Below are 56,803 nucleotides of genomic sequence, written 5' to 3' on the forward strand. Positions count from 1 at the left end.
CGTCCTGGGCGATCTCGATCTGACGCTGCTGGACGGCCGTCTTTTCATCGAGCACATCGATTTCGTTCTTGAGCAGCGTGCCGAGCTCGGCAAGGGAATCGAGCTGGCGGCGCATGGCTTCGATCCGGGCATCGAAGAGCGTGCTCTCGTCTCGTACGATCTGCTGGATGGCGGCGCCATCGGCGGCCTTGAGAGCCTGGGGAAACTCGATCTTGGCGCTGTCGGTGAACTCGGCCCTCAGCCGCGCCCGACGGGCGGCGAGTTGCATCATCTCGAGTTCCATCCGGTTCAACTCGCCGGTGTAGCGGATCTGCTCCATGTCGGAGTAGCCGCCGGCAGGGTTCGTACGGCGTTCGCGCCCGCCCGCCATGGCCACCGCCTGCATCACAGTCATGCCCGGGCGGAATTCCAGCTCGCTCGGCCGGTCGACCAGACCCGTGACATAGATCATCGGGTAGCGGACAACTTCGACGGATGTCTCCGGCGCCTTGCTAAGGCCGGTGCGCTCCTTCAGGAGGTCGGCGATCGTGGCCGCCAGTTCTGCAGGTGTCCGATCCTTGGCCTTCACTTCGCCGACCAGCGGAACCGAGATCGTGCCGGCGGGGGAAACGACGTATTCTCCGTTGAGCGCGGTCCATTCCTTGTATTCCCCGGTCGCCGCGACCCATTCGACGATCGCGACCTTGACCCTTGTCTGGGGCTGCAAACGGAACACCGGCTCGGCATGGGCCTGATGGATGGGAGCAAGAGTGCTCAGGCCGATCGTCAGGTATAGGGTCGAGACACGGCCAAGCGACGACAGGCGATGTAGAATACGGTGATCGGCATGGGGCATGGGGCCTCGCTGATGTTCCAGCGCGCCACGGTACCGGACAGCTCGGCTTGGTGTGGCGCGTCGGATTGATTGTCGGCCCAAAACGTTCGAGGTAAATTCCCTGCGGTCTAATCGCGGGTAATCCCTTTAGGGGAATATCCCTAAACCGGCGGCACCATCGGATAGGATTGCCTCGGCCTATGGCTAAGCCCGGGTCGGCCGCCACCGGCAGCTAAACCTTTCGGGTAGGACGATCGTTCCTTCGGATGCACCCCCGGACCGATCTTGGCTCTGTGCACGCGCACCTTGTGTGTCCCATGCTGCGGCAGGATCGTTTCAGAGGGGAGCACTATGCGCGTCGCAATCGTTCATTATTGGCTGGTATCGATGCGCGGCGGGGAGAAGGTGATTGAATCGCTTTGCGACCTCTATCCCGAGGCCGACATCTTCACCCTGGTTTATGATCCGGGCCGCGTGTCCGACACGATCAAGAAGCACAAGGTCACCTCGTCATTCCTACAGCGCATTCCGGGAGCGATCGGGCACTATCAGTCGCTGCTGCCACTGATGCCTTTTGCGCTCGAGAGCCTCGATCTCAGCGGCTACGACCTGATCATTTCGAGTGAGTCAGGGCCAGCGAAGGGGATCATCCCGCCGCCACATGCAGCACACATCTGCTACTGCCATTCTCCCATGCGCTATCTCTGGGATCACTACCATGCCTATCGGTCGAGCGCGGGCCTGTTGTCACGGATGATGATGCCGGTGTTGGCGCCGATGTTGCGCAGCTGGGACGTCAATACCAGCATGCGGGTGGATCGGTTTGTTGCCAATTCCCATCATGTCGCGGCACGCATCGCCAAATACTACCGACGTCCGGCCACGGTCGTCTATCCGCCTGTGAGCACAGAGGACTTCGCACCCTCGACGCAGATCGAGGATTTCTATCTTTGTGCAGGGCAGATCGTTCCCTACAAGCGAATTGACCTCGCGGTCGAGGCGTTCACGAAGATGGGCAAGAACTTGGTCGTGATCGGCGACGGCAAGGAGCAGGATATCGCCAGGCTGAAGCGCATGGCCGGTCCTACCGTCACCTTCCTCGGGCGCGCGCCCTTTGCAGTGCTGAAGGAAAAGCTCTCGCGCTGCCGCGCTCTTGTCTTTCCCGGAGAGGAAGACTTCGGCATCGTGCCTGTCGAGGCCATGGCGAGCGGCCGTCCGGTCATCGCCTTTGGCGCCGGGGGGGCGCTTGAAACCGTCGTGCCCAATCTGACGGGCATGCTTTTCGAGCAGCAGAGTGTCGACGCGCTGATCAAGGCGATCTACGCTTTCGAGGCGCGCGAAGATACCTTCCGGCCCGACGTCATCAGGACACACACTGCCCAGTTCAGCGTCAGGAAATTCAAGTCCGGCATGCAGGCGGTGATCGATGACGAGCTTCGTCAGCGCCGCGCGCTGCCGTTCGGCGACGGAAAACTGGCGATCGGCGGTTTTCAATTGCGCGATGCGGAAAGCGCGACGCCGCTGCATTGAGGGCGGGCGAGGCTGCGTATCGACCGCCAGTCGCAGCAACGACTGGCCAGCGATGTTCAAACGGGAATTGCCGGCGCGCCACCTTGGCTTGCCGTCGGCCGGAAGAGGTGGACATGCGTTTTCTTGTTCGTCGGCTGGAGGCTTTCAATCGGGATGAGCTGCCCGCTTGGCGTGGTGCTCAATCGCTGCCGAGACAGGCGCTGCTATTCGTGCCGCGCCTCCTCGAATTCCTCGTAATGTATGCCGTCGGTCTGCTTGCCCTTGCGGCAATCCTCGTTCTGATGACGGTTGGGTGGCTGGCGGGGCTCGACCGCAAGGCAAGTTGACCGATGGGCGGTTGAAGCGACGCTCCCGGTGGCGGCACCTTCTGCGGTCTGTCTCACGATGCGGCTTTTGAGCCACACTGGTCCGACGCTCTCGCCATCCTATGTCCATATTGGCGCAACTGCCCTTCGGCAGGTGTCCGCAGGCGATTGGTGTTCTCCATCAGCAACAGTCCGCCGCAAACTTGCATCCGGGTGCTCGCGCCCGGAGCGGTGCCTTCGAAATGTCCGATCGGCGTTCAACGGTGACGTCTCTGTTGCTCGATTCGTTTTCCAAAAGACCGAGTGCTGTTGATCAATAACGACCCGAAAAGGAGCGAACATATGAAAAAGAGTCTTGCGATGGCGATTGCTGCTGCAACCCTGGCGTCTGCCGGTGCGTGGGCTGTCAATGCCGCCGACCTGCCGACCTACAAGGAGACCTACCGGGAGCCGGACGCGCGCGGTGGCGTCAAGATCGGTTACCTCGACTGCAACATTGCCGGCGGTGCCGGCTATGTCCTGGGTTCGGCCAAGGAAGTCCAATGCGTCTTCCGTTCGACCGTCGGCGCGGAGGCTTCCGACCACTATGCCGGTGCGATCCGCAAGCTCGGCGTCGATGTCGGCTTCACCACCCGCAGCCGGCTGATCTGGGCGGTGTTCGCGCCGACCGCCGGCTATCACAAGGGCGCGTTGAGCGGCATCTACCAGGGTGCGACCGCCGAAGCGACGCTCGGTGCAGGCGTCGGCGCCAACATCCTCATCGGCGGTACGGCCGGTGCCATCCACCTGCAGACGGTCAGTGTGACGGGTCAACTCGGCCTCAACGTTGCCGCGACCGGCACGTCGATGACGCTCACTTCGGTGAACTGATCTGCGAGCGGCGCGCGGCTCTGCTGCGCGCCGGTGCTTCCCCATCCTTTTTCGCCGCCTCCACATCTCAGGATCGCCGCGCTGCCTCAGCCGAAGCTGGCGTCGAGCAATCGTGTCGCCGGACCACGCATCGGCGTTGTTTCCGCAAGGCTGACTGCAGCCCATCTCCTGCACTTCCGGTCGAACGGCTGGCTTCCAGCGCCGACCACATGTGGCGCACCCTGTCTTCAGCGAGATTCCAGGCTGCAAACTTTGGGCGGGTTTTTCTCTCATCCCGCCCCGAAATAGAAATGCATTTCTTATAATGCATATTGTCTATGTGTTTTATGGAGTAATGGCGACCAGTACGGACGCTATGACAATCTGGAACACTCGGCATGTCCTATCTTCTCAGTCTTCTCGACAAGAGCCCGATCGATCCGGGAACCACCGCAACTGACGCGTTGCAGGCAACCGCCAGGCTGGCGGCGAAAGCGGAAGAGTGGGGCTATCACCGCTTCTGGCTGGCCGAGCATCACAACATGACAGGGCTGGCAAGCTCGGCGCCCGAAACGCTGATTGCCTATCTCCTGGCGCGCACATCCAAGATCCGCATCGGCTCCGGCGGCGTCATGCTGCAGCATTACAGCGCCTACAAGGTCGCCGAAACGTTCAACCTCCTGGCATCACTTGCGCCCGGACGGGTTGATCTCGGTGTCGGCAAGGCGCCGGGTGGCTTTCCTCTCTCGACAAGGGCACTACAGATCGGCATCGATCCCGAGCGCAAGCCGGGTTTTGCCGAACAGCTGAGCGATCTCAACCACTATCTTGCGCCCGGAAAATCCGACGACGGAGCGTTGCTGGCAACGCCCTTGCCCGTCCATGCGCCTGAAAGGTTCCTGCTTGGGGCCAGTGTCGAGAGTGCGGAACTTGCCGCTGCAAAAGGCTGGCAACTGGTGTTTGCCGCGCATCTCAATGGTGATCCGGACAACATCGAGCGAACTGTTGCGGCTTACGAGCGCGCAACGGGCGGTGGTCGGCCGATTTTGGCCGTCGCGGCGCTGGCAGCGGAAAGCGAGGAGCGCGCCCGCGAGCGCGTCGCCGGCCTTCGTATCTTCAAGGTTTTCCTCGGCAACGGCCAAAGCGTCAATGTCGGCAGTGAGGAACAGGCGGCCGAATTCGCGCGCCAGGCGGGCGTCAGCGACTACCGGGTCGAGGAAAAGAGCCCGAGCGTGCTGCACGGAACGCCGCGGCAGGTCCGCCAGGAGCTTGATGCGCTTCACCGCCGCTACGGCGTCAAGGAATTCGTGATCGACACGCCAGCCCTTCCTGCGGCCGAACGCTTCGCATCGATCGAACTCATCGCCAGAGAGCGGCTTTCGCTCGTCGCCTGAACATCCGCACAAGGATCTCGTCCATGCCCCAGAAAAATGTCACCTTCGGTATCATGCTGCAGGGCCCCGGCGGCCACATGAATGCCTGGAAGCATCCGAGCGGTCCCGCCGACGCTAGCGTCAACTTCGGATTCTTCGTCGACACGGCGCGCAAGGCGGAAGCCGCCGGTATCGCTTTCGCCTTCGTCGCCGACGGCCTCTATATCAACGAACAGTCGATCCCGCATTTTCTCAACCGCTTCGAGCCGCTGACCATTCTGTCTGCGCTTGCCGCATCGACCTCGAAGATCGGGCTCGTCGGTACCGTTTCGACCTCCTACAGCGACCCCTTCACCATCGCCCGCCAGTTCGCTTCGCTCGACCTGATCAGCGGCGGGCGGGCCGGATGGAACGCGGTGACCTCGCCGTTGGAGGGCTCCGGCCGCAACTATGGGCGCGAGCATCCGGAACATGAGCTGCGCTACGAGATCGCCGACGAGTATCTGGATGCGACCAAGGGCCTCTGGGACTCCTGGGACGACGATGCCTTTGTCCGTGACCGTCAGGCTGGCGTCTATGTCGACAAGGCCAAGATGCGCCGTCTGAACCACAAAGGCCGTTTCTTCCGCATCGAAGGGCCGCTCAACATCAGCCGGTCGCGCCAGGGACAGCCGGTGATCTTCCAGGCAGGGGCTTCCGATTCAGGTATCCGTCTTGCCGGCAAACATGCCGATGCCGTCTTCACCAATGGCGGCCCGATCGACGATGCTCAAGCCTTCTACAAGCAGATCAAGCAGAGTGCGATTGCTCAAGGCCGAAGGGCGGCCGATATCGGCCTCTTCCCCGGCATCGCGCCGATCGTCGGCTCGACGGCCGCGGAGGCGGAGACCAAGTATCAGGCAATCCGCGCGCTGGTCACGGTCGAGGAGGCGCTGCTCTATCTCGGCCGGTTCTTCGATCACCATGATTTCAGTGCCTATCCCCTGGACGAACCGTTCCCCGACATCGGCGATATCGGCAAGAACAGCTTTCGCGCGACGACCGACCGCATCAAGAAGACGGCGCGCGAGACCGGCCAGACTCTTCGCGAGATCGCGCTTGATGTTGCGACGCCGCGGACCGCCTTCATCGGCACCGCAGACCACATCGCCGACGAGATCATCCGTTGGGTCGATGGTGAGGCGGCAGATGGCTTCATCCTCGGCTTCCCGGTCATTGCCGAAGGCCTGCAGGATTTCGCCGCCCACGTGCTGCCGATTCTTGAAGAGCGCGGCTATTTCGACCCGCATCTGAAGGGCGAGACGCTGCGTGATCATCTGGGGCTGCCCTACAGGGAGAGCCGCTATGCGGCGGCGGCGGAAGAGATCGAGCAGGGAAGGGCCGTCGGCGCTTGAGGCGTCGACGGAGCCGCCGATGAACATGATCGTCAAGGACACACAGGCGGGGGACGCGGTCGAGCGAGGCATCGGCGCCTATCTCGATGAGATCGTCGCGCTACGCCACGATCTCCACCGCCATCCGGAACTTGCGTTTCACGAACACCGCACCAGCGAAATCGTCGTCAGTCGGCTCTCTTCCTGGGGCTACGAGGTGGCAACGGGAATTGGCGGAACCGGTGTCGTCGCCACCTTGAGCCGGGGTGAAGGCCAACGCAGCATCGGCATCCGTGCCGACATGGACGCCTTGCCGATCGAGGAGGCAACGGGTCTTGCCCATGCCAGCGTCCATCGCGGCGTCATGCATGCCTGCGGGCACGATGGCCACACGGCAATCCTGCTTGCCGCCGGACGCTATCTGGCGGAAGCAGGCCGCTTCGACGGCACCGTGCGGCTGATCTTCCAGCCGGCCGAAGAGATCGGCGCCGGCGCGCGCAAGATGCTGTCCGAAGGGCTGTTCGAACGGTTTCCCGTCGACGCCGTCTTCGGCCTGCACAACTGGCCGGGCGTTCCAACAGGGCAATTCGGCTTCGTTGCCGGTGCCGCCATGGCTTCGGTCGACCAGTGCAACATCACGATCGTCGGCAAGGGTGGCCATGGGGCGGAACCGCAGCTGACCGTCGATCCGGTGCTAGCGACCGCGTCGCTGATCACCGCCCTGCAGAGCGTGGTTTCGCGCAATGTCGACCCGCAGGAGATGGCGGTGGTTACCGTCGGCTCGATCCATGGCGGTTCGGCATCCAACGTCATTCCTGAAAGCGTGGCGCTGAAGCTGACCATGCGGGCCTTCAACGAGGCGACCCGCGCACTGCTCGGCGAGCGGGTACCTGCACTGGCGTGCGCTCAGGCCGAAAGCTTCGGCGCCACCGCGGAGGTGGATTATCGCCGCGGCTTCCCGGCTCTGATCAATCACCGCGCCGAGACGGAGCTTGCCCGCAGTGTCGCACTAGAAGCCTTCGGCCCCGGCCAGATCGTGAGCAACTTCAAGCCGCGCACGGCAAGCGAAGACTTCGCCTTCATGCTGGAGGAGAAGGCCGGCAGCTATCTCTTCGTCGGCAATGGCGACAGCGCGTCGCTCCATAGCGCCAACTACGACTTCAACGACGCAATCATCGCGCCTGCCGCCCGCTATTGGGTGCGGCTGGTCGAAACCTTCCTCGCATGATGACGACAACGGGATTGGCGAAACCATGAGCGATACGTTTCTCTACACCACCCCCCTCGACCCGCGTGCCAAGCCGCTGATCGACGAACTGATCATCGAATATGACAGCCGTTACGGCAACTACTTCAGCGACGAGGGTGCTGCGGCAGAACTCAACCGCTATCCACCTGATGCCTTCGCGCCGCCGCATGGCAATTTCGTGCTGCTGATCCGCAACGGCGAGACGATCGGCGGCGGTGCGTTCAAGCACTACGACGACCGCACCGCGGAGTTCAAACGCATCTGGACGCGCTCCGACCTGCGCCGCCAGGGATTGGCGCGCAGGGTTCTGCTCGAACTCGAAGCGCAAGCAGCAAGGCAAGGCTATTCCCGCATTTATCTGACCACCGGCTTCCGGCAGCCGGAGGCAGTGGGTCTCTATCTCGTCAATGGCTACACGGCGCTGTTCGACGTCGCTGCCGATCCGGAGGTCTACAAGACGCTGCCGTTCGAGAAGGACATCACCCATCTCGTCGCGTCGCTCGCGCTTCTCGGAGAGCCGCGCCCATCGCATCCGCAGGCAGTGAGCCACCCGTAACGCCGGCGTCCAACGGGCGCCAACCATCCAGAGAGGATGCATCATGGCCATTTTGACCGATTATGCCGGCGTTGCCGGAACCGGGCGAGCAAGCGAACCCAATCCGGGCTACGCGCATTATCGCATCGTGCCGGCCCGCCATCCTGGCAGGGCGCTCGGCACCCTGTTTGCTGCGCTCGTCATAACCGGCGTGCTTTATTCGGTGCTGACCAATCCTCGCTGGGGCTGGCCGGTCTTTGCCGAATGGTTCTTTGCAGAACCGGTGCTTGCGGGCCTTGGGCGGACGCTGCTCCTGACGGCACTTGCGACCGTTTCAGGCTCGCTACTTGGAACGGCTCTGGCGCTCGCCCGGGTGTCGAAGTCGCCGCTGCTCGGTGGCCTGTCCTTCGGTTACATCTGGCTGCTGCGCTCCATTCCGCTGATCGTGCTGCTGCTCGTGCTCAACAATCTCGGCTATCTCTACGAGACGATCTCGGTTGGGATTCCTTTCACCGACACGACGCTCTTCAACTACCCGACGACCCTGCTGCTGACGCCGTTTGCAGCAGCCTTTCTCGGTCTGACGCTCAATCAGTCGGCCTTCTTTGCCGAGATCGTGCGTGGCGGCATTCTCTCCGTCGATCACGGGCAACACGAGGCCGCGGCTGCACTCGGTCTTCCCCGTCATCGCCAGGCATTCCGTATCGTGCTGCCACAGGCGATGCGCTCGATCCTGCCGACCGGCTTCAACGAGATCATCGGGCTCGCAAAGAGCACATCAATGGTCTACGTGCTGGCGCTGCCGGAGCTCTTCTACACCGTTCAGGTCATCTATCGCCGCAATCTCGAAGTCATTCCGCTCCTGATGGTGGCCACCGTCTGGTACCTGGTGATCATGACCGGGCTGTCGATCGCCCAGCACTATATCGAACGCCATTTCTCCAAGGGGGCCGTTCGCAATCCGGTGCCGCTGCCGTTCCAGGCCTTCTTCTCGCGGTTTCGGCGTCCGCTGGCCGAGGTTGCGAGCAGTGGTGCCATCGCCCGCAAGACCGGTTTTCATGACGCGACTGCATTCCGCGCCGGCGGTGCCGTCCGCATCCATGGCATCTCGAAGAGTTTCGGTCCGCTGAAAGTGCTAGATGACGTCGAGCTGAGCTTGCCTGCCGGCAGCGTCACGGCGATCCTCGGGCCATCGGGTTCGGGTAAGTCGACTTTGCTGCGCGCCATCAATCATCTGGAGCGGGTCGATGACGGCTTCATCTCGATCGACGGCGATCTCGTCGGCTACAGCCAGAAGGGCAACACGCTCTATGAACTGAAGGAGAAGGATATTTTGAAGCGCCGCGCCGACATCGGCATGGTGTTCCAGAATTTCAATCTCTTCCCGCATCTGACGGTGCTGGAAAACCTCATCGAGGCACCGTTGCAGGTGCGCGGCCTCAAGCGCGACGACGCTGTTCGGTTGGCGCAGGAACTGCTGGCGCGGGTCGGCCTCAGCGACAAGATCAACGCCTATCCCCGGCAGCTCTCGGGCGGCCAGCAGCAGCGCGTGGCGATCGCACGGGCTCTGGCCCTTAAGCCGAAGGTCCTGCTCTTCGACGAACCGACCTCGGCACTCGATCCGGAACTGGTCGGCGAAGTGCTTGATGTCATCAAGGAACTGGCCCGCACCGGCACGACGCTTGTGATCGTCACGCACGAGATCGGGTTTGCCCGCGAGGTTGCCGACACCGTCGTCTTCATCGAGGCGGGCCGCATCCTGGAGGCCGGGCCGCCGTCCCGCATCTTCACCACCGCGGAACATCCGCGCACCCGCGAATTCCTCGCCAAGGTTCTCTGAAAATTCCAGGCGTGCATGGGCACGCTGGATCGTGCCGACACAATCTGCAACCCAAAGATGAAATGGAGTTTAAGTACATGGCATTTTTCGATAGAGCAAAACTGCTTTTGGCAGGAGCGGTCGCCGCAGCGACGCTCGGTACGGCCTCGGTTCAGGCGCAGGAGAAGTTCGATCTCAGCCCGGATACGTCCAACCGCGTGCGGGCCGAGCGGAACGAAGCGGCCATCAAGGCGATCGCGCCCGACTTCAAGTTCGTAAACCCAGGAAAATTCACCGTTGCCGTCAACCCCTGGGATCCGCCGATTGCCACCTACGCATCGGACTCCAAAACGGTCGTCGGCGCCGATCCCGATCTCGCCTCGCTGGTGGCCGATTCCCTCGGCCTCGAACTGGATCTCGTCGCGGTCGCCTGGGCCGATTGGCCGCTCGGCGTCGCCTCCGGCAAATATGATGCGGTGATCAGCAACGTGACCGTGACCGAGGAGCGCAAGGAGAAATTCGACTTCTCCACCTATAGGCGCGACGTGCTCGGCTTCTTCGTCAAGTCCAACAGCCCGATCACATCGATCAAGGAACCGAAGGACGTGGCGGGCCTGAAGGTGATCACCGGGGCCGGCACCAATCAGGAAAAGATCATTCTGGAATGGGACAGGCAGAACGTCGCCGCCGGGCTGAAGCCGATCGAGGTGCAATATTATGACGACCGCGCGGCTGGTGACCTGGCGCTGCAGTCCGGCCGGGCCGACGTCGAATTCAACCCCAATGCGACGCGCGCCTATGCCGCCTCGATCCGCAACGACACCAAGGTCGTCGGCATCGCCAGCGGCGGCTGGCCGCTGACCGCCGAGATCGCGGTGACGACCCGCAAGGGTGGTGGCCTTGCCGACGCGATCACCCTTGCCATCAACGACCTGATCAAGAACGGCAAATACGGCGAGGTGCTGAAGCGCTGGAGCCTGACCGACGAGGCGGTCGACGCGTCGCAGACCAACCCACCGGGCCTGCCGAAGAGCGGCTCCTGATCATTGCCTGTTGCGGGTCGGCGCCTGCTTTTGCCGCCGGCCCGTTCGTTCAACATCCCTTCCGGAGACGACAGAAATGCTTGGTCTAGCTGCATTACGCCCCTCGTTCATCGCCGCATTTGCGACGGCACTTTTCCACCTTGCCCCGGCGCTGGCCGCCGACGGCTTCGATTTCAGCCCTGAACAACCGGGGCGCATCCGTGCCGAACGAAACGAGGCGGCGATTGCGGCGATACCGCCAAGCTTCAAATTCGTCACCCCCGGCAAATTCACCGTTGCCGTCAGCCCCGGCGGCCCGCCGCTTGCGACCTATGCGAACGATGCAAAGACCGTCATCGGCGCGGATCCGGAATATGCTTTGGCCGTCGCCGATAGTCTGGGGTTGACGCTGGAGCTCGTGCCAATCGCCTGGATCGATTGGCCGCTCGGCCTGACCTCGGCCAAATACGATGCGGTGATCTCCAATGTCGGCGTGACGGAACAGCGCAAGGAGAAGTTCGACTTTTCGAGCTACCGTCAGGGATTGCATGGCTTCTTCGTCAAGGCCGACAGCGCAGTTACATCGATCAAGGAGCCGAAGGATGCCGCCGGCCTGAGGATCATCGTTGGCGCTGGGACAAACCAGGAGCGCATTCTTCTCAAATGGAACGACGAGAATGTCGCTGCCGGGCTAAAGGCGCTCGAGCTGCAATACTATGACGACGAGGCCACGAGCCTTGTCGCATTGGCTGCAGGCCGCGCCGACGTGATCGTCCAGCCGCATGCGCAACTCGTCTTCATTGCCGCCCGCGACCGGAACATCAAACGCGTCGGCACCTTGAGCGCCGGTTGGCCGGAGCGATCCGACGTGGCGATCACCACGCGCAAGAACAGTGGCCTAGCCGACGCCCTGACCGCCGCCACCAACGGCCTCATTGACAATGGCACTTACGCCAAAATTCTCGAGCGCTGGCACCTGGCGGAAGAGGCGCTGCCGAAGTCGGAAACCAATCCACCCGGCCTGCCGAAATCCTGAGGTGAGCAACGATGACAGAGCATAAGATCTCGATCGATCATATCGGCTTTCTCACTCCCGGAAACTACGCGAGCGACGATCCCTTGGCGGGGCTGGAGCAGACTCTGCGCCTGCTCGAATATGGCGAGAGGCTCGGCTTCGCCAGCGCCTGGGTGCGGCAGCGCCACCTGGAGCCCGGCATCTCGTCGGCGGCCGCCTTTCTGGCGGCGGCGACCCAGAGAACCGATCGCATTCAGCTCGGCACGGCGGTGATCCCGATTGGCTATGAGAACCCCTACCGGTTGGCCGAGGACCTTTCGACCGTTGACGTGTTGTCGCGCGGCCGCCTGAATATCGGCCTGAGCGCGGGCCGCCCGCCACATGTGGACCTCATCGGTCCGCTCGCCTTTGACGGAGACTGGTCTGCCAGCGATTTCTCCCATCAGCGGGTTCTGCGTTTTGCAGATAATCTGCGCGGGGCATTTCTCGGCGACGAGCATACCGTCATCAAGACACCGTTCGGCCCGCAGCGCCCACGGTTGCAACCCCATGCCAAGGGGCTTGTCGACAGGCTGTGGTACGGTGGCGGCTCCTTGCGCTCCGCCCGCTGGGCCGGCGAGAACGGCTTCAATCTCCTGATCGGCAACGTCACGACAGGCGAGCAGACCAACGACTTTTTCGAGGCGCAGGCACGCCAGCTCGAAACCTATCGGCAGGCTGGCGGCGCAGAGAAACGCGTCGCGCTCGGGCGCGTCATCGTTCCGCTCGATGGCGCCAACGCCAGCACCCGGCGCCGCTATCTCGACTACGCCGCCAGCCGGCATGAGCGCACGCTGACACCACAGGGCGAGCGGCGCACGCTGTTTGCCAGCGATCTCGTCGGTACGTCCGAGCAGATCCTCGAACGGCTGTTGGCCGATCCGATCCTGCCGCATGTGCGCGAACTCAGGCTCGAACTGCCCTACGAATTCGAACACGACGAGTATCGCCAGATCCTCGATGATGTCTTTACGCGCATCGCACCGGAGCTTGGCTGGTCGCCGACGAAGGGCGAGGCCGCTCGAACGCTGTCAGCGAACCCGGCGGCGGCTTAGGCCGCTGCCTACAATCCCAGATCCAAAACCCATGAGGCAGATCTGACAGTGACAAAAAGCATCGACTACTTCTTCTCGATCGGCTCGCCCTGGTCGTTCATCGGGCTTGAAGCCTTTGCGGCTCTCGCACGCCGGCACGAAGCGGCAATCACGCCCTACATGGCCACGGTGGTCGAGGAAAACGGCGGCATCTTCTCGCGCAATCGGCCGCAGGCGCGACGAGCGTACGGCACGCGCGACCTGAAGCGCTGGAGCCGTGTGCGGGGCAGGGAACTTCTGCTCGACGGCCGTCCGCCGCTCGCCGATCCCACGCCTGCGTCACGGATGGTGATTGCCACCTATCTCGACGGCAAGGACTGGTTCGCCTTGACGGAGATTTTGCAGGAAGCCTTCTGGGTCCGAGCCGAGGACATCGGCCGGTCAGAGGTGCGCGAGGCAGTAGCAACGCGCGCAGGCTTCGATGGCAGTGCCTTGCTTGCGCGGGAAAGTGCCGCAGACGTTGTCGAGAAATGGGCGTCCGATCGGGAGCATACTCTCAAGAGCGGCGTCTTCGGGTTCCCGACGTTCGGCTATGACGGCGAGATTTATTGGGGCCAGGACAATCTGCCGTTTCTGGAGCAACACCTGCAAGGCGAGCGGCCTTAGGCATCGGCGGGCGCGGAGATCGAGCGCTCGCGGCACGCCGTCGGATCACTTTTCCAAGCCTGGTACGATCTTTGGGTCGAGGTTCCTTTAATCCACTGTTTAACTCGATAATTTTCAGGATGCTTGAAGCCGAGCAGTCGAATGAAACCTTTTCCGTTGTTTGCGCATTTCCTAGACAACGATGGCTTTTGATGAGGTGTGCCATGAGTGTCCTGCGGCAATATGAACGCCTGAGCGCGATCCGAGATGTCCTGCAAGGCAAGCTTGAGCTTTACGAAGCGCGGGATTGTTTCGGGATCGATGATTTCGAAGACGGAACAACGAACGAACTTCGAGACCGCATCGCAGAGCTTTCGGACGAGATTTCCAATCTCAACCGTCGGCGCGAACGGTACGAAACCTGGTGATTTCGATTGCGGCTGAAGGCTGAAACCAACGCCACGACACAGGAAAGCCATGACCATCGAAATCAATTCGCGTATCGCCGGCCACCCGATCAACCCGCTCTTTCTCGAGCGTTGGTCGCCGCGCGCCTATGCCGGAGCGGAGATCTCCGAAGCCGAGCTGTTCGGCATCCTGGAGGCGGCGCGCTGGGCGCCGTCGGCCTATAACGCCCAGCCCTGGCATTTCATCTATGCCCGCAGAGGCACCGAGCATTGGGACAAACTGTTCGGCATTCTCAACGCATTCAATCAAAGCTGGGCCAAGGAGGCTTCCGCACTGATCTTCGTGCTGTCGAAAACGTCGCTGCTGCCTCCTGGCGCCAGCGAGGAAGTGCCTTCCTATACGCACTCGTTTGACACAGGGGCCGCATGGGGTGCGCTCGCGCTGCAGGCCGCCTATTCCGGTTGGCAGGCGCACGGTATGGCCGGCCTCGACTACGACAGGGCGCGGACCGAGCTTGGCGTGCCGTCCGATTACCGCGTTGAAGCCGCCGTGGCGATCGGCAGGATCGGCGACAAGGCGCAATTGCCCGAGGGGTTGCGGGAGCGCGAAGTGCCGAGCCCGCGGAAACCCCTGACGGAGATCGTGTCCGAGGGTCGTTTCGAGCGGTCTTGAACGCATTGCTCCGATGACTTTGCCGAGGGCGGGTCTCGCCCTCGGCCGCAATTCGGCTGACAGGTCACAATTGCCGTCTTACCTCAAAGTGGCTCTTCAATGGGTGTGTCATGGCCGGACGCGCCGTGCAGGGTCGCACCTGAAAACAGCTCGGAACCATAGGCCTGCTGCGCAACGATCGACGGAAAGCTCACGTCCCGGACGTCGAAGGACGGCATCAGGCTCATCATCGGAAGGATGCGCTCGAACACAGCACCGCCGAGCGGGGCGGCATTCCAGCCGGAGGTGCGGAAGCCATAGGTTTCCGGCAACCCTTTGGGCTCGTCCAGAATGGTCAGGAGCAGATAGCGCGGATCGTCGGCCGGAACGACACCCATGAAGGACGTGAGATTGAGATCCTTGGCATAGCGTCCAGCGACGACCTTTTCGGCCGTGCCGGTCTTGCCGCCGATGAAATAACCTTTGACTTCGGCCTTTCGCGCCGATCCGGTTCTGGCATTGAGGCGGAGCAGAAAACGCATGGCCTCGCCGGTTTCCGGCTTGATGAGGTCGGCGGCCAGCACCCGCTCTTCGACATCAGAGCCTTTGATCAATGTCGGCCTGATCAGGCGCCCGCCGTTGACGAGGGCCGCAACCGCAATGCTCGCCTGCAGCGGCGTCACGGCAATGCCGTGGCCGTAGGATGCGGTTGCCGTATCGATCTCGCGCCAGGAGCGCGGCAGTTGCGGATGCGCGCTCTCCGGCAACTCGGTCGTCAGTCGCGACATCTGTCCGAAACGAGAGAGAAAGGCGCGGAAGTTCTCAGGGCCGAGCGCGATCGCCATCTTGGCCATCGCGATGTTGGAGGAATAGATGAAGGCTTCCGGCAGGCTGAGCGGCCGGTATTTCCCGCGATAATCGCGGATGCGGAACCGGCCGAAGGCCAGCGGCCTGCTGGCATCGATGACGGAGCGGATGTTGAACTGCCCTGAATCGAGCGCCATGGCCGTCGTCAGGGCCTTGAAGGTGGAGCCCATCTCGAAGGTGGCGGCGGCAATGCGGTTGATACGATCAGGCTTCAGCGCATCGGCGGGGGTGTTGGGGTCGAAATCCGGCGCGGAGGCAAGCGCCAGCACTTCACCATTGGTGATATCGAGCACCAATCCGGCACCGGCCTTTGCCCCGAATTTCTCGATCGCCTTGGCAAGCTCGATCTGCAGCGCGTGCTGGATTCGGATGTCGAGCGTCAGCGTGACGGGCTGCAGGTTCTGATGGGAGAGGTCCATGCCGGTCTGGCGCAACACGTCCAGGCCCTGGCTCTCGATCCATTTTTCGATGCCGGCAATGCCGATATTGTCGATATCGACAGTGCCGAGCACGTGGGCGGCAAGCGAACCATTGGGGTAGACACGCCGCTTTTCCCGCTGGAAGCCGACGGCCGGAATGCCCGCGTCCCAGAGCGCCTGCTCCTCAGCCGGTGTCACCTGACGCTTGATCCACGCGAAGGGCGCCTTGCTTTTCAGCCGCTGGTGCAGTTCGCGAGCATCGAGATCGGGGAAGATGGCCGTCAGCTTTTCCACCGCCTCGTCGACGTCGACGATGAAGCGGGGCTCGGCATAGACACCGGAGCTTGGCACATCGATCGCCAGCAGATTGCCGTTGCGATCCAGGATCGAAGGGCGACCGACCGAGGGGCGCTTCGGCACATAGCCGGTGGTCTCGATTTCGGCCGTGCCGAGCTGGATCAGTCGCCCGAACATCGTTAGGAACACGACGATAAACACGGCTATCAGAAAGAGGATGCGCTTGCGGCGATCCGCGCGCGATTGAAGCCGTTGCACCATATCAGTAGAGCCCGCCGGTATTGCTGAGCAGCTTCTGCCGCAATTCAGGTGTTAGGCCCTGGTCGGCGCCGTTGGCCGGCAACTCGGCCATCTCCTTGTCGTCCATGACGGCGCAACCGCCGTCGCAGGGGCCGGTTCCCGGCTTGAAGGCTTCGAGGATGGCGCCTTGCGCGCCGTCCTGCGCGGGCCGCCCCGTCTTTCTGTCGACTGTCTGGAAGGACATGCCGGGCGGCGGATGAAAATCGGCCGCCGGTTTTCCCTGAAGTGCCACCTTCATGAAGTCGATGAAGATCGGTGCGGCGAGACCGCCACCGGTTTCGCCGTAACCCATCGGCTTCGGCGTGTCGTAGCCGAGGAAGACGCCGGTGACGATATTGGGGGTGAAACCCACGAACCAGACGTCCTTCTCGTCGTTGGTCGTTCCGGTCTTGCCGGCGATCGGGACACCCAGCGTGGCGACATTTCTGGCGGTGCCTCTTTCCACCACGCCACGCATCATCGAAGTGATCTGATAGGCCGTCATCGGGTCGAGCACATAGTCCCTGATGTCGACGAGATCAGGCTCTTCCTGGTTTTCCCAGGCAAGCGCATTGCAGTCCGCGCACTGGCGGCTGTCTTGCCGGTAGATCGTCCGGCCATATCGATCCTGAATACGGTCGATCATCGACGGGGTTATGGCCTTGCCGCCATTGGCGATGACGGCATAGGCGGAAACGAGCCGCAGCAACGTCGTTTCGCCGGCGCCCAGCGCCATCGGAAGGTAGGTGCGAAGCTCGTCGTAAATGCCGAAGCGCTTGCCGTAGTCGGCGACAAGGTCCATGCCAAGATGGCGAGCAAGGCGCACGGTCATCAGGTTGCGGCTGTTTTCCAGCCCCGTTCGCAGGGTCGAAGGACCGCTGAAGCGCCCATCATAGTTTTTCGGCCGCCATGTCTTGCCGGTGCCATCAGGGATGGCGATCGGCGCGTCCATGACGAGCGTGGTCGGCGCATAGCCGGTATCGAGTGCCGCGGCGTAGACGAACGGCTTGAACGACGAGCCGGGCTGGCGGTAAGCCTGGGTCGCGCGATTGAATTCGGATTGCGCGTAGGAAAAGCCGCCGGCGACCGCGAGCACCCGACCAGTGTTCTGGTCCATCGAGACCAGCGCTCCCTGCACCTGCGGCGGCTGGCGCAGGACATAGCCAGTCTCCTGCTTTTCGACATAGACGACGTCGCCCGGCTGCAACACGCCGTTGAGGGATGAGGCACAACGACGCTTGCCTTCGGCGAGCCGGCACAGAGCCCAGGCTGTGTCATCGCGGTCGATCATGGCCGTGTCTGCGGCCCCCGTCGCCGTTTCTGGTCCTGACGGTCTGAGGCCGAGTTCGGCCTTGTCGTTGCTTGCGGAGAGGACGACTGCGAGCTGCCATTCCGGAACGTCCGAGAGCGGCTGACGTTTGGCGAGCGCCTGCTGCCACCCTTCAAGCGAAGGCAGGCGGGTGATCGGCCCCCGGTACCCCTTTGCCTGGTCGTAGCCAACCAGTCCCTTTCGCAACGCCCGCATGGCCGCTTGCTGCAGCCGCGGATCGAGTGTCGTGCGAACCGAGAGCCCGGCAGTGTAAAGCGCTGCCTCGCCATAGCGGGTGCCTAACTGGCGGCGCACCTCCTCGGTGAAGTAGTCCGCCTTGTCGGCGGATGTCTCCTGTCGTTTCGGCCTGATGCTGAGGGGCGAGGCGGTGGCTGCGGCTGCAACCTCTCTGTCGATGACGCCGTTGCGGCGCATCTGCTCGATGACCCAGTCGCGCCGGGTGACGGCTCGGTCCGGATGGCGATACGGGTCATAATTGTTCGGCGCTTTTGGTAGGGCGGCGAGATAGGCCGCTTCGGCCACCGTCAGTTGATCGACCGGCTTGTCGAAATAGGTAAGCGCTGCCTGCGCGATGCCATAGGCGCCGAGACCGAGATAGATGTCGTTGAGATAAAGTTCCAGGATCCGGTCCTTGGAATAGGTCTGGTCGATGCGGATCGAAAGGATCGCTTCGCGCAGCTTGCGCTCGACCGTTCGATCGGAGGACAGGAGAAAATTCTTGGCGATCTGCTGCGTGATCGTCGATCCGCCAATCATGCGCCGGCCCGAGCCGTAGTTGGCGACATTCGACCAGAGCGCGGTGGCAAGACTCGTCAGGTCAATGCCCAGATGAAGGTAGAAGTTCTTGTCTTCGGCCGAAAGGAAAGCCTGCTTGACCCGGGCGGGAATGGCGCCGATCGGCAGGAACAGACGGCGTTCCCGGGCATATTGCGCAATCATGGCGCCGTCGCCGGCGTAAAGCCGGGTCGTGACCGCCGGCTCCCAGTTCGCCAGCGCCCGATGATCCGGCAGGTCTCGCGTCAGGGCCGCGGCGCAAAATGCCAGCCCGACGCCGAGAAGCGTTGCCAGATTGATCAGGGTTGCGAGCAGGTTTGCAATGAACTTCATGGCGGATGTCGGGGCTTTCGAATTTCGAAGGACATGGCTTCGCCATCCGATCCAAGGGAGCGGCTGACGCGCATCAGTTTGTGGCGTGAAGGCGGTGCGGGGCGGCGGATCGGGCCTAGAAGCCCGATGTTTCGCCTATCCCGTCGCGGCCGGTTCGTCGCCTCAGTCTCACCACTAAGGGCTGTGACATGCCGCCTTGGTCCGCTGCTGCGGCCGGAGCGGATGTGACGGTGCGAAACGTGTTGGGCGCGTGCCTATGGGGCGTTCAGTTGAGACGACACATGGTTGGGTCCTCCACGGGGAAGTATGTCTGAGGGGCCGGATCCTCGATATGTTGGCAGTCTCGTCCTGGCGAAACAGGGTGCCGACGTGAGTTCACCGTAAAGAGGTTGCACCGCAGCGGCAAACCACGTTTATTTGCAGGACCCATTAGCTGAATTAGGGCATCCATGGTCAGGCCATATCTCCCCCTCAATGCGCTGCGGGCCTTTGAGGCGTCCGCGCGACATCTGAGTTTTACCCGCGCGGCGATCGAACTGTGCGTGACGCAGGCGGCGGTCAGCCACCAGGTGAAGCTGCTGGAAAGCCGTCTCAACGTGACGCTGTTCAAGCGGCTGCCGCGCGGTCTGATGATCACCGCCGAGGGCGAGGCGTTGCTGCCGGTACTCCAGGATTCCTTCGATCGCATGGCCGATATGCTCGAACGGTTCGAGGGCGGCCATCTGCGGGAGGTGCTGATGATCGGCGCAGTCGGCACCTTTGCCGTCGGCTGGCTGCTGCCACGCCTTGCGGATTTTCAGGAAAAATATCCCTTCATCGATGTCCGGTTGTCGACGAACAACAATCGTGTCGACATGGCCGCCGAGGGGCTCGACTACGCCATTCGCTTCGGCAGCGGTTCCTGGCACAACATCGAGGCGACGCGGCTGTTCGAGGCGCCGCTTTCGGTGCTGTGCGTACCTGAGATTGCCGATACGCTGCGCCGTCCCGCCGATCTTCTGGGCCAGACGCTGCTCAGGTCCTATCGGGCGGACGAATGGGTGAACTGGTTTGCCGCTGCCGGCATCACCTATCCGGCGCCGCTGCTCAAGGGCGTCGTCTTCGATTCGTCGCTCGCCATGATGGAGGCAGCCGCCCAGGGCATCGGTGTGGCGCTTGCGCCGCCTTTGATGTTTTCCCGACTGCTGTCGAACGGCACAGTGCGGCAGCCCTTCGACGTCTATACCTCGATGGGGAGCTACTGGCTGACGCGGCTGCGGTCGCGCGCGCCGACACTGGCGATGTCCGCCTTCCACGATTGGCTGATGGCGGCGAAGGAGGATAACGCCGCCCGATTGCATGAGCCGGAGGCGAGCAACTCGGCATAGGCTGCAATGCGTTGGCGGGGGAGTGCCGTCAGCGAAAGGGGATCTGCTGGGAGCAACTCGATACTGAAGGTCAACCTGCGACCGGTGTGCCGAGCTATTCGCCGTAGCTGACGATCCATTCCGGCGGCTCTCGTTCCAGGCTGCCGTCAACGCGCACGTTCCTGTCCTTCGCCCAGCGGTAACCCCACATCGGACCGAATTTCGTCGCGTAGGACAGCGGTCGCCGATAGGCGGCGTCGGCCTGCGCCTTTTCGAGCGTTGTGAAACTGTAGCCGCTCTCTTCGAACAGCGACAGGATCCCCTTCATCGCGTCGGCATTCAGCCGGTTGACATGCAAGAGCATGATTGCCGGCGGCTCGTAGCCAAGGACCTGCTCGTTGAGACCGGCGTAATAGGCGATCTGCTGTTGGGTGTGCATCAGATAGGCCGTCCTGATGCGGTGGGCGGCTTCCGTGTCGTTTTCGGCAAGCGCGCGCTCATAGGCGCGGTCGAAGACGTAATCGGAGGTATCGATGGTCGAGGCGGCGATCGTGTAGTCAAGCTTCGCCGCAAGCCCCGCGATCGCCTTCTGCTTTTCCGTTGTGTCGCCGGTGTGATTGTAGGGAAACCGTAGGAAACGCAGCTGCTTGCCCGCCGCCTTTAGCGTTCGCCTCGTCGTCTTCTCGCCATCGACGATCTCGCGCTCGATGCCGGCGATGTCGAGCGTGTTGGTGTCCGCGTGCGAGAAGGTATGGTTGCCGAGCGTCAGCCGCGGGCCGGTCCAATCCTTCAGGATATCTTTCGCAAGCGGACCGATCGCGCGAACCTTGCTCTCCACGACAAAGCCGATAGCCGGCGCCTTGTGATCCCTGAGGGCGGCAAGAATGCGGGCATTCGCATCCTGGATGCTTTCGGACGACGGCTGATCTGTCCCGTCGGTGCCGGCATTGGCGTGGGGAAGATCATCGAATGTGATGGCGACGAATTTCTCCCGGGCGGTGCCGCTGGTTTCGGCATGGGCGTCGACCAGGAAGAAAACAAGCGCGAGCCAAGGCGTGAAGGCAAGCAGCATGAGGCGCCCGATCGCGCGGGCCCTTCGAACGCCTAGCCCTAACACTGCGTGCCGCAGGCGCCATGAAGCCTGGTTTCCATCATCATCGTCCCTCTTCTGCTAATCGAAATGAGATCGACCCTCGTACGCAAGGGTTGCATGAGCATTGCGTGGTCGGGATTTTCGGGCCAAGTGCCTGTGGCTGCTGGCCCCGACTGTCCAGGTTCATCGAAATGCAAATTATTCTAATGGCTGCCGCAAATTATCGTCGTTTGCCGACCCCGCCACGGCTCCTTAGGCAGGACGCGTCCGAGGTTCATGGAAACCAAATTCGAGATGCGGAGGCTTGTATGAGAAAGATGATGCGACGCGCGCTGGCGACGGTGGTCGCCACGGTATGCCTGGCGAGTGCGGCAATGGCTGATAACGCCGAATGGTCGCAGCCGACAAAGCCATTCCGCGTCGTCGGCAACATCTATTACGTCGGGACCAAGGGGCTGGCGGCCTACCTCATCACCTCAGGCAAGCAGGCCATTCTGCTCGACGGCACGTTGAAGAGCACCGCATCCCTTGTCGAGGACAATATCGCAGCACTCGGTTTCAAACGCTCCGACATCAAGATCATCGTCACGAGCCATGCGCATTACGATCATGTCGCTGGCGTTGCACAAATCAAGCGTGACAGCGGCGCCAAGCTCTATGCGATCGCGGCGGATCGCTGGGCACTGGAAAACGGCCTGCATGATGGTGAGACCACCTATAAGCGTGGAACCTTTCCGGCGGTGAAGGTCGATCATGTGCTTGACGACGGCGAAGTCGTGACGCTCGGAGACGTCAGCATGAAGGCGACGCTGACGCCCGGCCACACGCCGGGCTGCACCACCTGGTCAACGTCGGTGAGCGAGGCCGGGCGTGCGCTCAAGGTGGTCTTTCCCTGCAGCGTCACCGTCGCCGGCAACAAGCTCTTCGGCAACAAGCGCTATCCCGGGATCGTTGCCGACTTCGAGACCAGCTTCGACCGGCTGGGAGGCATGACGGCGGATGTGGTCCTGCCCGCTCATCCCGATATCGCCGACATTATCGGCCGCGCCGCGCGGCGGGATGCGGGCGAGGAAGATGCCTTCGTCGATCCGGCCTTGCTGGGCCAAATCGTCGAAAAGTCCCGTGCCGCCTTCAAGAAAGAGCTTGCACGGCAGAAGGCGAAAAAATGAGAAAAGGGCCGCGCTTGGCGTGGCCCTTTGCACATTGCGAACGAATCGGGCTCTTACTCGGCCATGAGACCGTCGAACACTTCGATCATGGCGTCGCTGATGGCCTTACCGAGTGCTGCTGCAGCAGCGGTCAGCGCCGTATCGTCCATGTCGCGTGCCGCCATGGCGAAAGACGCGCCTTCAGTCACGACGATTTCCTGTGCGCGCTGGATTGCCCAGAGGGCAAATTCGCTGCGGTCTGCGATTTCGACGGTGTCCATCGTAAGCTCCTGATCTGTTTGAGTGCAGCCTTATAGCCCTATCGGCCCTGCTGGGGATTGTCCGTGTGATCCTTTGGTGTGGAATCTCGAAAAAAATCATGCCACGCCGCAGTCTTTCACCCTCAGATCCGCTTGGTGCTGTTCTCTCCAAAAGCAATCGCCGGGGACTTCCGTTGCGGCTTAAAGATGAGTATTGGAGGAAGGAATAAAGTAGCCAAGACAGACCTTCCCGAAGACGGGCAACGCGATAATGACGTTTCAGCCGCGGATGCAGAACAAGATTGCCGGTTTCAAGATCCAGGGCGAGTTGCATCGCCGGGAATGGAACGGGATCATTGCCGACGTGTGGGATGTGGAATGCGACCCCCATGCCGGCGGCTACTACGTCTCGGATGATCCGCGGATGTTCATCGTTCTCGATGCGCGGGGTGGGAGCTGCTGCAACGTCAAGCTTTCCTCGCAGGCAAACGGCGCCGTTCAGAACTATCGGCAACAGGCGATCTCCTACATCCCCGCCGGCATGGAGATCTGGGCGGATGTGGTTGATGTCAAATACATCCGCCATCTCGATCTGCACTTCAACATCGACATCCTTAGCCGACGGCTGATGGAGGATCTCGACGCCGGCCAATGCGCCGTGCCACGGCTGATGTTCCACGACGAGCGGTTTCTCCAACTCGCCCGACTGATCGCTGCCGAATGCCTCAATCCGCAGCCACTACACGATCTCTACGGCGACGGGCTGACGCTGGCGCTGTTCATCGACCTGATGAAGCTCAGTCGCAGCAGCGCACGCAAGCGCAGCCAGCTCGCGTCATGGCAGTTGCGTCGGGCGGTGGAATACATCGAGGAAAACAGCCTTCGCAACATCCGGCTCGAGGAACTGGCTGGTCTCGCCGGGCTTTCGCAGTCCCATTTCAGCCACGCCTTCAAGGCATCGACAGGCGTGGCGCCGCACCAGTGGCAGACTAACGCGCGCATCGAGCGGGCCAAGCATCTGCTTTTAAAGAATGAAGCGTCGCTGACCGCGATCGCTGCCGAAACCGGTTTTTCGGATCAGGCACATTTCACCCGCGTCTTCCGCAAGGCAGTCGGAACGACGCCGGCTCTTTGGAAAAGAAGCCGTCTCGCCTGAGCAAATGCCTTCAGCCTTGAACAGTTGCCCGCACACATTTGCCCAAGAGCGTTCAACTTTCAGGGTTCGAAACAAGCCCCGTCCTAATAGTTGAGATAAACGGTCATCTTATCAGCAGTCAGAAAGTCGGGCCGCACGTCGTGGGGATGGCGGGTCCGGCATCAAAGGGCGACGATACGATGCAGCGTGATGGTGAAAGTGTGCGTTTGAGAAAATTCCTTGCGAGTGGCGTTGCCGGTATCGCCTTGCTCGTGTCGACGGCGGCGGTCGCCCAGGACGGTATCGCCACGAAACTCGAAAAGATCGAGGTGCAGGCACAGGGCTTACGCGACGAGGCCACCGGCCCCGTTGACGGTTACGTCGCCAAGGCGACGACGACGGGCTCGAAGTCGGCCACGCCGATCAGCGAAATTCCCCAATCCGTCTCCGTCATCGGTCGCGATGAGCTCGACGACCGCGGCGTGGTCAACAAGGTCGATGAGGCCCTGCGCTACACGCCGGGTGTGACGACGGAGCCTTTCGGCACCGATGCGGATACGGATTGGTACTACATCCGCGGTTTCGACGCGACGCAGACCGGCGTGCTCCTCGATGGTCTGACGCTTTTCAGCTTTGGTTTCGGCGGTTTTCAAATCGACCCCTTCATGCTCGAGCGGGTCGAAGTGCTGAAGGGGCCCGCCTCGGCGCTCTACGGCGGCGCCAACGCAGGCGGTATCGTCAGCCTGATCAGCAAGCGGCCATTCGATGAACCGCTCTATTATACCGAGATCGGCATCAACAACTTTGGCAATGCCTTCACCGGCTTCGATGTCAACGACAAGCTGACGGACGATGGCACCATCCGGTATCGCGTCACCGGCAAGATGTCGGGCGGCGATACCTACACCGATTTCTCCAACGATCTGCGCGGCTTCGTCCTGCCGCAGATCACCTACGCGCCTGATGATGCGACAAGCCTGACGGTCTACGGTGTTCTACAGGGCCTCGACCAGGTGCACGTCGGCAACGGCTTCCTGCCTTATGTCGGCACGGTCGTCGATGCACCCTTCGGTAAGATCGACCGCGATGCATTTTATGGTGAGCCGGATCTGGATACGGGCACCTATGTCCAGCAGATGATCGGCTATGAATTCACGCACGAGTTTGAAGGCGGTTGGCAGTTTAGCCAGAACCTGCGGTACGGCCATCTCTACAAGCATGAGAACGGCCCATATACCTTCGGTTACTACGATCCGAGCCTGCCCTTCCCGTCGTCGACAGTGCCGGCCACCCCCGACAATCTCCTTTATCGTCTGGGGTTTGAGGCGACATCGAAGGTCGATACCTTCGCCGTCGACAACCGTGTCGAAGGAGAATTCGAAACCGGGGCACTGGATCATACGCTGCTCGTTGGCCTGGACTACAAGTACTACCGGCTGGACCATGTGCAGGCTTCGTCGGCCGCTACACCCATCAGCGCAACGGATCCGATCTATGGTGCGCCGCAGCCCGCAAACGCCACCTATATCAATCAGGTGGTTACGCAGCAGCAGCTGGGCGTTTATGCGCAGGATCAGATCAGGTTCGGTCAGGGCTGGCTCGTCACGCTCAATGGTCGCTACGATTACGTGGACACCAACACCAAAAACGGCCCGACCTTCTGGGCTCCGACGCAAAATAACGCCTTCAGCTACAACGAAGGCGCTTTCAGCGGCCGCGCTGGCCTTGCCTATGAGTTCGACAATGGCCTGACCCCATATGTCAGCGTCGCGACCTTCTTCAACCCGATCGTCGCGGTGACAGCAACAGGCAATACCAAGCCGCAGGAAGGTGAACAGTTCGAAGTCGGGGTCAAATACGAGCCGACGTTATTCGACGGCGTGTTGACGGCATCACTCTATCAGTTGACCAAGCGCAATGCTCTCGTGACCGACCCGTTGACGAGCATTTCCACCCAGACGGGTGAGGTGCGTTCCCGCGGCATCGAGTTTGAGGGCAAGGCCAATATCAACGAAGATTGGAAGCTGATCGCCGGTCTTGATTTCATGGATCTCGAGGTGACCGAAGACGCGAACACGGCGTTGGTGGGAAAGACGCCATACCTTGTTCCCAACGCTCAGGCGTCGCTGTGGCTCGACTATACCGTGCCTTCAGGAGCGCTCGAGGGGGTCAGCCTTGGCGCCGGCGTCAGATACCAGGGGGGATCCTGGGCGGATGCGGAGAACACGCGCAAAGTCCCCTCGGCCGCATTGGTCGATGCGGCAATTCGCTACGAGAAGCACGATTGGGCGGCATCGCTCAACGTCTCCAATCTCCTAGACAAGGAATATGTGAAGGGGTGCCAGGGGCTTTCGGTGTGCGGCTACGGCGAAAGCCGCACGCTGACCCTGAAGCTCAGCAAAAAATGGTAACGACGGCATCACCTCTTTAGTTTGTATGTAAACGACGTCGGGACCGGCTGCCACCGGTCCCGACGTCGTTTACATTCTGGCAAATGCGTCGCTCGCTGCGCTTTCCAATGTCGGCTATTCCGTCGCCATCGGCTATAGATCATCCCATGAGAATCAATGCGATTACAAACTGGGCCTACGGGGTCACGGTCCTTTTGACCGGACTTTCCGGTGTAGCGTTCATCCTGTCGACGAACAGCGCGATCGAGGAGCGGCAGGCGGCCGAGCAGCATCTTGTGCTCGACACGCTTGGCGAGGATCTTGCGCTCGGCGCTGAGGAACGGAGCGATGCTGCCCGTCTGTACGTGATGCGCGGCGACCTGCGCCATCTCGAACGCTTCCATGGCAGGGAAGAGGAAGAGCGCGCTCACGAGGCGGCGATCAAGAACGTGCGGGAGGTCGGGGCGTCACCGGCCGAGTTGGCAGCACTTCAGGAGGTCGAGCGCGAGGTAGAGGCCCTCGACAAGATCGAGGTGGCGGCGATCGCCGCCTACCAGGAGGGCGATCAGGCAAAAGCGCAACAAGTGCTCTTCGGTCCGGAGCACGACCGTCTGCAGACGGCGTTGCTTGAAACGGTGGTCCGCTTCCGCGAACTGACCAAGGCCAGAACCGGCGCGGCACTGGAGCAGGCAAAGGAGCGAAGCGACTGGTTCGCCATCGCCGCCAAGACCATGCTCGCCATGACTGCGGCGCTCTTCCTCGGCGTCCTTTATTTCGTGCTCAAGCGGCGCGTGGCCATGCCGCTGGTGCGCATGACGGGCATCGTGACGCGGCTTGCCAAGCAGGATTACGACGTGGAAGTTCCGCTCGACCGTCGCCGGGACGAGATCGGCGAGATGAACGAGGCGATCCATATCTTTCGCACCAACGGGCTGGAGCGGGACCGGCTCGATGCAGAGCGCCGACTGGATCAGCAGACCAAGGACCTCATCCTGCAAATGATGCATCGGCTGCAGGCGTGCCAGATCCAGGAAGAACTGGCCGAGGTCGTAGCCCGGTTCGCACCGCAGATCTTCCCCAACCTTGCCGGTCATCTCTATGTGCTGAACGATAACCGCACGTCGCTGACGCGTGTCGGAACCTGGCTCGACCCGCAACATTCGGCCGATACTTTCCCTTCCAGTGCCTGCTGGGGGCTTCGCCGCGGCCGGCCGCATGTCAGCAATGGCGGGCAGGGCGATATTGCCTGCCAGCATCTGGACGAGAGCGATGTCGCTGGACTGTGCGTGCCGCTGACCGCTCAGGGCGATACGATCGGTTTGCTCTATTTCGAGGAACGCTCGCCCGAGCAGCCGGCCGTCGAGACGTCGCGGCTTTATCTCGAGCTGATTGCGGAAAATATCGGCCTGGCTGTGGCCAACCTGCAGCTGCGCGAGAAGCTGACCAACCTGGCGGTCCGCGACGCATTGACGGGCCTCCTTAACCGGCGCTGCCTCGACGAAGCGCTGAACAAGCAATTGCGGGAGCGGGCCGGCCGGCCGCTCGTCTGCCTCATGATCGACATTGATCACTTCAAACGCTTCAACGACGAGTTCGGCCACGACGCCGGCGATGTGGTGATGCAGTATGTTGCCCAGATCATGCTTGACGCGGCCGGCGAGCTGGGCGCGACCTACCGTTTCGGTGGCGAGGAGTTCACGATGCTGCTGCCTGAAATGAGCGAGGCGGCGGGCTTCGAATTCGCCGAGCGCCTGCGCGACAAGATCGGCACGACACCGCTTTCTCATCGCGGCCGTATCCTCGGCTCCGTGTCCGTGTCGATCGGTATTGCCTCGTCGCCACGCGAAGGCACGGTCGCGACGCTTCTGACACGGGCCGATGCCGCCTTGCTCGACGCCAAGGCGCGGGGGCGGAATATGACGGTTTGCTCGTCGGGCTTGGTTGTTACCTAAAACACGTTGTGAAGGAGCGCATTCCGCCGGCAACCAGGGTCCCCCCGTGCCGGCCACCGCGGGCGTTGTGCGATAAGGCGGTAGAGCCGTTTCCTATTTAGACGGAATCGAACAAGCGCTCTATCTCTTTGTTTTTACGCATTTCCTGACGGAAAACCGCTTCGCACTTTTCCTGGAAATACTCTAGTGGTGAATGCTCACGCCGTGTTTTTGCAGCAGTGCGACAATGCCCTCGTTTGGCAGGCTGTCGGTGACGAGCGCATCGACGTCGGCGAGCGAGGCAAGGCGCACGAGCGCGCGCCTGGAAAATTTGCTGCTGTCGACGGCAAGGATGATGCGTTCGGCCTGCTTCATTGCGGCGGAGACGGCGGCGACCTCAGCGTGATCGTCGTCGCCGATGTCGCCATCCTGGTCGATGCCGCTGACCGAGATGACGGCGATGTCGAACTTGAATTCCGGATGTAGTCGGCCGTCTGATCCCGCCATCGGCCGACGGTTTACTCTGCTACGAAGACCGTGTCGCCGTAAACCCCGGGGCGTCTTGTACACTGTTGCAAGCAAGCCGCACCGGTTGCACTTTGGCGCATGGCTAGATTTCCTCGCTTGGCGGTTGCGGGCGATTCGCCTATAAGTCGATCTCCGGCAACAGATCAGGGAGGTTTCAGATGCCAGCTTATTCTTTCTCCCTACGGGGCGGCGTACAGTTCTGAACGAGACGCTGGGGGGCTTCGGGCTCTTTAGCAGTTGCAAGTCAGGACCTTTCTCGCTGACTTTGGTCTTCCCTCGATGCGGAAGCTACCAATCCATTGATGCCGATCGGAAAACAGTTTCCCTTTCTCGGCATGTTTCATTGACCTGAATTTTGAGGCCAATGCTCCAGGCATTGGGCAATCGTTATGGCTTTTACTCGTTTCGCCTTGCGCGGCGGTGCGTTCCGCAGCGTTCTCGGTTTCACCTGGGTTCATTGGAAGCGCCAGCCGCTTCGCCTTGCCTTCATCCTCGGTGCCGTCCTGTTTTCGACGCTCGCGGATGTCCTGACGCCGCTTTACTCCGGTCGGCTGGTCGACGCGGTCGTGACCGGTGCTGCCTCCGACCAGGTGGCCTGGGACGCGGCCCTTGCGGCATTCTGGACGATGATGGCGCTGTCGCTCGGTGCCATCATTTTCCGGCATGTCACCTTCATGGGTGTCGTCGACCTGACGCTCAAGATGATGTCCGACATTGCCTCGGCGGCCTTCTTCCGCATCCAGCGCTTCTCGTCCGACTGGCATGCCAACAGCTTTGCCGGCTCGACGGTCCGCAAGGTGACGCGCGGCATGTGGGCGCTGGACCTGTTGAACGACACGCTGCTGATCGCGTTGTTTCCGTCGATCATCATGCTGGTCGGCTCGACCGCTTTGATGGCGTGGTACTGGCCGATGATGGGTGTCATCATCGGCGTGGGCTCGCTTGTCTTCATCGCTGCGACGGTCACGTTGTCGCTCGGCTACGTCGCGCCGATGGCACGCCTGGCCAACAGCTGGGATACCAAGCTCGGCGGTTCGCTTGCCGATGCCGTCAGCTGCAACAACGTTGTCAAAGGCTTCGGGGCCGAAAAGCGCGAGGATGCGCGGCTGGTCAAGGTGCTGGCCAAATGGCGGGACCGCACGGGCCGGACCTGGGTCCGCGGAACGGTGAACGGTACGACGCAGGGTGCCCTGCTGCTCGTACTTAGGGCGGCGGTCATCGGCTTTGCACTGTTTCTCTGGTCGCGCGGGCAGGCAACAGCCGGTGATATAACCTTCGTGTTGACCTCCTTCTTCATCCTGCAGGGCTACCTGCGTGAAGTGGGCATGCACATCCGCAACCTGCAGCGGTCCGTCAACGATATGGAAGAGCTGGTCGACATCCACGCCCAGCCGCTCGGTATCGAAGACAAGGCCGAAGCAAAGCCGATCCGCATCACCGACGGTCGCATCGAATTCAACGATGTGACCTTCCACTACGGCGCCCATCGCAAGCCGCTCTATGATCGGTTCTCGGTGACGATCCCGGCGGGCGAGCGTGTCGGCCTTGTTGGACATTCCGGCTCGGGCAAGACGACCTTCGTCAAGCTGATCCAGCGCCTGCATGACCTGAAGTCCGGCCAGATTCGGATCGACGGTCAGGATATCGCCGGCGTTGCCCAGGCTTCGTTGCGCCAGCAGATCGCGATCGTCCAGCAGGAACCGATCCTGTTCCACCGCTCGCTTGCGGAGAACATCGCCTATGCCCGGCCGACGGCCACGCAAGCGGAGATCGAAAAAGCCGCAAGGCTTGCGAGCGCTCACGACTTCATCACGGGCCTGCCGAAAGGCTACGGCACGCTGGTGGGCGAACGCGGGGTCAAGCTGTCGGGCGGCGAACGCCAGCGCATCGCCATCGCCCGGGCCTTCCTGGCGGATGCACCGATCCTCATTCTGGACGAGGCGACGTCGAGCCTCGATTCGGAATCGGAAGTGCTGATCCAGCAGGCGATGGAGCGATTGATGCTGGGTCGCACCACCCTGGTGATCGCGCACCGGCTGTCGACCGTACGCGCGCTCGATCGGTTGCTGGTGTTCAGCCACGGCCGCATCGCCGAGGAGGGCACGCACGAGGCACTCATCCGCCTCGACGGCGGCATCTACCGCGGCTTGTTCGAGCGGCAGGCGCTGGAACTGACCAAGGGCCTGGTCCTCAACGACAGCTAAGGCCGGGCGCAAGCCGCAAATGCCGAAATGCAAGGACGCCGGTACCTGAGTGTGCCGGCGTCTTGCGTTTCTTTATCTGTTATCCCGCGTCGTCAGTGATACCGCTTTGCGGGGGGGCGACGCTTGCCTACCGTCGCAGCCATGCGTCGATGCCGCGTGCCGCAGCACGACCCGTGGCGAAACAGGCGGTCAGCAGATACCCGCCGGTCGGCGCTTCCCAATCGATCATCTCGCCGGCAACGAAAATCCCCGGCAGCGCGGTGAGCATGTAGGCGTCATCCCTGGCGCTCCAACGCACGCCGCCCGCCGATGAAATCGCCTCGGCAATGGGACGGGGACGAAGGACGGCAATCGGCAGCGACTTGATGCGTTCGGCAAGCGCGTTCGGATCGGTGCGTGTGGCCTCGGGAACAATTTCGCGCAGCAAGGCCGATTTGACGCCCTCCAGGCCCGCACCTTTGCGCAGGCGATTGGAGAAGCTCATCTTGCCGTCTTGGCGCGCCAAGTCCTTGGCCAGCCGTTCGACCGTTCGTCCCGGAGCAAGATCGATTGACAATGCCGCAGAGCGCTGCATCTCCAGACGGTCGCGCAAATGCGCCGCATGGGCATAGACGAGGCTGCCCTCAATACCGTGACGGGTGATGACGAATTCGCCGGGGATCGTGCCTGCCTCTGAAGTCGCCGTCACCGATTTCAGCGCTTCGCCGGCAAAGCGCTCACGGAACGCATCGCTCCAGTCGACATCGAAGCCACAATTGGCTGGGCGGAAGTCGGTGACATCGACGCCGGCGTCTTTCAGAGCCGTCGCCCATCCGGCGTCCGACCCGAGGCGCGGGTAGCTTGCCCCGCCGAGTGCGAGAAGCGTGGCATCGCTGCGGACGGTCTTATGCCCATCCGGCGTGTCGAAGGTCAGTGTCTGACCGGCAAAGCCAGTCCATCGGTGCCGCGTCAGGATCCGCACGCCCTGCGCCTCAAGCCTCTTGATCCAGGCGCGCAGCAGCGGTGAGGCCTTCATCGCCTTCGGAAATACCCGGCCGGACGAGCCGACGAAGGTTTCGGTCCCGAGACCTTCCGCCCAGACGCGCACGTCCGCGGGCGTGAAAGCGTCGAGTGCCGGGCGCAACTGTTGCGACGCGGCGCTGAAGCGATCGGCAAAGCGCTCGAAATCCTCGGAATGGGTGATATTGAGGCCGGACTTGCCGGCAAGCAGAAACTTGCGCGCAACGGTCGGCATGCTGTCGTAGACCGTCACCGAATGGTTCTGCATAGACAGGATCTCTGCCGCCATCAGCCCGCTCGGCCCGCCGCCGATGATCGCGATTTCGCTTCGTTTCATGTGCCCGTCCGGCGTCCGATTCCGTTACGGGGACTCTTGGCCCGTCACGGCGCCTCGCGCAAGGCGGGACGAAGGGCGCGCTTCAATGCCTGCTCGCGGCGTTCAGACGTTTCTCGAGCCAGATGCTGTAGCGCGAGCCGGCAAAGCAGATGATGAAATAGACCGCGGCGGCGAAGACATAGGCTTCGGTATAGAAGCCGAGCCAGGTCGGATCCGTGGCCGAGGTCCTTGCCGCATTCAGGAGGTCGTAGATGCCGATCACCGCCAAAAGCGACGTGTTGAGCACGATGCCGATCGAAAGATTGACGATCGCCGGGATGACGGCGCGCAGCGCCTGGGGAAGGACGACGAGGCGGATCGTCTGGACATAGCCCAGACCAAGGGAAAGTGCTGCCTCCCGCTGGCCCCACGGCACCACCTGTAGGCCGGCACGGATGACTTCGGCGAGATAGGCCGAGAAGAACAGCGTTACGCCGATCTGTGCGCGCAACAACTTGTCGATGGCGGCCCCGCTCGGCAGGGCGAGCGGAACGATCAGCATGGCGACATAGAGCACTGCGATCATCGGCACGCCGCGCAGCGTCTCGATAAAGGTGATCGCTAGCGTCCGGACGATCCCCATGCTCGATTGTCGGGCAAGAGCCAGCAGGAGCGCGATCGGGAATGCGAAGGCGAGGCCAGCGATCGAGACGACCAGCGTGATCGGCAGCCCGCCCCAATTGTTGGTCGACACCACTGGCGGCGTCAACGTTCCCGCCATCAAAAGCCAGCTCAAGACGAGTGCGGCGATCCAGAGCGGCACAAGCCGGAAACTCCAGAACCGCGGCAGGGCGGATAACACCAGCAGGGCGAGCACGGTTATAACCACAAGGGCAGGGCGCCATTGCAGCACGGGCGGAAAGAACGCGAAGAGGATGAAACGCAGCTTGGCGCCGATGAAAGCCCAGCAGGCGCCGACCCCGTCAACCGCACAATCTGTCGCGGTTCCCGTCCATACCGCATCGAAAATTGCCCAACGGAGGAAAGGTTGGAGAAACCAGACAAAGACGCCGAGGGTAGCGAGCGTGATGAGGCTGTTACCCCAACCGCCGAAGAGGCCGCTTCGCCAGCGATGCCAGTCCGGCGCAACAGGTGGTGGCAGTTCGATATGGCTCATCGCCGTGTCTCCCCGCGAAGGACGATGCGGCTGTTGTAGAAGTTCATCATTGCCGAAACCGAGAGGCTCAGGGTGAGATAGACGGCGGCGATGATGCAGATCGCTTCCAGCGCCTGGCCGGTGGTGTTGGCGGTGGTGTTGGCGACGCTGACGATATCGGGATAGCCGATCGCCACCGCGAGGCTGGAATTCTTGGTGAGGTCGAGAAAGCTTGAGATCATCAACGGCGTGATGACACGCAACGCCTGCGGCAAGACGACGAGACGCATGATCTGCGCCGGCTTCAGGCCCAGCGCACGCGCCGCTTCCCATTGGCCCGATTTTACCGACTGGATGCCGCTCCGCACGATTTCGGAGATCGAGGCGGACGCGTTGACGACCAAGCCGATCAAGAGCGCGAAGAATTCCGGCGTCAGCGACAGGCCGCCCTTGATATTGAAGCCGCCCTTGGCTGGCAGATCGATGGTGGCAGCGAGGCCGAAAGAGGTGAGCGCGAGCGTGCAGACGACCAGCGAACCGAACACGGTCATGGTTGCCTTCCGCATATAGAAGGTCGCACCTGTCAGCAGGCGCCGGGCGAGCGACAGCGACGCGTAAGCCGTCAACAGGATGGCCGGCAGCCAGATCGCCCAGGAGAGGCCGTGTAGCGAAATGGACGGGACATAGACACCGCGATTGCTGAGATAGACGCTTTCCAGGAAGAGATAGGCGCCGCGCGGCGGCGGTAGCGCATGGATGATCGCGCTCCAGAGGAAGAGCTGCAGCAGCAGCGGCGTGTTGCGCAGCAGTTCGACATAGGCATGAACGAAGGTTGCCAGCAACAGGTTACCCGACAGCCGGGCGATGCCAAGGGCAACGCCAAGAAACGTGGCGAGCACACAGCCGACGACGGCGACCTTGACGGTGTTGGCTAGGCCCGCCGCAAGCGCGCGGGCGTAGGTGTCTCCCGCCGAATAGGGAAGCACGGTTTCGCCGATTTCGAAATTCGCCTGATGGAAGAGAAAGCCGAAACCCGGAGTGAGGCCCATGCGTTGCATGCTGTCGACAGTGTTGGAGCCGAAGAGCGCAAAGATCCCCAGCACGCCGATAAACAGGACGATCTGTTGAAAGGGCGAGGGGCCGAGCCAGGTGCGCAACCGCGAGGGAAGTCCGGGCCCTAGCGGGCCCGGTTGAAGAGTGGATGTCATCGCAGATACCGGCAAAGGCTCAACGGAACGGCGGCGAATAGAGTAGGCCGCCGGCGGTCCAGGGCTGGTTGTAGCCGCGATCGAAATTGAGCGGCGTGCCCTTGCCGACGTTGCGGTCGAAGATCTCGCCGTAGTTTCCGACCGCCTTGACGATGTTATAGGCGAACTTCGGGTCAAGCCCGATGGCTTCGCCGAGCGACGGATCAACGCCGAGGAAGCGCTTGATGCCCGGATCTTCGCTCGTAAGGAAACTGTCGACATTCTTCTGGGTGATGCCGAACTCTTCCGCCTGGATCGTGGCGTAGACGGTCCAGTTGACGATCTCCAGCCACTGGTCGTCGCCGGCGCGAATGGCCGGTGCGAGTGGTTCCTTCGACAGGCGCTCTGGCAGAAGGACATAGTCGTCCGGCTTGGAAAGCTGCGTGCGCTTGGCGGCAAGGTCGGTCGCATCCTGGGTCAGCGCATCGACGCGACCGGAATCGAGTGCCTTCAGGAATTCGCCGGTCTCTTCGATCGTCACAGGCGTAAAGGTCTTGCCGGTCTTGCGGAAGAAATCGGCGATGTTGAGTTCGCCGGTCGTGCCGCTCTGGACCCCGATCGTCGCTCCGTCGAGCTCCTCGCCCTTGCCGACACCAAGATCCTTGCGCACCAGCAGGCCCTGGCCGTCATAGAAGACCACCGGGCCGAAATGGAAGCCGAGCTTGAACGCTCTGGTCACTGTCTGGGTCACGCCGGAGAGCAGGATGTCGAATTCGCCCGATTGCAGGGCGGGGAGGCGCTGCTGCGGCGAGGAGTTGGTGAACTCGACTTTCTCGGTGTCGTTGAAGACGGTGACTGCGAGCGCGCGACCGAAATCGACGAAGAAACCCTGCCAGCGGCCGCTGCTATCCGGCGTGAAGAAGCCGGGCGTGGTGCCGACGCCCACCTTGATGAGCCCGCGTGCCTTGATCTTGTCGAGGGTCTCGCCCGCAAGGGCGGAGGAGGCGATCAGGGCTGCCGTCAGGGCCGCCGTGGCTGTAAATGCCTTTGTGAAAAATCTGCTGCCGATAGAATTTCGCTGCATGAAGAGGCTCCTGGCCATGGTGTTCGTCCGTCGCGCCGCCCGACAAATCCCGGGCCGCGACTGCCTTTATGTTTTAAATCTATAGAAAATATAGAATAGAGATGATTATGCGGAATATCTGCCATTTCGGGAAGAAATTTCTCGCCTTTCAGTGTCGGTGAAATGATTTCGATAGTTGCTGGGCCTTAACCTCGCAAAGACATTCGCACTGACTGGCTGTGTGCTCAGCTCATGATGGGCCCGCGCATTTTCTTCGGGTGACGGATGATTTTTCGTTCACCGCTGTGCGCATCTTGACCGGGCCAGGCTACGACCGGTCAAGTCTCCGGTTTGTGTGTGCTTTATTGCGGCCACTTGTTGAGATGTGCCGAAGCACCTAGCTTCCGCCCATGTGGTCCATTATCTCGTAAGCGATGCAGCTGTTTTCAGAAAAATGGTGGGAGAAGATCAGATGGGGCACGCCGACCTCGGTGGCTCTGCACCTGCTTGTCATCGCTCTGCTGCTGATCCAACTGCCGAAGGAAACGCCCAAACCGCAGGGCGAGCAGAGCATCAACGTCGAACTCGTCTCTCCACCGCAGCCCAAGCAGCAAGAGAAGCCCAAGCAGGAGGCTCAGCCGAAGAAGGAACAGCCGAAGCCACAACCGGCTCCCTCTCGTCAGCAGCCACAGGCCTTCGAGTCGGCTGCGGCCAAGATCAAGCAGGAGGCTAAAGCTGCTCAGCTTCCGCCCACTGCGAAGGCCGAGAAGAAGGATGTGGTGAACCAGCCGAAGAAGGCAGAGGCGGCCGACGCCGCCACGAAGAAGGTGGAGAAAGAGGAGGCGCAGGCGCAGAAGCAACCGGAGACGGAAAAGCCGACACCGCAGCAGCTTGCCGTCCTGTCGACCCCTGCCAACGGCGATAATAGTGCTGCTGAGAAGAAGCCGGCTGCCGAGGCGGATGCCGAGAAGGCGGTGTCCAAAGCCGATTCGGTGCCGGTGCGCAAACCTGCCGACGACAAGGAGAAAAGTGACGAGACGGAAGGCGAGGCCGAAGCGACGGCGAAGTTGCCGTCCGACCGGTTTGTCAAGGCCGAGGAGCTTTTTTCGGCGAAGTCGATCGCCGATCCGCGCGTTAAGCAGGCGATGGGCCAACTTCCGGTCAAGAAGCGTATCCTCCAACTCTGCAACATCGAGGCCCTGGAGCAGATCCGCCATCAGCGGCCGGAGGACTTTCCTGATATACTCGTGCCCTTCGGGCCATCTGGCGGGTTCATCGGCAAGGAGCAGATCGACGCAAGCGGCGGCGCCTATCGCAGCAAGGGCAATTGGTACGACGTCGACTTCAAATGCAAGGTCGATCTCGAGACGGTCGAGGTCACATCTTTCAGCTTCGCCATCGGCAACATCGTTCCGAAAACGGCTTGGAAGAGCCGCCGTCTGCCGCCCAACTGAGCCGATCTTCGAGCCGCCCGTGCTCTGCAACGCGAGACGTCCGGTCGTCTTGCGGACTTCTCATAGAACTATTCCATTTTTGCGATGCCGTTTTGTCGCAGGGCAGAGTAGCTTCCAGCCAAATAGGGCGACGGTCGTTTGCGGCGGATCGCCACTTGGCAAAATGGGGAAAAGGCTACATGTCGGCAAACACGCGCCAAAGGCTTCGCGACCTCGGATTCCGCCCAGGCGTATATGAAACCGGCTCGTTGAACGCGATTACCGACGTTGCCGGTGTAGCCGTTGGCCACGCGACTGTGGTCGAGGGCGACAGGATCCGCACGGGCGCGACTGCTATCCTTCCCCACCAGGGCAATCTGTTTCAGGACAAGGTGCCGGCGGCGCTGGCGGTCCTGAACGGCTTCGGCAAATTCGTAGGTTCGACCCAGATCGCCGAGTTGGGCGAGCTCGAAACGCCAGTTGTTCTGACCAATACGCTCGCAACCGGGCGGGCGATCGAGGCGATCAACCGTTTTACGCTGGCCCAGCCGGGCAACGAAAAGGTTGTGTCGCTCAACGCCGTCGTCGGAGAGACCAATGACTCCAGACTGAACGATATCCGCGCCGGCCGCCCGACGATCGATGAGATCGGCAAGGCAATTGCCGCGGCGGCGCCCGGTCCGGTCGAAGAGGGCGCCATCGGCGCCGGCACCGGCACGGTGGCCTTCGGTCTCAAGGGCGGGATCGGCACCAGTTCGCGCCGCGTCAAGGCGGCAGGCGAAACCTTCACAGTCGGCGTGCTGGTGCAGTCCAATTATGGCGGCCGGCTGCTGATTTGCGGGCATCCCTATGATGCGCCGTCGGGACATGATCGCGACGGCTCAATCGTCATCGTCGTCGCCACCGACGCGCCGTTGTCGGCGCGCAGCCTCGAACGGCTGGCCGAGCGCGCCTTTGGCGGCCTCACCCGCACCGGTGCCGCCCTCAGCAATGGATCCGGCGACTATGCGCTGGCATTCTCCACCGCGGAAGCTGTCCGCCGGACGCGCGAGCGGCGCACAGCGATCTCCAGCTACCCCGACCTGCCGAACGACCTGATCTCGCCGCTGTTCGAAGCGACGATCGAGGCGACAGAAGAGGCGATCCTCAATTCGCTGGTCACGGCGCAATCCACAAGCGGTTTCAATGCGGCCACCGGCAAGGTGAGTTCGGTTGAGGCGATTTCGCTCGTCCGCCTCGCAGCCCTCAAAGCCTAATTCTCTTCCCTCAGACGGAGTTACCATGTCCAACCCGACCGGCCGCATCGTTTATCTGAACGGCGAGTTCGTTTCCGAGCACGCGGCGCATCTTTCGGTCTTCGACCGCGGTTTCCTGTTCGGCGACGGGATCTATGAAGTCACCGCCGTGCTTGAAGGCAAGCTCATCGACAGCGCCCTGCATATGGCGCGGCTCGAACGCTCGTCTCGCGAGATCGACGTGCCGCTTCCGGTCCCCGTTTCGGAGATCGTCGAGATCGAGCGCCGGTTGGTGCGCGAAAACAACCTCGTCGAGGGCGTGGTCTATCTGCAGCTGACGCGCGGTGCCGAGGATCGCAACTTCCTGTTTTCAGGCGAGATCAAGCCGACGCTGCTGCTCTTCACCCAGGTCAAGACGCTCGAGCATGTGGCGGCGGTCGACAAGGGTGTTTCTGTCAAGTCGGTCGCTGACCAGCGCTGGGCACGACGCGATATCAAGAGCGTATGTCTTCTGCCGCAGGTGATGGCGAAGCGTATCGCCAAGGCCGAAGGCTGCGACGAAGCCTGGATGATCGAGGACGGGTTCGTGACCGAAGGCGCGTCCTCCACCGCCTATATCGTTACCGACGACGGTAGGATCGTTACCCGCGGCAACAGCAGTGCGACGTTGCCCGGTTGCACGCGGCTTGCCGCGCTGGAACTGGCGCGCGAGCAGGGGCTTACGATCGAGGAGCGGCCGTTTTCGCTTGATGAGGCGCTGGACGCCCGCGAGGCATGCCTGACGAGCGCGTCGAACTTCGTCGTCTCCGTGACGCGCATCGACGGCAAGCCTGTCGGCGACGGTGTGCCCGGACCGATGGTCAAGCGGCTGCGTGAACTCTATCTGGAGAACGCCCGCCGCACGGCGATTTAGCGGCCGATTAGCGGGAGGGGCAGTCGATGGGACAGGAGTGTGAAGCGCATCCTGACCGGAACCGCTTCATATCTTTCGTCAAATGGCAGCCGGCTCCTGCGTTTGCCAGATGCGGCCGACGACGGGCCGCCGGTTGTCCTTGGCGCGGTAGAGCCGGATTTCGACGCTGATATCCCAACGGGGATCGGCGGCGCGCACCAGCGCGCCGGAGGCAAGCTCTGCGGTCATCAGGCTTTCCGGCACCCAGGCGATGCCCCAGCCGGCCTGCGCCATCGCTTTCAGGCCGACGGACATGCTGCCCTCATGCACGCGCTGAAAGAGCGGCAGGTCGGCGCCGACCAGCTCTCCCAGCAATTGCCCGAAGAATGACGACTTCTCGTAGCTGATATGAGGGAAGGGCTTTGCCCCGCCCTCCAGCAGGTGCGCGGCCGCTCCCGTTTCGTTAGGCGCCGAAACCGGGATGATCTTTTCATGGCCGAGCAAGCGGTGTTCGAACGCCTGCGGGTCCAGGAGCAACGGCACCTGGGTATGGGCATAGGTCAGGAGGAAGTCGCACGAGCCATCGACCAGTGAGTTGAGGTTCTCCTCCATGCTGCCGGAGTCAGGGCGAAGCCGCGAGAAGACCGGGCCGGCCTTTTTGTTGATGCGGTTCATCCAGTCGGGAAAGAAGGTGAAGGAGAGTGTGTGGAGAGCGGTCACCTTGATCGTCTTGGCGTCCGAGCCCTCTTCCTTCTGCAGGTTTCGCCTGGATTGATAGAGGTGCTGAAGGGTCTCCTGCGCCACCGGAACGAATTTCAGGCCCGCCTCGGTCAACCGAGAGGGGTAGGTGGCGCGGTCGACAAGGCTCGCGCCGACCCAGGCTTCGAGCTGCTTGATCCGGCGGCTGAAGGCGGATTGGGTGACGTGCCGTTCGTCGGCAGCCTTCGAGAAATTGAGCGTGCTCGCCAGTGCCAGAAAGTCTTCGAGCCACTTGATTTCCAACACATGCACTCCTGAAGAACGTCATTTCCCGCCTTGCAGCGGGAACCTGACCCCTTTTAGGCACTGTTCGACAGGCTTCAAGAAAAATCAGGCCCGACGGCGGTATTCCATCATCCGAGCGCGGTTGAGCACGAGTTCCACCCTGTCGTTGCCGAGGACATGAAGGCAGACACGTTTCGACCAGGGGCCGTCATGAAGCGTGAACAGGAAGCGACCGTTGCCGAGCGCCGTCAGCGGCATGACGTTGCGCACCGGGCCAACACCCATAACCACCGCCCCGTCGCGGATCTCGAACTCTGCCCCTTCAGGGGACTGCCACACTCCGGAGAGAGACGCCGGCACAACGTGCTGGCCGGCGACGGGCAGGAACCGCCGCGCCGCATGGCCCGCCTCGCCGACAAGCGCCGATCCCTCCAGCCGCAGCCGCATCGGCGACGAGGCCGAGCGCGAGGAAACCCAGCCGTCGCCGTCGTCGTAAAGCGTGTCGTCGGCATCGAGATAGGTGCAGACGCTACCCTTGATCTCCAGCCACCAGGGACCTTGTTCGGTGATATAGAGGCCATCGGGAATGCTCGCTGCCGGCGTTGGCAGCGGCAAGCCGGTCAGCGCCGCCATGCTTTCGAGCGCGATCTTGTTGCCGTTGGTGTCCTCACGGTTGGAGACGACGACGAAGCCCGAGCGGCTTTCGGGGTCGAGCAGGAAGTAAGTCTTGTAGCCGGGGTGTGAGCCGCCATGGCCGACGAAGCTGCGTTCACCGAGCGTCGACGAGCGCAGGCCAAGGCTGTAGCCGCTCGGCCGTCCGTCCGCCAGGAAACGGGTCGTCTGCAGCCTTTCCAGCAAACCTTCGTAACGACCGTGCCCGCCCATCAATGCCTGCAACCAGGCAGTGAGTGCATTGGCGCTTCCTGTCAGGCTGCCGGAAGCGGAGATATGCAGGCCGGCGGCGGAAAGCTGCCAGCGCTCGCCAGAGTGCCAATAACCGGGCACCAGGCCCGCGACCGGATCGTTCCAGACGTCGGGCGCCTTGAAGGTGACGCCGAGTGGCCCGGCAACGTCGCTCTGGATGAAGTCGTCGAAGGCAAAGCCCTTGCGCTCCAGCGCGGCCTCGACAAGGCGATAACCGGTGTTGGAGTAGGAGACCTCGCTGCCGGCATCGAAATTCAGCCGTCGCAGACGCGCCAGAAACGCCAGAAGCGGTGCGGCCTGGGTCTCCGTGTAGACGGAGAGGCCGAGCAGGGACAGGCATTCACGGGTGTCCGGCAGGCCGCCGCTCATATCCAGCGCCTGGCCGACCGTCACGTCGGCAAGCGGCGAGACGAGTTCGGGCAGATGTTGCCCAAGCCGGTCGTCGAGCTTGATGATGTCGTCATGGCCGAGAACCATGGCACAGAAGAAATGCTTGGTGACCGAGGCATAGCGAACGACGCTTTCGGCCGAGAATGGCGCAAACGTTGCCAGGCTTTCGACGCCGCGCGCATGCGAAAAGCGGATGCCGCTATCGTCGAAACCGACGATGGCGCCGCCCGGTTCGTTCTCCGCCCACTGCTTGGCGAATCCTTCGGCTGCGGCGGATGCGGCGTGCCAATCGAAATGTGCCGGCATGTTTTCTTCCATTGTCCTAGTTGTCACCAAGGGGCGAAGTCAGGCCGGTTCTTCCAGCCCGACGCTCAGCATACGCAACTCCGTCGTATGGGCATGGTGTGTCTTGCCGGTCCTCAGGTCCTGCGCGCTCAGTTGCTCCACCATTTCGCCGTTCAGCATGACGCCGACCTGACCACAGAGATGGGCGATCACGGCCAGGTTGTGGCTGACGAGAATGTAGGTGAGGTTTCGCGCTGCGCGAAGATCGGACAATAGGTTGAGGATTTCCGCCTGCACCGAAACGTCGAGCGCGCTCGTCGGCTCGTCGAGCAGCAGCACCTGCGGGTCGGCAATCAGTGCCCGGGCGATCGCCACCCGCTGGCGCTGACCGCCGGAAAGCTGGTGCGGAAACCGGAAGCGGGCCGCCTGCGGCAGCGCCACATCGGAAAGCGCCTGGACGATCCGCTTGTCGATATTGTCCATGCCGTGCACGAGCGGCAATTCGCTGAGAATACGGTCGATCGTCTGGCGTGGATGCAGCGAGCCGTAAGGGTCCTGGAACACCATCTGCACCCGGCGGAAGAAGGCGGGTGGGCGCTTCAGTGCCGCCGCTTCACCGCCAAAGGCGATGCGACCGTCCCAGCTTTCATTGAGCCCGGCCATCGCCCTGAGGATCGTGGATTTGCCCGAGCCACTTTCGCCGACGATGCCGAAGCTGTCGCCCTTCTTCACCGAAAACGAGACACCTTTGACGACTTCGCGGTCGCCGAACCTTATGCGGAGATTTTCAACGTCGATCATGCGGTGAGCCACGATGCATCGCGGTTGAGAACAGGCAGCCGGTCCCTGGGATGCGTGAGGGAAGGCATGCAGTTGAGGAGCCCCTTGGTATAGGGGTGGCGAGCGTTCAGCAGCTCCGATGCCTTCAGCTCTTCCATCACCCGCCCGGAATACATCACCGCGACGCGGTCGCAGAAATGCGAAACAAGCGGCAGGTCGTGGCTGATGAGAATGAGGCCCATGTTGCGCTCCGACACCAATTCCTCGATCAGCCGCAGGATTTCTGCCTGCACGGTAGCATCGAGCGCGCTCGTCGGTTCGTCGGCGATCAGCAGTTCCGGATCGGGTGCCAGCATCATCGCGATCATCACCCGCTGGCCCATGCCGCCCGAGACTTCGTGCGGGTAGGCGGCGGCGACTTCGCGCGGGTTGCGGATCTTCACCTGGTCGAGAAGGTGGACTGCCGCCTCGAGCGCCTGCTTCTTGCTGCCGCCCTTGTGGGCGCGCCAGGCTTCAGACACCTGCCGGCCGATGTTCATCACCGGGTTCAGCGAGTATTTCGGATCCTGCAGGATGAAGCCCGCCCGCTTGCCGCGGATCTGCCGCATCTGCTTTTCAGAGGCTGAGAGCACGTCGATGCCGTCGAAGGACAATCGGTCGGCGGTGATCGCGGCATTGCTGGGCAACAGCTTCATCAGCGCCCGCGCTGTCAGGCTCTTTCCCGAGCCGGATTCGCCGACGATGCCGAGTTTCTCCGCGCCGAGTGAAAGCGAGATGCCGCGCACCGCCTCGAAGCGCGAGGAGCGGTTCTCGAAGGCGATGCGGAGGTTCTGGATATCAACCAGCATGGCTCAGTCTCCCTTCGGATCGAGCACGTCGCGCAACCCGTCTCCGAGGAAGTTGAAGGCGAGCGACACGAGGAAGATCGCGATGCCCGGCACGGTCGCAACCCACCACTGGTCGAAGATGAAGCGCTTGGCGGTGGCAATCATCGCGCCCCACTCGGGTGACGGCGGCTGCGCGCCCATGCCGAGGAAGCCGAGGCTTGCCGCGGTGATGATGATCGAGCTCATGTCGAGCGTGATGCGCACGATCAGGCTGGGCACGCAGAGCGGCGCTGCATGGCGCATGATGATGCGCCATGGCGACGCACCGGTCAGCCGGCAGGCGGCGATGAAATCGCTGCGGCGTACCGTCATGGTTTCGGCACGGGCGAGACGCGCATAGGGCGGCCAGGCAGTAAGCGCGATGGCGAGAACGGCGCTCTCGACACCTGGCTTCAGCGCCGCGACGAAGGCAAGCGCGAGAATGAGCCTCGGGAAGGCGAGAAACACGTCGGTGACCCGCATCAGCACCGTATCGACGATGCCGCCGAAATAACCGGCAATGCAGCCGACAGCGAGCCCGATCGGCGCCACCAGAACGACCACGGAAACCACCATGCCGAGCGTCACGCGACCGCCGAAGAGGATGCGCGAGAAGATGTCGCGGCCGAGTTCGTCGGTGCCGAGCCAATGGGCAGCACTTGGGGCGGCAAGCCGGTTGGCCAGGTTCTGGATCGCCGGATCGTGCGGCGCCAGTACCGGCGCAAACACGGCAAGCAGCGAAAAGACGAGGATGATCGTCAGCCCGATCATCGCCAGCGGGTTGGACCTGAGCTTCAGCCAGATTCGATAGCGATGACCCCAGGAGGCCTGGGTGCGGGAGGCGGGCGTTTCATCCAGCGCCCAGTTTCGAAAGGTCGTAAGCATCATCGGACGCGGGGATCCAGTACACGATAGAGAAGGTCGGCGATGAGGTTGAGGCCGACATAGATGAGGCCGATCAGCAGGGTCGCTCCGACCACGGGGTTCATGTCGGCGTTCATCAGCGACACCGTCAGGTATTGGCCGAGGCCCGGCCAGCTGAACACGGTTTCGGTAACGACGGCGCCTTCGAGAAGTCCGGCATAGGTCAGCGCCAAGACTGTCACCAGTTGCACGGCTACCGTCGGGAAGGCGTGGCTCCAGATGACGGTCGATGCGGAGAGACCCTTGGCGCGCGCGGTGATGACGAACTCGCCCTTCAGCGCATCGACCATGAAGGCTCGGGTCATGCGGGTGATGTAGGCCATGCTGAAATAGGCGAGAATGCAGACCGGCTGCGCCATGTGCGCCACGGCGTCACGGAAAGCATCCCAGTCGCCGGCGATCAGTGTATCGATCGTCAACAGGCCGGTGACCGGATCGATCATGCCGTCGAAGATCACGTCCTGGCGGCCGGGTCCCGGTGCCACGCCAAGCGTCGCGTAGAAGATCAACAGCGAGATCAGCGACAGCATGAACACCGGAACGGAATGACCGGCGAGGCAGACGACGCGGATCGCCTGATCGACGAACTTGCCCTGCCGGACGGCCGCCCAGACGCCGAGCGGAATGCCGATTGCCGCCGACAGCAGCAGCGCCGCCGTCGCCAGCTCCAGCGTAGCCGGGAAGAACCGGGCGATATCGGTCGCAACCGGGTTGCGTGTCAGGATCGAGATGCCGAGATCACCGTGCAGCAATTGCCAGAGATAACGGAAGAACTGCACGATCAGCGGCTGGTCGAGGCCCATTTCGATGCGCGCGCGGGTGATCACCGCCTCGGAGGCGTTGTCGCCGACCGCGGCAATCACCGGGTCGACGGGCATGACGCGGCCGATCATGAAGGTGACGATCGTCAGGCCGAGCAGCGTCAGGAAGACGCTGCTCAACGTGGCGGAAAAGCTTCGGATACGCTTGTTCAAGCCTTGGACGCCTCTGCATAGGAATGGGAGTCCGACAGCGTGCCGAGCCGGATGCCGGCAACAGACTTGCGGCAGGCGGCCGTGGTCGTCGTCTGCAGCATGAAGATGAAGGGGCTGTGCTCCATATGGGCGCGCTGCAGCTCCTCGTAGAGCGCGATGCGCTTTGCCGGATCCTGCTCGTCGCGGGCGGCCTCGGCCTTCTTTGCCATCTCGGCGTCCTGCCAGGATGAGCGCCACAGGAAGGGGCGCGACTTGGCATCATCCGAATTGTCGGGGTTGATGTTGAAGACGTCGGCATTGGCGTGCGGGTCGAAGTAGTCCGATCCCCAGGCCGAGAGCGCCATCTGGTGCTCACGGGCGCGCATCTTGGTCAGCACCTGGCGGTTCTCGGCCGCCTGGAGCTGCACGCGGATGCCGATTTCGGCAAGGTTTGCCTGGATCGCCTGCGCCAGATCCGGATAGGGCTGTGCCGAATAATGATCCATCACGATGTCGAAACCGCCTTCGAGGCCCGCCTCGGCCATCAGCGCCTTGGCCCTGGCCACATCCTTCGTAAACGGCGTATCGTTGACGACGCCCGGATAGCCCTCGGGCAGGAAGCTCTGGTGGATCTTGTGGGTGAGGGGCACGATGTTTTCCTGCATGCCCTTGTAGTCAAGTGCGTGCTTGATCGCCTGCCAGACCTCAGGCTTTGCGAGGTTTGCCTGCTTCTGGTTGAGCGAGATCAGCACGAGCGAGGCGACGCCCTTGCGAACCAGCGTGTAGTTCTCGTCGCCCTGCAGGGTGCGCAGCTGTTCGGAGCTGAGGTTGCGGGCGATGTCGGCGTCGCCCTTCTGCAGCATCAGCAGCTGCGACGACGGGTCGGCAACGTGGCGTAGGATGATGCGCTTGATATTGCCCTTGTAGGGGCCGTTCGGATTGACCGTCAGCGCGACGCTCTCGCTCGGCTTCCAGGACTGCAGCGCGAACTCGCCCGAACCGGCGGTGTTCTTCTGCAGCCAGGCGTTGCCGAGGTCGCCGTCGACTTCGTTTTCGAGCGCGGCCTTCTTCTCGACGATGCTGCCGACATTGGCCGAGAGGCAGTAGAGCAGGAAGGAGAGCGATGCCGGCTCCTCGAGCGTCAGGCGTAGGGTCGAAGCATCGACGGCGACGATGCGCTCTTCGACATTCTCCGGCGTGAAGCCGAACTGGGCGATGATGAAGGCCGGGCCTTTGTTCATCTTGATGGCGCGCTGCAGCGAGAAGGCCGCATCTTCTGACGTAACCGGCGCGCCGCTGGCAAAGGTTGCGCCTGCGCGAAGCTTGAAGGTGAAGACCTTGCTGTCGGCATCGGTTTCCCAGGATTCAGCCAGGATCGGGTCGACCTTGTTGGCATCATCAAGGTTGGGATGAACGAGCTTCTGGTAGATATTGCCGCAGATTTCGCTGCCGACTGCCTCGAAGCTCTCATGCGGATCGAGGCTGGTCATGTTGTCGAGCTGCTGAGCGACAACCAGAATGTCCTTCGGCGTTTCGGCGAAGGCCGGAACCAGGCTGACATAGGACAGAAACGGCACGGCAGCGCCGCCGATCAACAGGTTGCGTCTGGAAATCATCGGAAATATCCCCTTCTCGGACTTAACGTCATGCGAACGGCCGTCGTGAGGTTTTCGCAGTTCACCTCACCGCCAACCGTGTTCCCTTGTTAGTGGCCGGATTAAGCACAACATGGCTTGGTGCTACCAATTCCGATTTCGGCAGGGCCTATGCATGGTTTGCATTTGCGCCGATGGACGGCTTTCCCCTAGGGCTGTCAGATGATTATGTTCGCGCGCGACGGCCAGTTTGAGTCGTGCGCAGTCGGCCGCCGTGGGCGGCAAACAAGTTGAAAGGCGGTCCCCAATTGGCAACACAGGCGAAAATTCCGGTCTTCGATGGACATAACGATGTGTTGTCCCGCTTGTGGCACTCGCAGCAGGCAGACGCCGAGGCCCGCTTCGTTGACGGCGGCGGCAGCGGTCATATCGATCTCGTCAAGGCGGAAAAAGGTGGGCTCGCCGGTGGTCTTTGCGCTGTCTATGTCGCGTCGCCCAGCATGCAGAAGGATGCTAATGGCGATTTCGCAACGCCGGATCAGCAGGATGCGCTGAAGAGCACGCTCGGCATGGCAAGCCTGCTCATGCGGCTTGAGCGGCGAGCGAGCGGCCGTCTGAAGATCTGCCGGTCGGCAGCCGATATCCGCCAGGCCATCGCCGACGGTGTGTTCGCCTCGGTGCTCCACGTCGAAGGTGTCGAAGCCTTCGCCGCCGATCTCGATGCGCTTTACGTGCTGCACGCCGCCGGCCTGCGCACGCTCGGGCCTGTCTGGAGCCGGCCGAACATCTTTGCCTATGGTGTGCCGTTCCGTTTCCCGTCGTCGCCGGATATCGGTCCCGGCCTGACGGAAAGCGGCAAGGATCTGATCCGGGCGTGCAACGAGCTCAGGGTCATGGTCGACCTGTCGCACATGAACGAGCAGGGATTCTGGGACATTGCCGCTCTGTCCAATGCGCCGCTGGTCGCCTCGCATTCCAACGTGCATGCGCTTTGCCCGCACAGCCGCAACCTCACGGATCGCCAACTCGACGCCATCAAGGATACCGGCGGCCTTGCCGGCATCAATTTCGGCGTGTTGTTCTTGCGGTCTGATGGCATCAAGAACCCGGACACCAGCCTCGAGCTTTTGGCCGATCACATCGACTACATCGCCAACCGCATCGGCATCGATCATGTCGCGCTCGGCTCCGACTTTGACGGCACCACGATCCCCGCGGCGATGCGCGACGCGGCCGACCTGCAGCAACTGGTCGACCTGCTCCGCAAGCGAGGTTACGACGAGGCGACGCTCGCCAAGGTTTGCCACGGCAACTGGATCCGGGTGCTGGAAACGACCTGGGGCGCGTGAGATAGGGCGCGCAGCGAGCCTTATCAGTTCGCTGCGATTGCTGCTCCTGCCTCGTCGAACAGCGACGATCTCGCCGCATCAATACTGATGCCCACGGTCTCGCCGATGCGATAGGGCGTATCGGCGGGGGCGCTGACGTTGATCAACCCGAGTTTGCCGGCGCGCACGAAGACGCTGGTGTTGCCGCCAAGATATTCGCTGACCTCGACGGTGCCCCGGCAATGGCCGCTTTCGGGCGAAACCAGAGACAGATGTTCGGGCCGGGCGCCCAGATGCGCTGGCGCTGCAGCGCCGGATACTCGCAGCTGAATGCTGCCTTCGCCGGATAGGTCGAGCCCGCTAGCGCCGGGCTGGCAGGCCAGAAGGTTCATCTTCGGACTGCCGATGAACTGGGCGACAAACAGATTGGCGGGCGTCTGGTAGAGCGCCTGCGGGCTGCCCTGCTGCATGATGCGTCCGTCCTTCATCACCACGATCCTGTCGGCAAGTGTCATCGCCTCCACCTGATCGTGGGTGACGTAGATCATCGTCGCGCCGAGGGTGCGGTGCAGCTTGGCGATTTCGAGCCGCATGTCGACGCGTAGCGCCGCATCGAGATTGGAGAGCGGCTCGTCGAAGAGGAAACCGACGGGTTCGCGAACGATCGCTCGGCCGATCGCGACGCGCTGGCGCTGGCCGCCGGACAATTCCTTCGGGTAACGCTCGAGCAGGTGGGTGAGCTTCAAGGTCTCGGCGGCCGCCTCGACCTTGGCCTTGATCCGCCCAGTGGGCAGCTTTGCCAGCTTGAGGCCGAACCCCATGTTGCGGCGGACCGTCATGTGCGGGTAGAGCGCGTAGGACTGGAACACCATAGCGAGCTTGCGCTCGACCGGGGAGGCCGCAGTCACGTCGCGGCCGTCGATGAAGAGCTGGCCGGAGGTGGTCTCCTCCAGCCCGGCGATCATGCGCAGCAGTGTGGACTTACCGCAGCCGGAAGGGCCGACGATGACGACGAATTCGCCGTCGGCGATGTCGAGGTCGAGTTCGCGGATGATCTCCAGGTTGCCGTATTGCTTGCCGGCCTTTTTAAGTGAAATCGTAGCCATGGTTGTCTCCGAAATAAAGGTCAGCCCTTGACCGCGCCTGCTGTCATCGAGCCGCTGATCTGGCGATACATGATGAGGCCGAGCAGGACCGGCGGAAGCGCGCCGACGATCATCACGGCAGACGCCACGCCCCATTGCACGCCGCCGCCGCTGGCGGCGAAGAAGAACGATGCGCCGACGGTGATCGGCACGGCCTTGGAGGTCGTCAGCATCAGGCCGAACAGGAACTCGTTCCAGGCGGTGATGAAGCCGAAGATCAGGCTGGTGACGATGGCAGGGCGGCAGACAGGGGCGATCACCTTGAAGAGGATCTGCGTCCGGCTGGCGCCATCCATGAGCGCGGCCTCGTCGAGCTCGGCCGGCAGGTCACGGATGGCGTTGACGAGGATAACGAGCGCCAGCGGCAGGTTGACGATGGTCAGGATCAGCCCGAGGCCGAGACGGGTGTCGAGCAGCGCCAGCCACTGGAACATCATGTAGAGCGGGATCGCGAAGATGATGAGCGGAACGGCGCGCAGGTTGACGATGAACGGCAGCAGCGTCCGCTCGCCGAGCCGGCCGCGGGCAATCGCGTATGCCGCGGGAAGGGCGAGCGCCACCGCCAGCAACGTGCCGATCAAGGCGACCGAGAGACTGTTGAACAGATAGAGGAAGATGTTCAACCGGTCCGTCACCTGGAAGACCGCGAGATAGTTGTCGAGCGTTGGCGACTGCACCCAAAGGCCGGGATTGGTCGACAGCTCTCTGGTGCTCTTGAACGAGGTCGAAAGCGTTACCAGGATCGGAAAGTTCATGGCGAATGCGGCGATCGCAAACACCAGCCAGCGAAGCGTCGTGATCATCTTGTGGCTCCCTTTCGCCGGCTGGCAATGAAATTGAGGCCGTAAAGGACGGCAAAGGAGACGACGAACAGGATCACCGAGGCGGCGACCGCCTTGCCGATAGCGCCCTGCTTGAAGAAAGCCTCGTATATGTAGATCGACAGCGATGCGGTCGAACCGCCGGGGCCGCTGCCGGTCAGGACATACACATTGTCGAAGACGCGAAAGCCGTCGATGAAACGGATGAGCAGGGCGACGACGATCGTCGGCAGCATCAGCGGCAGCTCGATATACCACAGCCGATGGTGGCTCTTGGCACCGTCCATGGCCGAGGCTTCGGCGATCTCGGACGGGATCGCCTGATAGGCCATGTAGAACAACAGCAGCGCGAACGGCGTCCACTGCAGGGTCTCCACGACGACAAGCGTCCAGAAGGCCGAGCCGGGGCCGAGAAACGACAGGCTCGCACCGAAATAAGTCCAGAGGTAGTAGGGCACGGGGCCGACGAATTCATGCAGCACCAGCCGGTACATCAGGCCGACCAGTGCCGGCGCCACCATCAGCGGCAGCATCAGGATCGCCATCAGCCAGCTGCGCCGCTCGATCAGCGGCGACAGGAATATGGCGAGGAAAAGCCCGAGTGCGCATTCGAGTACGGCCGTCAGAAGGCCAAAGCGGAACGAGAACCAGCTTGCCTGCCAGAAGGCGCTGTCGCTCCACACGGCTACGAAATTCTCGAAGCCCGACAACTCGGGCTGACGCAACGTCTCGAACGAGACGTCGGACACCGAATAGATCAGGTTGACGATCGCTGGAAAGCCGAGAAAGACGAGCAGGAACAGCACCACTGGCGTGGCGAGCAACTTGAATTCCTGGACAAGGGGGCGTTGCGAGGCTTTCGTCATCGGACCGATCTGTGTCTACCTGTCTTAGGGTGTCGGCGGCCACGGAGAGACAGTTTCCCGGCGGGCGCCTGTCACTCCTTGACTACCGGTATTGCCGAAGGGCACCGGCGACAGTCACCCGCCGCCAGTGCTTTCGCTTATTTCAGCAGTTCGGCCATGCCCTTTTCGGTATTGGCGAGCGCGTCGTCGATCGATTGCTGGCCGGACCAGTAACCGGTGAACTCCTTGGCCTGCAGTTCATAGACCGAGAGCGCCTTGGCCGAGGTGCCGCCGTTCATGACATAACCGTACTTGCCGGCGAACTCGCCGAGCTTGACGAGGTCCGGTCGTGCCTCGGCGACTTCGGCCACCACCTCCGGCGTCAGTGCCGGTGCGCCGTTGTTTTTCGCGTAGATCAGTGCTGCTTCCTTGGACGACAGCCATTTCAGAAACAGGGCCGCCCCTTCCTTGTTCTCGGCGTTCTTGTTGAGACCGAAGCCAAGGCCGTGGATATGGGTGAAGCGCCCTTCCGGACCGGCGGGAGGGGCTACGGTATCGGTGACCTCGGCCACAGTGGGTGACTTTTCCTTACTGGTCAGATCGCCGGCGGCGGCGTTCCATTGCAGCATGGCCGCCACCTGACCGGAAGCAAAGGCCGCGTTCGCTTCCGCAAACTCGTAGGAGAGCGAGTCGCGCGGGGTTGCGCCGTTGTCATAGAGCAGCTTGTAGATTTCCAGGCCCTTGCGATAGGCGTCGGAATTGACGGTGATCTTGCCGCTGTCGTCCATCCAGTTGGCGCCGTAGGCACGCGGCACCGACTGCCAGATCATGATGTTGAACAGCAGGTTCTTGAGCTGCAGCACGGTGCCGTAGCGCGTCGGGCTGTCCGGATTGACGGCTTGCGTGAAGTAAAGCGCCGTTGCGGCATAGTCGTCCCAGGTCCATTCGTCCGGAGCCTTCGGCTCCAGCTTCTTGCCCAGGTATTTCTCCGAGATCTCCGCATATTTCGCCTTTGCCGCATCGTCCTTCATCAGGGCGTCGATGAGGTCCTTGCGGAAATACATGAAATGCAGCGACAGGTCGGTCGGCACGCCGTACTGCTTGCCTTCATACTGCATCGTCGAAAGCACCGAGTCGCCATAGACGGCCTTGGCCTCTTCAGACAGTACGACCGGCTCCATGAACGGCGCGTAGCGGCCGATCGAGTAGGTGGCGAGCAGGTTGAGGTCGAATGCCTTGGAGCCGGCGGCAAGGTCGGCCTGCAGCTTGTCCCAGAAGCCCTCACGGTTGAAGAACAGCAGCTCGACCTTGTCCTTGTCGGCAACGTCGGGCTTTGCGTTGTAGGTGTCAGCGGCGGCGCGCAGCGCCACTTCCTCCGGGCCGCCGGGCCAGCCGAGCACGGTGACTTCTGCCAGTGTCGGGCTTGCCAGAAGGCCGGCGATACTGGCTGCGAGCAGCGCTCCTCGTTTCATGGTCGCAAGTGTCATCTTTGGTTCTCCCTCAAAGTTGTTGTTGACGCTCTGCAAGATCTGCGATTCCGACCACGCCAGCGTTCTCCCCGAGTTCGGCGGCGTGGATCGATGGCTTGAGGCGCGGCGGAAGGTCGCCCAGCGCGCGCTCGATGGATGTCAGGTAGCCCGGCGCCAGCCCAATGCCGCCGCCGATGACGATGCGCTTCGGATCGAGCGCGAGTTGAATATTGCGGCACAGCAAAGCCGTTTGGCGTGCCGAGGCCTCGACGATCCGGCGCGCCCACTCCTGCCCGGCGTCGGCCGCTGCAAAGACCTCGCGGGCGGTGGCATCCTTTTGATGGACGCTGGCCTCCCCGGCTATCCAATGGCCGGAAACCTGGCCTTCGAGCGTATGGTGCGTCGCCTCATCAAGGCGGAACTGGCCAAAGTGCCCGGCAAGGCCCCCGAGCAGACGGCCGTTGACGACGATGCCGCCACCAATGCCTGTTGAAACCGTGAGGAAAACCATGTCCTCGCGCCGGCCGGCGCCGAAGCTGAACTCGCCCCAGGCCGCCGCCTGGGCGTCGTTGGCGGCAAGGACGGGCGAGCCCGAAAGTGCCGCGACCACGTCGGTCAGCGGGAAGCGATCGGGGATATCGAGCGTGTTGCGGTTGAGCGCCGACCAATGGCCATCGTCGACGATGCCAGTAACGGCGACGCCGACCTTGTCGTAGCGACCGTTCCACATGGTGATGGCGTCGAACAAAGCCTGCAGCCATTCGGCCGGATCGCCGCCGCGGGGTGTCGCCATCTTGTGCGTTTCGAGAACGGTCCGGTCGCGCACCAGCGCCGCCAGCATCTTCGTGCCGCCAAGGTCGATGGAGAGGGTGGCCTGCGCCTGCGCCATCACATTCATGCCCCGCTCGATGCCAGGGTTTCGTCGAGCGCTGTGCGAAACCAGGAGGTCACGTGTTCCGGCCGGGTAATGGCGGAGCCGACAACGACGGTGAAGGCGCCGACCCGCAGCGCTTGCGACGCCTGTTCCGGGGTGCGGACGCAGCCTTCCGCAACGACGAAGGGTGTGAGCCTGCGCATGGCGGCAATGAGCGCGAAGTCCGGTTCGGTCGGCTCCACCGGTCCGGTGTAGCCGGCGAGTGTCGAGCCGACGATTTCGGCGCCTTCGCGCAAGGCCTGCGCTGCGTCGCTGCTGACAGAGCAATCGGCCATGGCGATCTTTCCTGTTGCCTGGATGCGCTCGATCAGGCGCCTGGTCTCGACCGGGCGCGTCCGTTGCGTGGCGTCATAGGCGATGATATCCGCGCCCGCCGCGGCCAATGCATCTACATCCTCGATCAGCGGCGTGATGCGAACAGGCGAGGTCGTCAGGTCGCGCTTGACGAGGCCGATGATCGGCCGGTCGGTCGCCTGGCGAACGGCGCGGACGTAGTCGGCAGATTCGATCCGGAGCGCCGCCGCACCGCCATTAAGCGCCGCCAAGGCGAAGCCGACGACCATCGCCGCGTTGTCCATGACGCCGCCTTTGACCGGCTGGCAGGAAACGATCAGTCCGTTCTTCAGGCTTTGGATCTCGAATGTCACGCCGGCTCCTCTGGCGCGGGTAACGACCTTTGGCGATATCAGCCGCTCCCCGCACGCATTTGCTACTCGGCCGCATCATGGCTTTGAGGCTGTGTCAGCCCGTACCGTTGCGACCCGATCAGGCCATTACGGTAACAGGGCAAGACCAGATTGCAACAGGAAGTAAACTGGTATTATCGCATCAATTCGATGACGAAGTCGTAGACGTCGCCGCGATATTTGGTCTGGGTAAACTCGACGATCTGGCCGTCGGCGAGGAAGCAGCGGCGCTCCATGATCAAAAGGCTGGTGCCTTCGGGTGTCGCGAGCAGGCGGCGTTCTTCCTCGCTCGCCGGCTTTGCCTGCATGCGCTGCAGCGCCCGGACGGGAAGGGCGCCATGGGCGGCCAGATACTCGTAGAGCGAGGCGCCGATCGCCTCAGGCTGCGGCACGAAACGGGCGGGGAGTGCCGCGGTCTCGATGGCAATCGGGGTGTTGTCGGCGGTGCGCAGCCGCCGCAGGCGAACGATCTTTTCGCTGACGGGAATGCCGAGCGCCATCATCTCTGCCGGCGACGGGCGGCTGATCTCCCGCGAAATCCAGACGCATCCGGGTTCGAGCCCGCGCGACCGCATATCCTCCGAAAAGCTTGTCATCGTCGCCAGCGATTTTTCGACACGCGAAGAGACGACGGTCTTTGCGCCCTGGCGCCGATCCAATAGCCCTTCGGCGACCAGGCCCTCAATGGCTTTTCTCACTGTCACGCGCGATATCGCCAGACCCTCGCTCAGGTCCCGCTCGCTCGGAATGACTGCACCATGCCGTATGACGGAGGCGCCGATCGCCGCCTTGATCGCTTCGCCGAGCCGGCGGTAGAGCGGCTCGCCGCTCTCGCCGGACATGGTCTGCAACAGAAAATCGAGAGTTGCTTGATCGCTCATGGAGACACCTGCTTGAGATGCCTCCTTATGCAATATTTTTGCCCGGTGTTAAACTGGTATTGTACTGGGGGCCGAATTTTACGGCTTTTACCAAGCCGGTGCACGGCTCGACCGTTTATCAAGCCAGACTCAACGTCTGGCCTGCGGTGCCTGCACGATCGCCGCGACGATGAGGCGTACCAGTGGCAGCACGAGCAGCAGGCTTGGAAACGCCACCAGCCACGAAATGCCCCAGGCCTTCATCCACAGGGAGAACAGATCGGCTCTGAAGCCGGCATTGGCCGTGGTCGAGACGGCCGAGACGAGGCAGGACATCAGCACCGACAGCACCAGTGGCATGGCGACGGCGTTATAGCGCGGAGGAAGTTTCTTCGGCATTTGGGTCATGCTCCGGTTTCAAGGTTCAGGCGTGGGGCTGAAGGCGGGGATTGGCGCCGGCCGCCAGCTCTTCGATGAAGGACTGCAGGCTCCGGGGTTCCCGCCCAAGAGCGGCCCTGAGCGACAGGCTGTTGCCGCCAAGGCCGACGGCTGCGTAGTGCTCATAAACCTTGGCGAGCAGGCCTAGCTGGTGCTCGGTGTATTTTGCCCGCGCCGGAGCGGCCCATTCGTGGAAGCCGATCTCACCGGCCGCGATCGGCCGGCCAAGCGCCTTTGCCATCATCTCGGCGATCTCTTCCCTGTTGTGGCGACCATCGGCGCAGAGCTCGAGGCTGGCGTAGGCGAGCCGGTCCTCGGTCAGCGCGATCGCCGCCACCTCGGCGACGTCACGATAGTCGACGCGTGCCACACGCGCGGTCTTCGGAAAGGGTTCGGAAAAGACGCCCTGTTCGACGACGGTCGGCCAGGCTGAGCGGATGTTCTGCATGAAGTTTGCCGGGTGCAGGATGGTGTATTCGAGATTGGACGAATAGAGCGCATCCTCGACCGGTATCTTGGCAGCATGGTTCTTCAGCCGCGTGTTCGTCGGCTGAATGACCGAGGAGAAGAGGAACTTCCTCACGCCCGCACGGACCGACGCGTCGACCATCGCGATGCCCATCGCCGTTTCGTCCGGCGCGAAAGCCGGTCCGAGATGAAAGACGCCGTCGACGCCCTGCAGTGCGATGTCGAGGCTGTCGCGATCTCTAAGGTCGCCGACCGCAACCTGTCGGGCGCCAAGTGATTGCGCCAGGCCGATATTGGACTGATCCCTGATCAGGGCGCGCAAGACGGCGCCGCGGCGGACCAGTTCGGGCATGACAGGCCCGGCAAACCGGCCGGTTGCCCCGACGACAAGTATCCTATTTCCGGTCGCTTTCTTGCCTCTCGCTGTCATGCGATTTCGCCTTCCTGTGCTCGTCACTTCAATGTGAACGCAGATTATCGTTCGGCAAAAATTTGGACAATCATCCAAAAATGTGATTTATTCTCTACAAAAGCGGGATAATGGAATGAGCCGTATCGAAGACCTGGAAGTGTTCGTCGCCGTGGTGGAACTCGGCAGCCTGACGGCGGCGGCCAGCCGTCTTGCGCGGCCGTTGCAAACCGTCAGCCGTGCGCTTGCCGCTCTTGAAGACGATATTGGCGTGGAACTCATCCACCGCACGACGCGCCGCTCGACGCCGAGCGAGGCTGGCGAAATCTTCTATCGCCGGATCAAACCTGCCGTCGATGAAATCCGCGAAGCCAGGCTTGAGGCGGCACAGCGACGGATGGAGCCTTCAGGCGTGCTGCGGAT

50 protein-coding genes and 1 pseudogene (2 of these 51 only partly in view) are annotated in these 56,803 nt (G+C 62.3%); 24 read left to right on the top strand and 27 right to left on the bottom strand.

Going from position 1 to position 56,803, the window contains the following annotated elements; all coding sequences use genetic code 11:
• On the bottom strand, positions 1-835 hold the 5' portion of the coding sequence (locus ASD00_RS16075; RefSeq protein WP_082523595.1) for a polysaccharide biosynthesis/export family protein. 491 nt of this gene lie to the left of the window's left edge; only the first 835 of its 1,326 coding nucleotides appear in the window; it begins with the start codon at positions 833-835; its stop codon lies off the left edge, out of view.
• A 330-nt stretch (positions 836-1,165) separates the two neighbouring features.
• Here ASD00_RS16075 and ASD00_RS16080 point away from each other — a divergent pair, with 330 nt between their 5' ends.
• From ASD00_RS16080 to ASD00_RS16140, 12 genes are all read left to right on the top strand, one after another.
• Positions 1,166-2,344 (top strand): glycosyltransferase, encoded by a 1,179-nt coding sequence (locus ASD00_RS16080; protein ID WP_025428359.1) that lies wholly within the window; start codon positions 1,166-1,168, stop codon positions 2,342-2,344.
• Positions 2,345-2,457: 113 nt separating this feature from the next.
• Positions 2,458-2,670 (top strand): hypothetical protein, encoded by a 213-nt coding sequence (locus ASD00_RS16085; RefSeq protein WP_025428360.1) that lies wholly within the window; start codon positions 2,458-2,460, stop codon positions 2,668-2,670.
• A 321-nt stretch (positions 2,671-2,991) separates the two neighbouring features.
• Positions 2,992-3,519, top strand: coding sequence for a DUF992 domain-containing protein (locus ASD00_RS16090; RefSeq protein ID WP_025428361.1), 528 nt, complete (start codon positions 2,992-2,994; stop codon positions 3,517-3,519).
• Between the two features lie 377 nt (positions 3,520-3,896).
• Positions 3,897-4,892 (top strand): LLM class flavin-dependent oxidoreductase, encoded by a 996-nt coding sequence (locus ASD00_RS16095; protein ID WP_025428362.1) that lies wholly within the window; start codon positions 3,897-3,899, stop codon positions 4,890-4,892.
• Positions 4,893-4,915: 23 nt separating this feature from the next.
• Positions 4,916-6,265: an LLM class flavin-dependent oxidoreductase gene (locus ASD00_RS16100; RefSeq protein WP_025428363.1), complete on the top strand. Its 1,350-nt coding sequence runs from the start codon at positions 4,916-4,918 to the stop codon at positions 6,263-6,265.
• 19 nt (positions 6,266-6,284) lie between these two features.
• Positions 6,285-7,472 (top strand): M20 aminoacylase family protein, encoded by a 1,188-nt coding sequence (locus tag ASD00_RS16105; RefSeq protein WP_038578097.1) that lies wholly within the window; start codon positions 6,285-6,287, stop codon positions 7,470-7,472.
• Between the two features lie 25 nt (positions 7,473-7,497).
• Entirely contained in the window at positions 7,498-8,049 is a 552-nt protein-coding gene (locus ASD00_RS16110; RefSeq protein WP_057207543.1) for a GNAT family N-acetyltransferase, read from the top strand.
• Positions 8,050-8,092: 43 nt separating this feature from the next.
• Positions 8,093-9,868 carry an amino acid ABC transporter permease/ATP-binding protein gene (locus tag ASD00_RS42310; protein WP_082523596.1) on the top strand — a complete coding sequence of 592 codons (1,776 nt, stop codon included), beginning with the start codon at positions 8,093-8,095 and terminating at the stop codon, positions 9,866-9,868.
• A gap of 77 nt (positions 9,869-9,945) precedes the next feature.
• Complete coding sequence (locus tag ASD00_RS16125; protein WP_057207544.1) at positions 9,946-10,890, top strand: ABC transporter substrate-binding protein; 945 nt, start codon at positions 9,946-9,948, stop codon at positions 10,888-10,890.
• A gap of 76 nt (positions 10,891-10,966) precedes the next feature.
• Positions 10,967-11,905 carry an ABC transporter substrate-binding protein gene (locus tag ASD00_RS16130; protein ID WP_057207545.1) on the top strand — a complete coding sequence of 313 codons (939 nt, stop codon included), beginning with the start codon at positions 10,967-10,969 and terminating at the stop codon, positions 11,903-11,905.
• A gap of 11 nt (positions 11,906-11,916) precedes the next feature.
• Positions 11,917-12,978: an LLM class flavin-dependent oxidoreductase gene (locus tag ASD00_RS16135; RefSeq protein WP_057207546.1), complete on the top strand. Its 1,062-nt coding sequence runs from the start codon at positions 11,917-11,919 to the stop codon at positions 12,976-12,978.
• 48 nt (positions 12,979-13,026) lie between these two features.
• The gene (locus ASD00_RS16140; protein WP_025428367.1) at positions 13,027-13,623 is read left to right on the top strand and encodes a DsbA family protein; all 597 of its coding nucleotides are present in this window, start codon (positions 13,027-13,029) and stop codon (positions 13,621-13,623) included.
• Here ASD00_RS16140 and ASD00_RS42495 read toward each other — a convergent pair.
• On the bottom strand, positions 13,620-14,087 hold the full coding sequence (locus ASD00_RS42495) for a hypothetical protein (protein ID WP_156407918.1): 468 nt from the start codon (positions 14,085-14,087) through the stop codon (positions 13,620-13,622). The genes ASD00_RS16140 and ASD00_RS42495 overlap by 4 nt on opposite strands.
• Here ASD00_RS42495 and ASD00_RS16150 point away from each other — a divergent pair.
• Positions 14,080-14,682 carry a nitroreductase family protein gene (locus tag ASD00_RS16150; RefSeq protein ID WP_025428369.1) on the top strand — a complete coding sequence of 201 codons (603 nt, stop codon included), beginning with the start codon at positions 14,080-14,082 and terminating at the stop codon, positions 14,680-14,682. The genes ASD00_RS42495 and ASD00_RS16150 overlap by 8 nt on opposite strands.
• A gap of 83 nt (positions 14,683-14,765) precedes the next feature.
• Here the strand turns inward: ASD00_RS16150 and ASD00_RS16155 are convergent, their stop codons facing one another.
• Positions 14,766-16,505 (bottom strand): penicillin-binding protein 2, encoded by a 1,740-nt coding sequence (locus tag ASD00_RS16155; protein ID WP_025428370.1) that lies wholly within the window; start codon positions 16,503-16,505, stop codon positions 14,766-14,768.
• A gap of 1 nt (position 16,506) precedes the next feature.
• Positions 16,507-18,960 carry a penicillin-binding protein 1A gene (locus tag ASD00_RS16160; RefSeq protein WP_057207547.1) on the bottom strand — a complete coding sequence of 818 codons (2,454 nt, stop codon included), beginning with the start codon at positions 18,958-18,960 and terminating at the stop codon, positions 16,507-16,509.
• Positions 18,961-19,409: 449 nt separating this feature from the next.
• Here ASD00_RS16160 and ASD00_RS16165 point away from each other — a divergent pair, with 449 nt between their 5' ends.
• Positions 19,410-20,327, top strand: a complete 918-nt coding sequence (locus ASD00_RS16165; protein WP_057207548.1) for a LysR family transcriptional regulator — start codon at positions 19,410-19,412, stop codon at positions 20,325-20,327.
• Between the two features lie 94 nt (positions 20,328-20,421).
• On the opposite strand, the gene ASD00_RS16170 is transcribed toward ASD00_RS16165, so the two are convergent.
• Entirely contained in the window at positions 20,422-21,378 is a 957-nt protein-coding gene (locus ASD00_RS16170; RefSeq protein WP_057207549.1) for a polysaccharide deacetylase family protein, read from the bottom strand.
• Positions 21,379-21,590: 212 nt separating this feature from the next.
• Here ASD00_RS16170 and bla point away from each other — a divergent pair, with 212 nt between their 5' ends.
• Positions 21,591-22,568, top strand: coding sequence for a subclass B3 metallo-beta-lactamase (gene bla / locus ASD00_RS16175; RefSeq protein ID WP_244496065.1), 978 nt, complete (start codon positions 21,591-21,593; stop codon positions 22,566-22,568).
• 53 nt (positions 22,569-22,621) lie between these two features.
• On the opposite strand, the gene ASD00_RS16180 is transcribed toward bla, so the two are convergent.
• Positions 22,622-22,828 (bottom strand): hypothetical protein, encoded by a 207-nt coding sequence (locus ASD00_RS16180; protein WP_057207551.1) that lies wholly within the window; start codon positions 22,826-22,828, stop codon positions 22,622-22,624.
• A gap of 250 nt (positions 22,829-23,078) precedes the next feature.
• On the opposite strand from ASD00_RS16180, the gene ASD00_RS16185 reads away from it, so the two are divergent.
• The 3 genes from ASD00_RS16185 (at position 23,079) to ASD00_RS16195 (ending at position 28,284) form a co-directional block, all read left to right on the top strand.
• Entirely contained in the window at positions 23,079-23,963 is an 885-nt protein-coding gene (locus ASD00_RS16185) for an AraC family transcriptional regulator (protein WP_057207552.1), read from the top strand.
• Positions 23,964-24,142: 179 nt separating this feature from the next.
• The gene (locus ASD00_RS16190) at positions 24,143-26,353 is read left to right on the top strand and encodes a TonB-dependent siderophore receptor (protein WP_057207577.1); all 2,211 of its coding nucleotides are present in this window, start codon (positions 24,143-24,145) and stop codon (positions 26,351-26,353) included.
• A gap of 146 nt (positions 26,354-26,499) precedes the next feature.
• Positions 26,500-28,284 carry a diguanylate cyclase gene (locus tag ASD00_RS16195; protein WP_057207553.1) on the top strand — a complete coding sequence of 595 codons (1,785 nt, stop codon included), beginning with the start codon at positions 26,500-26,502 and terminating at the stop codon, positions 28,282-28,284.
• A gap of 183 nt (positions 28,285-28,467) precedes the next feature.
• Here ASD00_RS16195 and ASD00_RS16200 read toward each other — a convergent pair.
• Positions 28,468-28,737: pseudogene (locus ASD00_RS16200) on the bottom strand (glycerol-3-phosphate transcriptional regulator protein); the annotation flags it as partial.
• Between the two features lie 443 nt (positions 28,738-29,180).
• On the opposite strand from ASD00_RS16200, the gene ASD00_RS16205 reads away from it, so the two are divergent.
• The gene (locus tag ASD00_RS16205) at positions 29,181-30,995 is read left to right on the top strand and encodes an ABC transporter ATP-binding protein (protein WP_025428386.1); all 1,815 of its coding nucleotides are present in this window, start codon (positions 29,181-29,183) and stop codon (positions 30,993-30,995) included.
• Positions 30,996-31,122: 127 nt separating this feature from the next.
• On the opposite strand, the gene ASD00_RS16210 is transcribed toward ASD00_RS16205, so the two are convergent.
• From ASD00_RS16210 to ASD00_RS16225, 4 genes are all read right to left on the bottom strand, one after another.
• Positions 31,123-32,331 (bottom strand): TIGR03862 family flavoprotein, encoded by a 1,209-nt coding sequence (locus tag ASD00_RS16210; RefSeq protein WP_057207555.1) that lies wholly within the window; start codon positions 32,329-32,331, stop codon positions 31,123-31,125.
• Positions 32,332-32,413: 82 nt separating this feature from the next.
• The gene (locus ASD00_RS16215; protein WP_057207556.1) at positions 32,414-33,487 is read right to left on the bottom strand and encodes an amino acid ABC transporter permease; all 1,074 of its coding nucleotides are present in this window, start codon (positions 33,485-33,487) and stop codon (positions 32,414-32,416) included.
• Positions 33,484-34,674: an ABC transporter permease subunit gene (locus ASD00_RS16220; RefSeq protein ID WP_057207557.1), complete on the bottom strand. Its 1,191-nt coding sequence runs from the start codon at positions 34,672-34,674 to the stop codon at positions 33,484-33,486. Before ASD00_RS16220 ends, ASD00_RS16215 begins: the two co-directional genes overlap by 4 nt.
• Positions 34,675-34,693: 19 nt before the next feature.
• Positions 34,694-35,737, bottom strand: a complete 1,044-nt coding sequence (locus ASD00_RS16225; RefSeq protein WP_038577778.1) for an amino acid ABC transporter substrate-binding protein — start codon at positions 35,735-35,737, stop codon at positions 34,694-34,696.
• 413 nt (positions 35,738-36,150) lie between these two features.
• Between ASD00_RS16225 and ASD00_RS16230 the strand changes: the two genes are divergently transcribed.
• The 3 genes from ASD00_RS16230 to ASD00_RS16240 all read left to right on the top strand — a co-directional run bounded on the left by ASD00_RS16230 (position 36,151) and on the right by ASD00_RS16240 (position 39,297).
• A complete protein-coding gene (locus ASD00_RS16230) occupies positions 36,151-37,170 on the top strand; it encodes a DUF930 domain-containing protein (RefSeq protein ID WP_063963278.1) in 1,020 nt (339 codons plus the stop codon).
• A gap of 179 nt (positions 37,171-37,349) precedes the next feature.
• A complete protein-coding gene (locus tag ASD00_RS16235) occupies positions 37,350-38,405 on the top strand; it encodes a P1 family peptidase (RefSeq protein ID WP_057207559.1) in 1,056 nt (351 codons plus the stop codon).
• A 25-nt stretch (positions 38,406-38,430) separates the two neighbouring features.
• Positions 38,431-39,297 carry a D-amino-acid transaminase gene (locus ASD00_RS16240; protein WP_057207560.1) on the top strand — a complete coding sequence of 289 codons (867 nt, stop codon included), beginning with the start codon at positions 38,431-38,433 and terminating at the stop codon, positions 39,295-39,297.
• Between the two features lie 78 nt (positions 39,298-39,375).
• On the opposite strand, the gene ASD00_RS16245 is transcribed toward ASD00_RS16240, so the two are convergent.
• The 7 genes from ASD00_RS16245 to ASD00_RS16275 form a co-directional block, all read right to left on the bottom strand.
• A complete protein-coding gene (locus ASD00_RS16245; protein ID WP_057207561.1) occupies positions 39,376-40,278 on the bottom strand; it encodes a LysR substrate-binding domain-containing protein in 903 nt (300 codons plus the stop codon).
• Positions 40,279-40,365: 87 nt separating this feature from the next.
• Positions 40,366-41,880 (bottom strand): serine hydrolase domain-containing protein, encoded by a 1,515-nt coding sequence (locus ASD00_RS16250; protein ID WP_057207578.1) that lies wholly within the window; start codon positions 41,878-41,880, stop codon positions 40,366-40,368.
• A gap of 39 nt (positions 41,881-41,919) precedes the next feature.
• Positions 41,920-42,660 (bottom strand): ABC transporter ATP-binding protein, encoded by a 741-nt coding sequence (locus ASD00_RS16255; RefSeq protein ID WP_057207562.1) that lies wholly within the window; start codon positions 42,658-42,660, stop codon positions 41,920-41,922.
• Positions 42,657-43,487 (bottom strand): ABC transporter ATP-binding protein, encoded by an 831-nt coding sequence (locus tag ASD00_RS16260; protein WP_057207563.1) that lies wholly within the window; start codon positions 43,485-43,487, stop codon positions 42,657-42,659. The genes ASD00_RS16255 and ASD00_RS16260 overlap by 4 nt, the downstream gene beginning before the upstream one ends.
• Positions 43,488-43,490: 3 nt before the next feature.
• Positions 43,491-44,393: a nickel transporter permease gene (nikC, locus tag ASD00_RS16265; protein ID WP_057207564.1), complete on the bottom strand. Its 903-nt coding sequence runs from the start codon at positions 44,391-44,393 to the stop codon at positions 43,491-43,493.
• Positions 44,390-45,403, bottom strand: a complete 1,014-nt coding sequence (locus ASD00_RS16270; RefSeq protein ID WP_057207565.1) for an ABC transporter permease — start codon at positions 45,401-45,403, stop codon at positions 44,390-44,392. The genes nikC and ASD00_RS16270 overlap by 4 nt, the downstream gene beginning before the upstream one ends.
• A complete protein-coding gene (locus ASD00_RS16275; protein WP_057207566.1) occupies positions 45,400-46,998 on the bottom strand; it encodes an ABC transporter substrate-binding protein in 1,599 nt (532 codons plus the stop codon). The genes ASD00_RS16270 and ASD00_RS16275 overlap by 4 nt, the downstream gene beginning before the upstream one ends.
• Before the next feature lie 287 nt (positions 46,999-47,285).
• Here ASD00_RS16275 and ASD00_RS16280 point away from each other — a divergent pair, with 287 nt between their 5' ends.
• Positions 47,286-48,326 (top strand): dipeptidase, encoded by a 1,041-nt coding sequence (locus ASD00_RS16280; protein ID WP_057207567.1) that lies wholly within the window; start codon positions 47,286-47,288, stop codon positions 48,324-48,326.
• Positions 48,327-48,349: 23 nt separating this feature from the next.
• On the opposite strand, the gene ASD00_RS16285 is transcribed toward ASD00_RS16280, so the two are convergent.
• The 9 genes from ASD00_RS16285 to ASD00_RS16325 form a co-directional block, all read right to left on the bottom strand.
• Entirely contained in the window at positions 48,350-49,411 is a 1,062-nt protein-coding gene (locus tag ASD00_RS16285; protein WP_025428402.1) for an ABC transporter ATP-binding protein, read from the bottom strand.
• Between the two features lie 20 nt (positions 49,412-49,431).
• Entirely contained in the window at positions 49,432-50,253 is an 822-nt protein-coding gene (locus ASD00_RS16290) for a carbohydrate ABC transporter permease (protein ID WP_057207568.1), read from the bottom strand.
• A complete protein-coding gene (locus ASD00_RS16295) occupies positions 50,250-51,137 on the bottom strand; it encodes a sugar ABC transporter permease (RefSeq protein WP_057207569.1) in 888 nt (295 codons plus the stop codon). The genes ASD00_RS16290 and ASD00_RS16295 overlap by 4 nt, the downstream gene beginning before the upstream one ends.
• Positions 51,138-51,274: 137 nt before the next feature.
• The gene (locus ASD00_RS16300) at positions 51,275-52,588 is read right to left on the bottom strand and encodes an extracellular solute-binding protein (protein WP_244496068.1); all 1,314 of its coding nucleotides are present in this window, start codon (positions 52,586-52,588) and stop codon (positions 51,275-51,277) included.
• Positions 52,589-52,616: 28 nt separating this feature from the next.
• Positions 52,617-53,483 carry an ROK family protein gene (locus ASD00_RS41740; RefSeq protein ID WP_244496067.1) on the bottom strand — a complete coding sequence of 289 codons (867 nt, stop codon included), beginning with the start codon at positions 53,481-53,483 and terminating at the stop codon, positions 52,617-52,619.
• On the bottom strand, positions 53,480-54,166 hold the full coding sequence (locus ASD00_RS41745; RefSeq protein ID WP_038577785.1) for a putative N-acetylmannosamine-6-phosphate 2-epimerase: 687 nt from the start codon (positions 54,164-54,166) through the stop codon (positions 53,480-53,482). Before ASD00_RS41745 ends, ASD00_RS41740 begins: the two co-directional genes overlap by 4 nt.
• A 173-nt stretch (positions 54,167-54,339) precedes the next feature.
• Positions 54,340-55,086, bottom strand: coding sequence for a GntR family transcriptional regulator (locus ASD00_RS16315; RefSeq protein WP_025428406.1), 747 nt, complete (start codon positions 55,084-55,086; stop codon positions 54,340-54,342).
• A gap of 129 nt (positions 55,087-55,215) precedes the next feature.
• Positions 55,216-55,464 carry a DUF2798 domain-containing protein gene (locus tag ASD00_RS16320; RefSeq protein ID WP_198956878.1) on the bottom strand — a complete coding sequence of 83 codons (249 nt, stop codon included), beginning with the start codon at positions 55,462-55,464 and terminating at the stop codon, positions 55,216-55,218.
• 25 nt (positions 55,465-55,489) lie between these two features.
• Positions 55,490-56,401 carry an NmrA/HSCARG family protein gene (locus ASD00_RS16325; protein WP_057207571.1) on the bottom strand — a complete coding sequence of 304 codons (912 nt, stop codon included), beginning with the start codon at positions 56,399-56,401 and terminating at the stop codon, positions 55,490-55,492.
• A 115-nt stretch (positions 56,402-56,516) separates the two neighbouring features.
• Between ASD00_RS16325 and ASD00_RS16330 the strand changes: the two genes are divergently transcribed.
• Positions 56,517-56,803: the start of a LysR family transcriptional regulator gene (locus ASD00_RS16330; protein WP_025428408.1), read on the top strand. It continues 607 nt past the right edge of the window; 287 of the gene's 894 nt are visible here — the first part of the coding sequence; the start codon lies at positions 56,517-56,519; its stop codon lies off the right edge, out of view.

It is taken from the genome of Ensifer sp. Root31 (genome assembly GCF_001424825.1).
Taxonomy (GTDB): domain Bacteria; phylum Pseudomonadota; class Alphaproteobacteria; order Rhizobiales; family Rhizobiaceae; genus Ensifer; species Ensifer canadensis.

What these genes read in the sequence shown, in the direction of transcription:
- ASD00_RS16080 (WP_025428359.1), top strand. Translation starts at nt 1,166, where the DNA reads ATGCGCGTCGCAATCGTTCATTATTGGCTGGTATCGATGCGCGGCGGG.
- ASD00_RS16085 (WP_025428360.1), top strand. Translation starts at nt 2,458, where the DNA reads ATGCGTTTTCTTGTTCGTCGGCTGGAGGCTTTCAATCGGGATGAGCTG.
- ASD00_RS16090 (WP_025428361.1), top strand. Translation starts at nt 2,992, where the DNA reads ATGAAAAAGAGTCTTGCGATGGCGATTGCTGCTGCAACCCTGGCGTCT.
- ASD00_RS16095 (WP_025428362.1), top strand. Translation starts at nt 3,897, where the DNA reads ATGTCCTATCTTCTCAGTCTTCTCGACAAGAGCCCGATCGATCCGGGA.
- ASD00_RS16100 (WP_025428363.1), top strand. Translation starts at nt 4,916, where the DNA reads ATGCCCCAGAAAAATGTCACCTTCGGTATCATGCTGCAGGGCCCCGGC.
- ASD00_RS16105 (WP_038578097.1), top strand. Translation starts at nt 6,285, where the DNA reads ATGAACATGATCGTCAAGGACACACAGGCGGGGGACGCGGTCGAGCGA.
- ASD00_RS16110 (WP_057207543.1), top strand. Translation starts at nt 7,498, where the DNA reads ATGAGCGATACGTTTCTCTACACCACCCCCCTCGACCCGCGTGCCAAG.
- ASD00_RS42310 (WP_082523596.1), top strand. Translation starts at nt 8,093, where the DNA reads ATGGCCATTTTGACCGATTATGCCGGCGTTGCCGGAACCGGGCGAGCA.
- ASD00_RS16125 (WP_057207544.1), top strand. Translation starts at nt 9,946, where the DNA reads ATGGCATTTTTCGATAGAGCAAAACTGCTTTTGGCAGGAGCGGTCGCC.
- ASD00_RS16130 (WP_057207545.1), top strand. Translation starts at nt 10,967, where the DNA reads ATGCTTGGTCTAGCTGCATTACGCCCCTCGTTCATCGCCGCATTTGCG.
- ASD00_RS16135 (WP_057207546.1), top strand. Translation starts at nt 11,917, where the DNA reads ATGACAGAGCATAAGATCTCGATCGATCATATCGGCTTTCTCACTCCC.
- ASD00_RS16150 (WP_025428369.1), top strand. Translation starts at nt 14,080, where the DNA reads ATGACCATCGAAATCAATTCGCGTATCGCCGGCCACCCGATCAACCCG.
- ASD00_RS42495 (WP_156407918.1), bottom strand. Translation starts at nt 14,087, where the DNA reads ATGGTCATGGCTTTCCTGTGTCGTGGCGTTGGTTTCAGCCTTCAGCCG.
- ASD00_RS16155 (WP_025428370.1), bottom strand. Translation starts at nt 16,505, where the DNA reads ATGGTGCAACGGCTTCAATCGCGCGCGGATCGCCGCAAGCGCATCCTC.
- ASD00_RS16160 (WP_057207547.1), bottom strand. Translation starts at nt 18,960, where the DNA reads ATGAAGTTCATTGCAAACCTGCTCGCAACCCTGATCAATCTGGCAACG.
- ASD00_RS16165 (WP_057207548.1), top strand. Translation starts at nt 19,410, where the DNA reads ATGGTCAGGCCATATCTCCCCCTCAATGCGCTGCGGGCCTTTGAGGCG.
- ASD00_RS16170 (WP_057207549.1), bottom strand. Translation starts at nt 21,378, where the DNA reads ATGCTGCTTGCCTTCACGCCTTGGCTCGCGCTTGTTTTCTTCCTGGTC.
- bla (WP_244496065.1), top strand. Translation starts at nt 21,591, where the DNA reads ATGCAAATTATTCTAATGGCTGCCGCAAATTATCGTCGTTTGCCGACC.
- ASD00_RS16180 (WP_057207551.1), bottom strand. Translation starts at nt 22,828, where the DNA reads ATGGACACCGTCGAAATCGCAGACCGCAGCGAATTTGCCCTCTGGGCA.
- ASD00_RS16185 (WP_057207552.1), top strand. Translation starts at nt 23,079, where the DNA reads ATGACGTTTCAGCCGCGGATGCAGAACAAGATTGCCGGTTTCAAGATC.
- ASD00_RS16190 (WP_057207577.1), top strand. Translation starts at nt 24,143, where the DNA reads ATGCAGCGTGATGGTGAAAGTGTGCGTTTGAGAAAATTCCTTGCGAGT.
- ASD00_RS16195 (WP_057207553.1), top strand. Translation starts at nt 26,500, where the DNA reads ATGAGAATCAATGCGATTACAAACTGGGCCTACGGGGTCACGGTCCTT.
- ASD00_RS16205 (WP_025428386.1), top strand. Translation starts at nt 29,181, where the DNA reads ATGGCTTTTACTCGTTTCGCCTTGCGCGGCGGTGCGTTCCGCAGCGTT.
- ASD00_RS16210 (WP_057207555.1), bottom strand. Translation starts at nt 32,331, where the DNA reads ATGAAACGAAGCGAAATCGCGATCATCGGCGGCGGGCCGAGCGGGCTG.
- ASD00_RS16215 (WP_057207556.1), bottom strand. Translation starts at nt 33,487, where the DNA reads ATGAGCCATATCGAACTGCCACCACCTGTTGCGCCGGACTGGCATCGC.
- ASD00_RS16220 (WP_057207557.1), bottom strand. Translation starts at nt 34,674, where the DNA reads ATGACATCCACTCTTCAACCGGGCCCGCTAGGGCCCGGACTTCCCTCG.
- ASD00_RS16225 (WP_038577778.1), bottom strand. Translation starts at nt 35,737, where the DNA reads ATGCAGCGAAATTCTATCGGCAGCAGATTTTTCACAAAGGCATTTACA.
- ASD00_RS16230 (WP_063963278.1), top strand. Translation starts at nt 36,151, where the DNA reads ATGCAGCTGTTTTCAGAAAAATGGTGGGAGAAGATCAGATGGGGCACG.
- ASD00_RS16235 (WP_057207559.1), top strand. Translation starts at nt 37,350, where the DNA reads ATGTCGGCAAACACGCGCCAAAGGCTTCGCGACCTCGGATTCCGCCCA.
- ASD00_RS16240 (WP_057207560.1), top strand. Translation starts at nt 38,431, where the DNA reads ATGTCCAACCCGACCGGCCGCATCGTTTATCTGAACGGCGAGTTCGTT.
- ASD00_RS16250 (WP_057207578.1), bottom strand. Translation starts at nt 41,880, where the DNA reads ATGCCGGCACATTTCGATTGGCACGCCGCATCCGCCGCAGCCGAAGGA.
- ASD00_RS16255 (WP_057207562.1), bottom strand. Translation starts at nt 42,660, where the DNA reads ATGATCGACGTTGAAAATCTCCGCATAAGGTTCGGCGACCGCGAAGTC.
- ASD00_RS16260 (WP_057207563.1), bottom strand. Translation starts at nt 43,487, where the DNA reads ATGCTGGTTGATATCCAGAACCTCCGCATCGCCTTCGAGAACCGCTCC.
- nikC (WP_057207564.1), bottom strand. Translation starts at nt 44,393, where the DNA reads ATGATGCTTACGACCTTTCGAAACTGGGCGCTGGATGAAACGCCCGCC.
- ASD00_RS16275 (WP_057207566.1), bottom strand. Translation starts at nt 46,998, where the DNA reads ATGATTTCCAGACGCAACCTGTTGATCGGCGGCGCTGCCGTGCCGTTT.
- ASD00_RS16285 (WP_025428402.1), bottom strand. Translation starts at nt 49,411, where the DNA reads ATGGCTACGATTTCACTTAAAAAGGCCGGCAAGCAATACGGCAACCTG.
- ASD00_RS16290 (WP_057207568.1), bottom strand. Translation starts at nt 50,253, where the DNA reads ATGATCACGACGCTTCGCTGGCTGGTGTTTGCGATCGCCGCATTCGCC.
- ASD00_RS16295 (WP_057207569.1), bottom strand. Translation starts at nt 51,137, where the DNA reads ATGACGAAAGCCTCGCAACGCCCCCTTGTCCAGGAATTCAAGTTGCTC.
- ASD00_RS16300 (WP_244496068.1), bottom strand. Translation starts at nt 52,588, where the DNA reads ATGAAACGAGGAGCGCTGCTCGCAGCCAGTATCGCCGGCCTTCTGGCA.
- ASD00_RS41740 (WP_244496067.1), bottom strand. Translation starts at nt 53,483, where the DNA reads ATGAATGTGATGGCGCAGGCGCAGGCCACCCTCTCCATCGACCTTGGC.
- ASD00_RS16315 (WP_025428406.1), bottom strand. Translation starts at nt 55,086, where the DNA reads ATGAGCGATCAAGCAACTCTCGATTTTCTGTTGCAGACCATGTCCGGC.
- ASD00_RS16320 (WP_198956878.1), bottom strand. Translation starts at nt 55,464, where the DNA reads ATGCCGAAGAAACTTCCTCCGCGCTATAACGCCGTCGCCATGCCACTG.
- ASD00_RS16325 (WP_057207571.1), bottom strand. Translation starts at nt 56,401, where the DNA reads ATGACAGCGAGAGGCAAGAAAGCGACCGGAAATAGGATACTTGTCGTC.